The 56,845-nt window shown below is 60.7% G+C and carries 48 protein-coding genes, 8 pseudogenes and 1 riboswitch; of the genes and pseudogenes, 18 read left to right on the top strand and 38 right to left on the bottom strand.

Annotated features, from left to right (window positions below; genetic code table 11):
• Positions 1-79 precede the first annotated feature (79 nt).
• Positions 80-742, top strand: a complete 663-nt coding sequence (locus tag NKH50_RS26275; RefSeq protein WP_352881936.1) for a transposase — start codon at positions 80-82, stop codon at positions 740-742.
• A gap of 33 nt (positions 743-775) precedes the next feature.
• On the opposite strand, the gene NKH50_RS26270 is transcribed toward NKH50_RS26275, so the two are convergent.
• The 5 genes from NKH50_RS26270 to tdh form a co-directional block, all read right to left on the bottom strand.
• Positions 776-1,768: an adenosine kinase gene (locus tag NKH50_RS26270; RefSeq protein ID WP_352881933.1), complete on the bottom strand. Its 993-nt coding sequence runs from the start codon at positions 1,766-1,768 to the stop codon at positions 776-778.
• Positions 1,769-1,877: 109 nt separating this feature from the next.
• Complete coding sequence (gene metK / locus NKH50_RS26265; protein ID WP_352881931.1) at positions 1,878-3,053, bottom strand: methionine adenosyltransferase; 1,176 nt, start codon at positions 3,051-3,053, stop codon at positions 1,878-1,880.
• 54 nt (positions 3,054-3,107) lie between these two features.
• On the bottom strand, positions 3,108-4,445 hold the full coding sequence (gene glyA, locus NKH50_RS26260) for a serine hydroxymethyltransferase (RefSeq protein WP_352881929.1): 1,338 nt from the start codon (positions 4,443-4,445) through the stop codon (positions 3,108-3,110).
• 1,163 nt (positions 4,446-5,608) lie between these two features.
• Entirely contained in the window at positions 5,609-5,875 is a 267-nt protein-coding gene (locus NKH50_RS26255) for a hypothetical protein (protein ID WP_352881926.1), read from the bottom strand.
• A gap of 296 nt (positions 5,876-6,171) precedes the next feature.
• Complete coding sequence (gene tdh / locus NKH50_RS26250) at positions 6,172-7,206, bottom strand: L-threonine 3-dehydrogenase (protein ID WP_352753310.1); 1,035 nt, start codon at positions 7,204-7,206, stop codon at positions 6,172-6,174.
• Between tdh and NKH50_RS26245 the strand changes: the two genes are divergently transcribed.
• Positions 7,196-7,375, top strand: coding sequence for a hypothetical protein (locus tag NKH50_RS26245; protein WP_352753309.1), 180 nt, complete (start codon positions 7,196-7,198; stop codon positions 7,373-7,375). The two genes, tdh and NKH50_RS26245, sit on opposite strands and share 11 nt — an antisense overlap.
• A 280-nt stretch (positions 7,376-7,655) precedes the next feature.
• On the opposite strand, the pseudogene NKH50_RS26240 reads toward NKH50_RS26245, so the two are convergent.
• Positions 7,656-7,934, bottom strand: a pseudogene (locus tag NKH50_RS26240) (porin); the annotation flags it as partial.
• An 807-nt stretch (positions 7,935-8,741) separates the two neighbouring features.
• Positions 8,742-9,540: pseudogene (locus NKH50_RS26235) on the bottom strand (transposase).
• Between NKH50_RS26235 and NKH50_RS26230 the strand changes: the two are divergent.
• Positions 9,530-9,688: a hypothetical protein gene (locus NKH50_RS26230; RefSeq protein WP_352881922.1), complete on the top strand. Its 159-nt coding sequence runs from the start codon at positions 9,530-9,532 to the stop codon at positions 9,686-9,688. The pseudogene NKH50_RS26235 and the gene NKH50_RS26230 overlap by 11 nt on opposite strands.
• A gap of 257 nt (positions 9,689-9,945) precedes the next feature.
• Here the strand turns inward: NKH50_RS26230 and NKH50_RS26225 are convergent, their stop codons facing one another.
• The 9 genes from NKH50_RS26225 to NKH50_RS26185 all read right to left on the bottom strand — a co-directional run bounded on the left by NKH50_RS26225 (position 9,946) and on the right by NKH50_RS26185 (position 20,487).
• Positions 9,946-10,770, bottom strand: coding sequence for a hypothetical protein (locus NKH50_RS26225; protein WP_352881919.1), 825 nt, complete (start codon positions 10,768-10,770; stop codon positions 9,946-9,948).
• 479 nt (positions 10,771-11,249) lie between these two features.
• Entirely contained in the window at positions 11,250-12,782 is a 1,533-nt protein-coding gene (locus NKH50_RS26220; RefSeq protein ID WP_352881916.1) for a Fic family protein, read from the bottom strand.
• 643 nt (positions 12,783-13,425) lie between these two features.
• Entirely contained in the window at positions 13,426-14,202 is a 777-nt protein-coding gene (locus NKH50_RS26215) for a hydroxymethylpyrimidine/phosphomethylpyrimidine kinase (protein ID WP_352881914.1), read from the bottom strand.
• Positions 14,193-14,798, bottom strand: a complete 606-nt coding sequence (locus tag NKH50_RS26210) for a thiamine phosphate synthase (protein ID WP_352881912.1) — start codon at positions 14,796-14,798, stop codon at positions 14,193-14,195. Before NKH50_RS26210 ends, NKH50_RS26215 begins: the two co-directional genes overlap by 10 nt.
• On the bottom strand, positions 14,795-15,568 hold the full coding sequence (locus tag NKH50_RS26205; RefSeq protein WP_352881909.1) for a thiazole synthase: 774 nt from the start codon (positions 15,566-15,568) through the stop codon (positions 14,795-14,797). The genes NKH50_RS26210 and NKH50_RS26205 overlap by 4 nt, the downstream gene beginning before the upstream one ends.
• 3 nt (positions 15,569-15,571) lie before the next feature.
• The gene (gene thiS, locus NKH50_RS26200) at positions 15,572-15,769 is read right to left on the bottom strand and encodes a sulfur carrier protein ThiS (protein ID WP_254818579.1); all 198 of its coding nucleotides are present in this window, start codon (positions 15,767-15,769) and stop codon (positions 15,572-15,574) included.
• Complete coding sequence (gene thiO, locus NKH50_RS26195; protein WP_352881905.1) at positions 15,738-16,739, bottom strand: glycine oxidase ThiO; 1,002 nt, start codon at positions 16,737-16,739, stop codon at positions 15,738-15,740. Before thiO ends, thiS begins: the two co-directional genes overlap by 32 nt.
• Positions 16,736-18,571, bottom strand: coding sequence for a phosphomethylpyrimidine synthase ThiC (gene thiC, locus NKH50_RS26190; RefSeq protein WP_352881903.1), 1,836 nt, complete (start codon positions 18,569-18,571; stop codon positions 16,736-16,738). The genes thiO and thiC overlap by 4 nt, the downstream gene beginning before the upstream one ends.
• Before the next feature lie 103 nt (positions 18,572-18,674).
• Positions 18,675-18,791: riboswitch (TPP riboswitch) on the bottom strand.
• A gap of 538 nt (positions 18,792-19,329) precedes the next feature.
• On the bottom strand, positions 19,330-20,487 hold the full coding sequence (locus NKH50_RS26185) for a porin (protein WP_352881900.1): 1,158 nt from the start codon (positions 20,485-20,487) through the stop codon (positions 19,330-19,332).
• A gap of 1,047 nt (positions 20,488-21,534) precedes the next feature.
• Between NKH50_RS26185 and hemN the strand changes: the two genes are divergently transcribed.
• Both hemN and NKH50_RS26175 read left to right on the top strand, forming a co-directional pair.
• Positions 21,535-22,875, top strand: a complete 1,341-nt coding sequence (hemN, locus tag NKH50_RS26180; protein ID WP_352881897.1) for an oxygen-independent coproporphyrinogen III oxidase — start codon at positions 21,535-21,537, stop codon at positions 22,873-22,875.
• 411 nt (positions 22,876-23,286) lie between these two features.
• Positions 23,287-23,973: an isopentenyl transferase family protein gene (locus tag NKH50_RS26175; protein WP_352881894.1), complete on the top strand. Its 687-nt coding sequence runs from the start codon at positions 23,287-23,289 to the stop codon at positions 23,971-23,973.
• 166 nt (positions 23,974-24,139) lie between these two features.
• Here the strand turns inward: NKH50_RS26175 and NKH50_RS26170 are convergent, their stop codons facing one another.
• Complete coding sequence (locus NKH50_RS26170; RefSeq protein WP_352881891.1) at positions 24,140-24,424, bottom strand: hypothetical protein; 285 nt, start codon at positions 24,422-24,424, stop codon at positions 24,140-24,142.
• A gap of 119 nt (positions 24,425-24,543) precedes the next feature.
• Here NKH50_RS26170 and NKH50_RS26165 point away from each other — a divergent pair.
• Positions 24,544-24,912: pseudogene (locus tag NKH50_RS26165) on the top strand (transposase); the annotation flags it as partial.
• A 4-nt stretch (positions 24,913-24,916) separates the two neighbouring features.
• On the opposite strand, the gene NKH50_RS26160 reads toward NKH50_RS26165, so the two are convergent.
• Positions 24,917-25,879 (bottom strand): NUDIX hydrolase, encoded by a 963-nt coding sequence (locus tag NKH50_RS26160; RefSeq protein WP_352753206.1) that lies wholly within the window; start codon positions 25,877-25,879, stop codon positions 24,917-24,919.
• Between the two features lie 147 nt (positions 25,880-26,026).
• Here NKH50_RS26160 and NKH50_RS26155 point away from each other — a divergent pair.
• Positions 26,027-26,242, top strand: a pseudogene (locus tag NKH50_RS26155) (3-methyl-2-oxobutanoate hydroxymethyltransferase); the annotation flags it as partial.
• 264 nt (positions 26,243-26,506) lie between these two features.
• On the top strand, positions 26,507-27,112 hold the full coding sequence (locus NKH50_RS26150; RefSeq protein ID WP_352881885.1) for a cold-shock protein: 606 nt from the start codon (positions 26,507-26,509) through the stop codon (positions 27,110-27,112).
• Here NKH50_RS26150 and NKH50_RS26145 read toward each other — a convergent pair.
• From NKH50_RS26145 to groES, 7 genes and pseudogenes are all read right to left on the bottom strand, one after another.
• Positions 27,087-27,615: pseudogene (locus NKH50_RS26145) on the bottom strand (ABC transporter transmembrane domain-containing protein); the annotation flags it as partial. The gene NKH50_RS26150 and the pseudogene NKH50_RS26145 sit on opposite strands and share 26 nt — an antisense overlap.
• 32 nt (positions 27,616-27,647) lie before the next feature.
• The gene (locus NKH50_RS26140) at positions 27,648-29,303 is read right to left on the bottom strand and encodes an MFS transporter (RefSeq protein WP_502906919.1); all 1,656 of its coding nucleotides are present in this window, start codon (positions 29,301-29,303) and stop codon (positions 27,648-27,650) included.
• 1,586 nt (positions 29,304-30,889) lie between these two features.
• Entirely contained in the window at positions 30,890-31,972 is a 1,083-nt protein-coding gene (locus NKH50_RS26135) for an HPP family protein (protein WP_352881880.1), read from the bottom strand.
• A 374-nt stretch (positions 31,973-32,346) separates the two neighbouring features.
• The gene (locus tag NKH50_RS26130; RefSeq protein WP_352881877.1) at positions 32,347-32,952 is read right to left on the bottom strand and encodes an ABC transporter permease family protein; all 606 of its coding nucleotides are present in this window, start codon (positions 32,950-32,952) and stop codon (positions 32,347-32,349) included.
• A 106-nt stretch (positions 32,953-33,058) separates the two neighbouring features.
• Entirely contained in the window at positions 33,059-33,214 is a 156-nt protein-coding gene (locus NKH50_RS26125; protein WP_352469028.1) for a hypothetical protein, read from the bottom strand.
• 184 nt (positions 33,215-33,398) lie between these two features.
• Positions 33,399-35,054, bottom strand: coding sequence for a chaperonin GroEL (gene groL, locus NKH50_RS26120; RefSeq protein WP_352881874.1), 1,656 nt, complete (start codon positions 35,052-35,054; stop codon positions 33,399-33,401).
• Positions 35,055-35,119: 65 nt separating this feature from the next.
• The gene (gene groES, locus NKH50_RS26115) at positions 35,120-35,416 is read right to left on the bottom strand and encodes a co-chaperone GroES (RefSeq protein ID WP_352458515.1); all 297 of its coding nucleotides are present in this window, start codon (positions 35,414-35,416) and stop codon (positions 35,120-35,122) included.
• Positions 35,417-35,841: 425 nt separating this feature from the next.
• On the opposite strand from groES, the gene NKH50_RS26110 reads away from it, so the two are divergent.
• Together NKH50_RS26110 and NKH50_RS26105 are read left to right on the top strand one after the other, a co-directional pair.
• Complete coding sequence (locus tag NKH50_RS26110; RefSeq protein WP_352881871.1) at positions 35,842-36,204, top strand: S46 family peptidase; 363 nt, start codon at positions 35,842-35,844, stop codon at positions 36,202-36,204.
• Positions 36,205-36,250: 46 nt separating this feature from the next.
• Positions 36,251-36,898 (top strand): S46 family peptidase, encoded by a 648-nt coding sequence (locus tag NKH50_RS26105; RefSeq protein ID WP_352881868.1) that lies wholly within the window; start codon positions 36,251-36,253, stop codon positions 36,896-36,898.
• Between the two features lie 729 nt (positions 36,899-37,627).
• On the opposite strand, the pseudogene NKH50_RS29050 reads toward NKH50_RS26105, so the two are convergent.
• From NKH50_RS29050 to NKH50_RS26055, 11 genes and pseudogenes are all read right to left on the bottom strand, one after another.
• Positions 37,628-37,833, bottom strand: a pseudogene (locus tag NKH50_RS29050) (NrtR DNA-binding winged helix domain-containing protein); the annotation flags it as partial.
• Positions 37,834-37,863: 30 nt separating this feature from the next.
• Positions 37,864-38,162: pseudogene (locus NKH50_RS29045) on the bottom strand (aspartate 1-decarboxylase); the annotation flags it as partial.
• 68 nt (positions 38,163-38,230) lie between these two features.
• On the bottom strand, positions 38,231-39,214 hold the full coding sequence (gene bioZ / locus NKH50_RS26095) for a 3-oxopimeloyl-[acyl-carrier-protein] synthase BioZ (RefSeq protein WP_352881864.1): 984 nt from the start codon (positions 39,212-39,214) through the stop codon (positions 38,231-38,233).
• A complete protein-coding gene (locus tag NKH50_RS26090; RefSeq protein ID WP_352881862.1) occupies positions 39,211-40,476 on the bottom strand; it encodes an adenosylmethionine--8-amino-7-oxononanoate transaminase in 1,266 nt (421 codons plus the stop codon). The genes bioZ and NKH50_RS26090 overlap by 4 nt, the downstream gene beginning before the upstream one ends.
• On the bottom strand, positions 40,476-41,111 hold the full coding sequence (gene bioD, locus NKH50_RS26085; protein WP_023679599.1) for a dethiobiotin synthase: 636 nt from the start codon (positions 41,109-41,111) through the stop codon (positions 40,476-40,478). Before bioD ends, NKH50_RS26090 begins: the two co-directional genes overlap by 1 nt.
• A gap of 11 nt (positions 41,112-41,122) precedes the next feature.
• Complete coding sequence (locus NKH50_RS26080) at positions 41,123-42,262, bottom strand: 8-amino-7-oxononanoate synthase (RefSeq protein WP_352492860.1); 1,140 nt, start codon at positions 42,260-42,262, stop codon at positions 41,123-41,125.
• Positions 42,259-43,257: a biotin synthase BioB gene (bioB, locus tag NKH50_RS26075; protein ID WP_352492869.1), complete on the bottom strand. Its 999-nt coding sequence runs from the start codon at positions 43,255-43,257 to the stop codon at positions 42,259-42,261. Before bioB ends, NKH50_RS26080 begins: the two co-directional genes overlap by 4 nt.
• 95 nt (positions 43,258-43,352) lie before the next feature.
• Positions 43,353-44,207 carry a carboxylating nicotinate-nucleotide diphosphorylase gene (nadC, locus tag NKH50_RS26070; RefSeq protein ID WP_352518027.1) on the bottom strand — a complete coding sequence of 285 codons (855 nt, stop codon included), beginning with the start codon at positions 44,205-44,207 and terminating at the stop codon, positions 43,353-43,355.
• Positions 44,207-45,748 carry an L-aspartate oxidase gene (locus NKH50_RS26065; RefSeq protein ID WP_352881859.1) on the bottom strand — a complete coding sequence of 514 codons (1,542 nt, stop codon included), beginning with the start codon at positions 45,746-45,748 and terminating at the stop codon, positions 44,207-44,209. The genes nadC and NKH50_RS26065 overlap by 1 nt, the downstream gene beginning before the upstream one ends.
• On the bottom strand, positions 45,745-46,719 hold the full coding sequence (gene nadA / locus NKH50_RS26060; RefSeq protein WP_352508058.1) for a quinolinate synthase NadA: 975 nt from the start codon (positions 46,717-46,719) through the stop codon (positions 45,745-45,747). Before nadA ends, NKH50_RS26065 begins: the two co-directional genes overlap by 4 nt.
• A gap of 67 nt (positions 46,720-46,786) precedes the next feature.
• Positions 46,787-47,755: an NUDIX hydrolase gene (locus tag NKH50_RS26055; protein WP_023722073.1), complete on the bottom strand. Its 969-nt coding sequence runs from the start codon at positions 47,753-47,755 to the stop codon at positions 46,787-46,789.
• A 173-nt stretch (positions 47,756-47,928) separates the two neighbouring features.
• Here NKH50_RS26055 and panB point away from each other — a divergent pair, with 173 nt between their 5' ends.
• From panB to NKH50_RS26025, 6 genes are all read left to right on the top strand, one after another.
• Positions 47,929-48,789 (top strand): 3-methyl-2-oxobutanoate hydroxymethyltransferase, encoded by an 861-nt coding sequence (gene panB / locus NKH50_RS26050; RefSeq protein ID WP_352881857.1) that lies wholly within the window; start codon positions 47,929-47,931, stop codon positions 48,787-48,789.
• The gene (gene panC, locus NKH50_RS26045) at positions 48,786-49,646 is read left to right on the top strand and encodes a pantoate--beta-alanine ligase (protein WP_352881854.1); all 861 of its coding nucleotides are present in this window, start codon (positions 48,786-48,788) and stop codon (positions 49,644-49,646) included. Before panB ends, panC begins: the two co-directional genes overlap by 4 nt.
• 94 nt (positions 49,647-49,740) lie before the next feature.
• Positions 49,741-50,466: a LuxR family transcriptional regulator gene (locus tag NKH50_RS26040; protein ID WP_352881852.1), complete on the top strand. Its 726-nt coding sequence runs from the start codon at positions 49,741-49,743 to the stop codon at positions 50,464-50,466.
• A 93-nt stretch (positions 50,467-50,559) separates the two neighbouring features.
• Positions 50,560-51,210 carry an acyl-homoserine-lactone synthase gene (locus tag NKH50_RS26035; protein WP_352458529.1) on the top strand — a complete coding sequence of 217 codons (651 nt, stop codon included), beginning with the start codon at positions 50,560-50,562 and terminating at the stop codon, positions 51,208-51,210.
• Positions 51,207-51,581 (top strand): transcriptional regulator domain-containing protein, encoded by a 375-nt coding sequence (locus tag NKH50_RS26030; RefSeq protein WP_352474703.1) that lies wholly within the window; start codon positions 51,207-51,209, stop codon positions 51,579-51,581. The genes NKH50_RS26035 and NKH50_RS26030 overlap by 4 nt, the downstream gene beginning before the upstream one ends.
• A gap of 58 nt (positions 51,582-51,639) precedes the next feature.
• Complete coding sequence (locus tag NKH50_RS26025; protein ID WP_084641649.1) at positions 51,640-52,050, top strand: DUF2285 domain-containing protein; 411 nt, start codon at positions 51,640-51,642, stop codon at positions 52,048-52,050.
• Positions 52,051-52,096: 46 nt separating this feature from the next.
• Here NKH50_RS26025 and NKH50_RS26020 read toward each other — a convergent pair whose 3' ends face one another.
• A complete protein-coding gene (locus NKH50_RS26020; protein WP_352881849.1) occupies positions 52,097-52,516 on the bottom strand; it encodes a hypothetical protein in 420 nt (139 codons plus the stop codon).
• Between the two features lie 320 nt (positions 52,517-52,836).
• Between NKH50_RS26020 and glmS the strand changes: the two genes are divergently transcribed.
• Positions 52,837-54,660 carry a glutamine--fructose-6-phosphate transaminase (isomerizing) gene (gene glmS / locus NKH50_RS26015; RefSeq protein ID WP_352503068.1) on the top strand — a complete coding sequence of 608 codons (1,824 nt, stop codon included), beginning with the start codon at positions 52,837-52,839 and terminating at the stop codon, positions 54,658-54,660.
• 415 nt (positions 54,661-55,075) lie between these two features.
• A complete protein-coding gene (locus NKH50_RS26010) occupies positions 55,076-55,336 on the top strand; it encodes a helix-turn-helix domain-containing protein (protein ID WP_352496595.1) in 261 nt (86 codons plus the stop codon).
• Positions 55,337-56,030: 694 nt separating this feature from the next.
• Here NKH50_RS26010 and NKH50_RS26005 read toward each other — a convergent pair.
• Positions 56,031-56,845 (bottom strand): annotated as a pseudogene (locus tag NKH50_RS26005) (IS1380 family transposase); the annotation flags it as partial.

The following is a 56,845-nucleotide window of genomic DNA, read 5'->3' as shown; positions in this document are numbered from 1 at the left end:
TATACGATAGTGCTCCGCGCTAAGCAGGAAGCGCCAAAAATTCGAGCGGCGACTTCATTCTTCTATTCAGGAAGGAACTATGAGGCGGCAGACGCGACCATTCACCGTGGAAGTCAAACAAAAGCGCAATTATCAAAAAGCCGCACGTTCCATCTGGGGCAATTTCGACATCGCCGCGGCGATGGCCGAGACAACAAAGGAAGTCGAGCCGTTAAATCGTCAGCTTGTTGACTCTACTGTCGTGGCCCCTGATGCTGAACCTTTGGACAAACCGCGAGTGGAACATTTCATGGCCAATCCCCTGGAAACCGAGTCAGCAGTAGTTCATAGCGAACCGGCAGACAAAGCGGGAACGCCAAAACCGAAGACGAGAGCGCGGCGGTCGAGGAAGCCAGGAGCTGAGGCGAGCGCCGGCGCCAAGCCGATATCCGCGACCACTGAAGCACCGCCGTCAGCGCGAACAGGCCGAAAGAGCTACTCCGCGAAGGATCGTGCCCAAAAGCTGGCGCAGATCGAGACCTCGATCGGCGGCGGCGCTACTCTCAAGAGCGCGGTGAAGCAAGCCGGCATCTCGGAACAGACATATTATCTTTGGAAGAAGGCGGCGGCGCCTGCGGCGGACAGTGACGGGCTGAAGGATCTCGTCGCGCTCGAGGAAGAAAACAAGCGGCTAAAGAGCCTGCTTGCCGATCGTCTCCGCAAGGAGAATGCGGAACTGAAGAAAAGGCTTGGGCTGGATTAAGGAGGGTGGGCAGCTGGTTCTTGGCTCGCCGCGCTACAGCAACCCCGCCTGCTCGGCCTCGTGGCGCAAATTCTGCCTTGGCCTTGGGCCGATCTGCTGGATGACCAGCCCGGCGGCCAGCGAGCCGAGGTCGCCGCACTGCTTCAGGCCGCGGCCTTGCGTGTAGCCGTAGAGGAAGCCGGCGGCGTAGAGGTCGCCGGCGCCTGTCGTGTCGACCAGCTCGCGGATCCTGGTGGCCTCGATGGTGACGGTCTCGTCGCCGCGCACGATCACCGAGCCCTTTTCCGAGCGGGTGACGGCGGCGATCTTGCAATCCTTGCGGATCTGGGCCAGCGCCTCGTCGAAGCACGCGGTCTGGTAGAGCGACTTGATCTCGTGGCTGTTGGCAAAGACGATGTCAACGGTGCCTGAGCGCATCAGGTCGAGGAACTCGTCGCGGTAGCGGTCGACGCAGAACGAGTCCGACAAGGTCATCGACACTTCGCGCCCGGCGGCGTGGGCGAGCTTCGCGGTCTGCCGGATCGCTTCCTTGGCGCGCGGCGGGTCCCACAGATAGCCCTCGAAATAGGTGACCGCCGCGCCCGACGCCTTGTCGGCCTCGACGTCCTCCGGGCCGAGCTCGATGCAAGCGCCGAGATAGGTGTTCATCGAGCGCTCGCCGTCCGGCGTGACGAAGATCATCGAGCGCGCCGTCGGCGGTTCGCCGTTGAGCGGCCTGGTGTCGAAGGCGACGCCCTGGGCATGGATGTCGTGCGCGTAGATTTCGCCGAGCGCGTCGTTCGAGACCTTGCCGAAGAAAGCGGCGCGGCCGCCGAAGGAGGCAACGCCCGCCGCCGTGTTGCCGGCGCTGCCGCCCGAGGCTTCGATGGCCGGGCCCATGCGGCTGTAGAGCAGTTCGGCGCGCCGCGTGTCGATCAAATTCATCGCGCCCTTGATGATGCCGTTGGTCTCCAGGAACGCCTCGTCGCACTGGGCGATGATGTCGACGATGGCATTTCCGATACAAAGCACGTCATAGTCCGGCATCAATTCATGTCTCCGCCAACGAGCCACCGGCTTTCTGCGATGCCGGCCGGGCGCGGGTCTGGCCAGTGGGAATGGGCTTTCCGCTTGCCAATCCGTTCGGCGCCCGCCCTCACGGGGCGGCGAGTCCTGCCTCGCGCCGCAATTCCTCGGCCCTGTCTGTCTTCTCCCAGGTGAAATCAGGCTCTTCACGGCCGAAATGGCCATAGGTCGCGGTGTTGCGGTATATAGGGCGTAAGAGATCAAGCATCTTGATAATGCCCTTCGGTCTGAGATCGAATAACTCAAGAATGAGGCGCTCGATCCTTCTTTCCTCAACCCTCGCTGTCCCGAACGTGTTGACCATGACAGAAACCGGACTGGCCACGCCGATTGCGTAAGCAAGCTGCAGCTCGCAGACGTCCGCAAGTCCGCTAGCGACGATATTCTTCGCGACATACCGGGCCGCGTAGGCAGCCGAGCGGTCAACCTTGGACGGGTCCTTGCCCGAAAAGGCGCCGCCGCCGTGACGCCCCATCCCGCCGTAGGAATCGACGATGATCTTGCGTCCAGTGAGGCCGCAGTCGCCACGCGGCCCACCGACCACGAACCGCCCCGTTGGATTGACCAGAATTCTGATGCCTTCCGTCTCCAAGTGGGTCGGCAGGACAGGCTTTATGATTTCCTCAATGACGCCCTCGCGGACCGTCTCTTGCGAGACCTGCTCGTCATGTTGGGTCGATACGACGATGGTATCCAGGGCGACCGGGCGCAACCCCTCATAGCGCACTGAGACTTGGGATTTCATGTCAGGACGCAACCAGCCAAGCTGTCGTGCTTTCCGGACATCTGCCTGTCGTTTCGTCAAGCGATGAGCGAGCTGGATCGGCAAAGGCATCAGAGTATCGGTTTCGCGGCAGGCGTAGCCGAACACGAGGCCCTGATCTCCCGCTCCCTGTTGGAGGTCCTGCCCTCGTCCCTCGTCAACGCCTTGGCTGATGTCGGGCGACTGCTCGGTGAGGGCATGAACGACGGAGCAACGCCGGCCGTCAAAGCCGACGGCCTCATCGTCGTATCCAATATCGAGAATCGTATCGCGCGCAACTTGGCTATAATCCACCTGCGCATCGCTGGTAATCTCGCCAGCCAGAACGACCATCCCTGATTTTACCAACGCTTCACAGGCGACACGCGCCTTGGGATCGGTGCGGAGGATGGCATCGAGGATGGCATCCGAGATGTTGTCGGCCAACTTATCCGGGTGTCCCGCGCCAACCGATTCGGAAGAGAACACGAACTGCCTAGCCATGAAATGCCTCGCTTCGGGTGTTGGAGTTGTATGGGACATTTTGCTTAGCCCACCTTACCTGTCGGTGATGCCCGGGACCTCGAACGCAGCGCACAAGTCGGCAACGTCTCTTCGCACGCAGGCATGGAGATCCTCGTCGTCTGGCCGCCGAAGGACGGAGTCAATGAAGCCAGCAATTTGCACCATTTCCACATCGCGCATGCCCATTGACGTCACTGCTGGCGCCCCCAGGCGAATTCCGCTTGTGACCGCCGGATCCCGCGGGTCGCCAGGCACCATATTAAAGTTTGTGATGATGCCTGCCTTTGCTAGTCGCTCGGCATAGGCCTTGCCCGATAGCGGTCGATCACGCAGATCAAGGATCAGCATGTGATTGTCCGTCCCCCCGGTAACCAGGTCATAACCTCGCTCGAGCAGTGCCTGGGCCAGAGCCTTGGCATTCTTGACGGTCTGTTGGCCGTAGCTTCGGAAGGACGGGTTCGCGGCTTCGTGCAAGGCAACAGCTAGCGCAGCGATGACATTCATGTGGGGCCCACCCTGCAGGTGAGGGAAGACCGCCCGATCTATTCGTCTGGCGAGATTGTATTTGCTCTTTGGATGATACAGGGCCTGATAGCGATCTTCGTTCCTGGACAAAATGAAACCACCGCGGGGACCGCGGATCGACTTGTGTGACGTGCTGCTGACCACGTCGCAATGGCGCACGGGATTCGGGTGCGCTCCCGCGGCAATCAGGCCAACGATGTGCGCGATGTCGGCTACGAGATAGGAGTTCGCTTCCAGGGCGATTTCTGCCATTGCCGCGTAGTCAAAGACACGCGGGTAAGCAGTTCCGCCGACCCAAATGAGCCGCGGCCGTTCGCGCTTGGCTGTCTCGCGCAAGCGGTCATAGTCAATCTGCTGTGTCTTTTCATCTAGTCCATAGGGGACGCGTTGATAGTCAGTTCCGGAAAAGTTGATGGCCCAACCATGAGTCAGATGGCCACCTTCCGGAAGGGGCAAGCCCATGACTTTGTCACCGGGGCTCAAAAGCGCACGATAGACAGCCTGGTTGGCCGGCGAGCCGGAATAAGGCTGGACGTTGGCATGCTCGCTGCCAAATAGTGTCTTCAAGCGCTCAATGGCTAGGTTCTCAAGCTCATCAACGATCTCGTTTCCGGCATAGTAGCGCGCACCGGGGTACCCCTCGGCGTACTTGTTCGTGAAAATCGAGCCGTTCGCTTCCAGCACGGCCGAGGACGCAAAGTTCTCTGAGGCGATGAGCTTAAGGGTCGTCCGCTCCTGCCGCTCCTGTCTTAGAAGCAGTTCGTGAACGCGGCAATCAACCGCGGCCAAGGAAGACTGCCCGTAGGTGTCGGGCTGTGCGATCGCGCCGTCGGCGGAGTTGTCCATGGTAGCTTCGCGCTCCAATTGGATGACCTATTTCACGGTCAAGCATGCGGTCCCCTTCGGCCGCGTGTCTCGTACCGCTTCGAGCCGTTGAAGGTCTCGTTTGTGATAGCCATCGCCGTGGGGCAGGAGATCAACCAACAATTGAACCAGCCCGCCGTCCTTACCTCCTGTTTTGAGATTGTACGAGCACCACGGACGTTGTTCGTTGCAGTAAAGAAAGTCGGCTCTGGCCAGCAGCCGGACGTGTCGTACAACGTGCTCACGACGCAGACCCAGAATCTCCGCTAGCTGGCACACAGTTAGGTCCGCGTGCGCGCAAAGGCCTAGAATTCGAAGGCGATCTAAATGCGCTGCCGTCCGTAGGCGACTGACCAGTGTCAGCATTGGTCACGACCAAGCCACTTGGAAAGCCTGGGCACTCGTCCTACTGAATTTGTCATTTCGCGTTCTCCACAGATGTTGCAGCTTTCGAACCAAATTATATGGCTGGTTGCCCACCGACATGACAATCACGGTGGCCGTGAAGATACTGTTGAGCCGAAAATGCTGTGTTCGAACAACCAAGATGGGCGCTCTTCTTGCCATTGCCTTAGCCGAAATTGCTCGCAGTTCGGGGGGGCGGAGAAAAGCGGCGCCACGTTTTTGACCCCACTGATCTCAGACGTTGCAATAAGCCTACCATTCACAGCGAACTGGAGTTGCTAAGAGTCTATGAATTTGCTTGAAGGATCTGTTGCAACGTTTGCCCAACCCGCTCTTGCTCTCGGCACACATCGCTCATGCCTTCGCCGTCCAAAAGACGGGCCACGGAGCGTAGCCGTTCCTCCATCACCGACACTCTCTCCACGGCATCAACAGCTCCGGCCAAAAAGCGGCGACCGCGATGAGCTGGCTATTCAACGGTTGCCAGTTGGAGCGAACGGGTTCGGCAGTCGAATGCGCGTAGCACATTGCTCCCTTTATGAGATTGAACGCCGTGCAGCTGGGGATCTGATGCAAAGCTGAACTCGCCTGGCTACAATTTCGACCCTTACAACTGGACTTCATGCGCAAAGGAAGCACGTCTGCGATTGGCTTGGTGGCGAGCAAACAAATGACGAAAAAAGAGTAGCGCAACGTGCATCTTGGAAAATAGCCTGGATCACGGCCGATGCCAAAGGCAGCTAGTTCGATACAAAATCCGCTTTGATATTCTCCGAAACGCTTATGCCCGGCTGTCCAGCCGCAACCGAATACGCGGCATCGATAGCGAAAGTTTGCGCGCTAGCCATCAGTTCGGTATCGGGACCGACGACCGTAAACCAGCGCTGGCGGTGCGATCCCGCCGTGCGGGGCACGGAAACATTCTCCGCAGAGTGGTAATATTTTCCAGTATCGCCTCGACGATCAATCGCTCGTGCAGTCGCCGCAGCAGCGCGTCGCGCGTTCATGCTCCGCCTGCGAACATGATAAAGACGATGGCGCATTCGCGTTTGCGGAGCAGTCGAATTTCCGAGAGGGTCGCATGCTTCTCCGGTCTCGGCTGACTCACGCGAAAACCGGATGAAAGAGACCCCGCATCGAGCACCTGACGCTGACTGGAGCGGGCCTTGCCGCCTATCGCGAGATGGTGCCGCTGCCAAAGGCGTTCGAGCGGGAATTGCTGGCAAAACTCAGCGCTGGTGAGCGCACCGCGATCACAAATGGCTTGAGTGCGTTCAAGGAGGCCCTGGGCAGGATTAGGCGCTTACCAGTCCATCACCACCTTGCCCGAATTGCCGCTGCGCATCGCGTCGAACCCGGTCTGGAAGTCGTCGATGCCAATGCGGCGGGTGATCAGGCCGCTGACGTCGAGCGGGCCCTGCACTAGCGCGATCATCTTGTACCAGGTCTCGAACATTTCGCGGCCATAGATGCCCTTGAGATGCAGCATCTTGAAGATGACCTTGTTCCAGTCGATCTCGAAGCCGGTCGGCGCGATGCCGAGGATGGCGATCTTGCCGCCATTGTTCATGGTGTCGATCATGTCGCGGAAGGCGGGAGCCGCACCCGACATTTCGAGGCCGATGTCAAAACCTTCGGTCATGCCGAGCGCCGGCATGATATCGCGCAGCTTTTCCTTCGACGCATCGACGACATGCTGGACGCCGAGCTTTTTCGCCAGCGCCAGCCGCACCGGGTTGATGTCGGTGATGACCACTTTTCGCGCGCCGACGCACTGCGCCACCAGCGCACCCATGATGCCGATCGGCCCGGCGCCGGTGACCAGCACGTCCTCGCCGACGAGATCGAAGGACAGTGCCGTGTGCACGGCATTGCCTAAGGGATCGAAGATTGCGGCGATCTCGTCGGGCACGTCGTCGGGGATCGGCACGACATTGTGCTGCGGGATCGCCAGATATTCGCCGAAGGCACCCGGCCTGTTGACGCCGACGCCGAGCGTGTTGCGGCACAGATGCCCCCTGCCGGCCCGGCAGTTGCGGCAATGGCCGCAGACGATATGGCCTTCACCTGAAACGCGCTGGCCGATCTTGTACTCGGTCACCGCCGCGCCGAAGTCGGCGATGGTGCCGACGAATTCGTGGCCGGTCACCATCGGCACCGGCACGGTCTTTTGCGCCCACTGGTCCCAATTGTAGATGTGGACATCGGTGCCGCAGATCGCGGTCTTGTTGATCTTGATCAGAACGTCGTTCGGACCGATCTCCGGCACCGGCACTTCTTCCATCCAGATGCCCGGCTCGGCCTTGGCCTTGACCAGCGCCTTCATCATGTTCGACATTCTTTTGCCCCTTGAAACTCTTGATCCGGAATCATTTTTCGGTTCCAGCCGTTCAGGAAATCACACCGAGTTCGCGCCCGACCGCGCCGAACGCCTCGACCGCACGGTCGATATCGGCGCTGGAATGAGCGGCCGACATTTGCGTGCGGATGCGCGCCTGGCCCTTTGAGCCTCGCTTATGCTCTGGAGCTTGTTCTCTCGCGCCCGAATTTCCGCGGGGATGGCTGAACGGAGGCGATCCATTTGCGGATTTTCAAGTTCGTCGGGCCCGCACCCCCACAAACGCTCAACAAGTTGAACACGTCCTGACCCGACTGGGACTTCAAGTTCGGACCTGAACCTGGCCGGGTGCTTCTGGATGGCAGGGTCCGTCAAGCTGCGGAGGCCATGAGGGAAATGAAAGAGCTACAGATCAAAAACACATAATCGAGCGATGAATATCGCCTGAACATTCCGAACAGCAACAGTTCGTTGGTGACATTGATGTCGACACGGACCTTGGCGGCCACCGATTCGTAGTTGCTGTCGTAAGCGGCAACGCCGGTGATCGCGCCCCAGCCATGTGTGTATTTCAAGCCGCCGACTACGTGCGGAGCGTAGCTGTCGATTGTGCCGACCACGCCCGAGCCTTCTTCGAGCGAAACCACGGCCGAAAAGCCGTTCCCGGCGTCGAAGTAGTACTGAACCACATTGGTATCGAAAGCGCCGTACGGAACCGGCGTCTGGTTGAACGGCAATCAGTGCCGCAGTTGAGCCGAGGAGGAGGCTCCTAATGTTCATTGTTGATCTCCGTTCAAATAGTAAAAGGAATGGACGGTCAGTGAATGAATTCTTTGCTAAGTAAACATTCGATAACGATGCGAATTGAATTGAATTTGAGCGGTTTTGATGCGCTAGTTGTGCCAGATATTCAAGAGAAATTACGTATGATTGGGTATTATTTTTACAAATATGCAATTGTAGTTACAAATTATCTCAGAATGACGCCATTCAACATTTCTGTACAAATCATCGCCGTCATCTCCGCTAGTTGTGGGCGGGGCCGTCACAAAGGCTTCTATTGCATATGACGTGCCATTCTGACGACCCAGCTGCGGCTTGAAGCTCAAGTGTGCCGGCGGACCTTGGTTCGCGCTTCCTTGCTTTTTTGCTTGCGGATCAACCCAAGCACGAACGGCAAACGTTTCGGCTATGGTTCGTCTGTTCGCTTCGCGACAGTTTCGTTCAATGGCGACAGCTTTGTTTGCTGTGAGCCCCGACGTTGAGACATCATGCGGCGGCACCGCTCGGTGCGACGCCGTCATTTTGGCGAACGCGATGGTCGATAATCACGCGCTGAACGCGCAGCCTTCCCGACAGTTGCGCTCGCGGTTCCAAGTTGCTGCGCGACGCGGAACAACCATGGTTCACCGTCGGCTTCGCGATGTCTTTTCCGCACGGAGTTCGGCGGCAGTTCGAGTCGATAAGATCGTGTCAAAGGGAGTGGTGTAGCTGACGGCTTGGTCGCCGCGCTCTCCGGCATGGGACCGGGCTGATCAGCGTGCCACGGCTGGCAGGCTGATGAGCGGATCATCGCTCATTTGGCTGATGGTTTCCAGCGTCATGTACCTGGCGCGCTGCACGGCCCATTCGTCGTTCTGTTCGAGCAAGATCGCGCCAACCAGGCGGACGATGGCGTCATCATTTGGGAAGATGCCGATGACCTCGGTGCGCCGCTTGATCTCACCGTTGAGGCGCTCGATCGGGTTGGTCGAGTGCAGCTTGGCGCGGTGCTCCTTGGGGAAAGTCATGTAGGCAAGCACGTCGGGCTCGGCGTCGTCCATGATTGTCGCCAGCTTCGGCACCTTCGGCCGGATCTGGTCGGCGACGGCGCGCCATTGCGTGCTTGCGGCCTCGGGCGTTTCTTGGGCGAAGGCGGTGGCGATGAAAGCGGAGACGACGCGGCGCCCGCTCTTGCCGGCATGGGCCAGCACGTTCCTCATGAGTGTGGACGCGGCACCTCTGCCATGTCGCGCACAGCACCTTGGTGACGGCCGCCTTGATGCCTTCATGGGCATCGGAGACGACGAGCTTGAGGAAACCGGGGAAATAGGAGCCCTTCCTGAGCTTGGGGATGCGCAGCTCGACGGTGCCGGCCCGCGTCTCCCAGTCGCGCTCGCGATAGCCGTTGCGCTGGGCCGTGCGCAACGGGTTCTTCTCGCCATAGGCGGCGCCGGTGGCGGCGCCAACCTCCAGCTCCATCAGCCGCTCGGCGGCAAAGCCAATCCTCTCGCGCAAGAGGTCGGAATCCGGAGTCTTCTCCACGAGCGCGCGCAGGTTCATCATGTCGGTCATCGATGGTTCCTTCGAATCAGGTTGGTGTCAGCAACCCGACCTTACCGGCGAACTGTCGATGACCACCGCAAAGCCGCTCGCTCGCTACAGCGCTATCGAGGGCGCGCTCGCGAGCGGCTTCGCTACCGCCGAGCTACACCACCTGTAGGGACGCGACCAGGACTGGACTGACTCCTCTGGTTCCAACCTTGTCCTGCTTACTCCACCGAACGACATTGTGAGCGTCGCCTCTCTGATCGGCCTCCGTACGCTGCCATGAATTGCATGGTACAAAGACATACGAGTTTTGGTTTCGTCCTCTCGGGCGCGCCCGACAGGATGAAACTGGGAACTTTTTATACCATTGTAATTGCTACGTAATGTGGCCTAGACAAAAGCTGGGCTAATCAGCTAGGTATGATGTCGTTAGCGTGGTTGGGCCACCAGCAGGTCGACGCCAAGATCGACACGCGCAATTTCCCGCGCTACGAGAATGTCAGTGACTGCGCGCTCTTCCTCGGGCGGTCTGGCTGCGCCGTCTAGAATCTGAATGCGTCTTGCGCCGACCCGTTCAGCAATGAGCTGTTCGGCTTGCCGCATTGATGGCGAAGCAAGCTCAAGTACGTTTTCGCGCATCTCACGCGCCGCTTCGCGGACTTCCGCAAAACGCTTCTCGGCGAACTGCTCCTTAAAGAGCGCAGCGAGATCATCAAATGTTTGAACTTTGGTGGGCTTGGGTTTCGAGCAAAAATATCCAGTTGCCAGTCCAAGTTTATAGGCAAGGCTGTGCGCTTTGTCGTCTGGCAAGGGCCCAATTTCCCCTGGTGAGAGGAAAATGGACTGCCGTGCTACGGTTGCTCCATTATAAGAGCGGTCGAAATCGCTGATGTTTGCAATACAAGGAGCCGCATAGAAGACGTTTGACGGATAGCGCGCCTCAAGCCGAAGAAGCAGTTCATGCTGACGCGACACATCCCTGCGCATCATCGCAATCCGAAAAAATGGTATCGACAAACCGGGACAATGTCCGCTCGCAATCTCAAAGGCAGTTCCTCGCTTCATCAGCTCCGGAAGCTTGTACTGGAAAAACAGCGGAACCCCTGGGAAATTGATGCGGATGTCAAAGCCAGAATGCCCTTCCTGTATGAGGTTTGGAAAGACCGGCGCGCCTACAGGTGCGGCTGACGATGACCGGATAAGGTTTTCGGTGAAGGCATACCCAAATGAGAACTCCGTGTAGCCCACCTTCATTCAATTCTGCTTTCGTGCTGAAGTTTATCCGGGGCTCTTTGTCTGCAGCCGAGCAGACCCTATAACAGAAAAAACTATGTATACTTGCAATAGTCTGAGCTTATCGATTCCTCGGATAGATATTTCAAAAGCTCACCCACTCTTCTGGCTGTAGAATGGGAATGGGAAGCTTCCGTTCGAGAAAGGCATGTTCCGGATCGGGCTCGAAGGTGAAGGCCAGTTCGTGTCCGGCCGAACGATATTGCGTATGCGGCCGTGCCGACCACGCGCGCGTGCGGGCCTCCCGCCCCGACTTCGTACATCAACAGCGCCGGGATTTCCTCCAGCCGGCGCAATGTTTCAGGGCGCGCGAGGTCGATAGCCTCGGCCTCGGCGCCGCTATATTCCTTGACCCGGTCAATGGTTGACGTGAACGGCGGCGTTTCCCACCACTCGCCGTGGCCCGAGACAAGCAAGTTAAACATGGCACACCACCGACCTCACGCCGCCTTCTCCATAGACCACTTCACCCGTTCGGCGAGAAAGGCGGCGAACGTTTTCACATTCATATTGCCGCTCGCCTCCTCCAGCCCTGCGAGGTAGGCCTTCCGGTCATCGACTCTGACGACTGTCCAGGGGTAACCGCCTGAAGCCAGCATCGCGTTCATGAGGAACCGCGCCATTCGTCCGTTGCCGTCCGGATAGGGGTGCACATAGCCCACAAGCCAATGCCCCAGCACGGCACGCACGGAGGCCTCCTTCTCCGCCTCCAGCAGGTCGAACAGCTCATTCATACCATCGGCCACCGCTTCGGTACGCGGCGGCACGTGCTGCGAGCCGCGCAGGTACACAGGGTGATTGCGATATCCCGCAAGCGCGCTGGCTTTGAGGATGCCGGCGGTCACTGACGGCGCGAACAGCTCCCGGTACCACTCCCGGTGAGTGTCCCGCGTCAACGCGCCGGCTGGCTGGCCGTTGATGATCGCGGCAACAGAGTCTTTGACCTTCTGGAATGCGAGGTAGTAGCCACGCGCGGCAAGCGCATCCCGGTTCTTGCGGTCCTCTTCATCAATCTCCGGATTCCAGCTCCCCTCGCGCACCCGGTCGATGAGTTCCGGGGTGACGCTGTACCCTTCTATCGACAGCGAATGGTAGGCGTCGCTTTCGTAGATATCCTCGACGAACTTCATATAGGCGTCTTTGTCGGACGGCAGTCCGGGTGCCTTCGGGAATATCTCGATGATGGCTTCGCGCTGCGATTGCCAGATCGCGCGCAGGCGGGCGACCAACGGCGGTACGCCCGCCGCAATGGTTGTCACTCCAATTTGTCCCGCGAACGGATCGGATTCGCGCACGTCATAGCCGGCGGCTTTGAAGGCGGCCACGATTTCATCGGCAAAGGAGTCGCGTCCTACGCGACGGAAGGCCCCTGCAAGCCGTCCCGCCACGGCGGAATGGCCGCCATCAAGCAGCAGGGCCAGAACGGTTGATACGTCGCGCACCGATGCCATGGCGATCTGCATCTCGATAGGGGTGCGCTGGAAGAACGCTTCCGGCACCCGGGTAAGGGCGGCCTCGACAGTGAACACGCGCTGGCCGTTTTTCTCTGTCAGTTCGGCCGGCATCTCCTTGACCTTGAGGTCATAGAGCGAAGTGCCGAACAGCAGGTCGATTTTGTTATTCGTGCCTTTGGGGGTGTTCACCACCACCTGAGGCGGAATAGTGGGCGCTTCCGCGTGCAGAAGCAGCGACTGCTCCGGTGACAGGAACCAGTCCTTGCCGAACCGGTCATTGCAGTAAAGGGAGCAGAACTCCCAGAAGCTCGCGTACCAGGGGGTGGTGTCTTGCTGCTGTGCCTGCGGGCCGGTCGACATGAGCCAGCCTTTGATAACATCGCGCAGGAACCCGTTCTGCAGCAGCCGCTCCCGGTGGACGCGGGTCAGCTCATCTGATTTGAATATGCGCCGCCCACCCTCCTGCAGCTCTTTGAGGACGGCCAGTGATTCAGCGAGTTTTTCATGGGGCTTGGCCATGGCCGTGCCTCTGCAAGTTTTTAGAGCTGTGCGATTACAAGTATATAGTGCTGATAGGCGACAAGTCAATGATGCTGTGGAGTTGCAAGTTTTTTAAGTCGTGCGATAACAAGTTTTTTATGCGATAATCGGTAATAACCTAGTTAAAACAAAGCTTTGATCGTTTCCATAGCTTTGTCTGGGCGAAGGATCGTTACCCGGATGGGCCGAGACCCAGCTCCCCGCAGGCTACGCAGGGGCTCGGGGCGAGCCTAGAGCCTGGCCCTCCGAAGCGCTTCGAAGAAGGACGCGCCTCTTTGAAAAACTCGCCCGTTGTGCATCGTGGGTACCCGGTAAACGCGAATTCTCAAAGAATGATCGCCGCAAACTAGATCTAGTCAGGTGTGCACAGTCGCCGACGCCAAGATCCCCTTGTTGATAATCGCCGCCAACGGGATTCTTGCTCGCGCAATATGATCCTAGATTCCACGCGATTGGCGGTGCCTGGCTCCCGCCGCTAATCGTCTGCTGAACCGAAGATCATTCACCCATCGACGAAACCAGAGCCACAAATGCGGTCAGGATCAGATGCTTTTGTCATAAGCACCGGCCAGCGAACATGACCCTCCGTTGGCTGAAATCGTCGGCGATAAAATGGGGCCGCCTATCGCAAGCCTGATTCTCCTATGGGGTGTTTCCAAATCTTTTCGAACACCAGAAGCTTGGCCTGGCGCACCGCTTCCTCAATCGATCCCCCGATCGCCAGATACGCGGCTATCGCGCTGGCCAGGGCACAGCCGGTGCCGCGCATCGTTCTTGCCAGCCGACGAGTGTCAAGGCGCACGGGTTCTTGGTTGGGTCGAACGAGAACATCCGTTGAGCGAGGTCCTGAGCCGTGGCCGCCTTTGATCAGCAGGGCCTGAACCCCGGTGGCGAGCAGTTGTTGTCCTTGTTGAAGCGCGCCGACCTCATCCACCGCTAGCTCTGAGCCGGCAAGAAGCGCCAGTTCCATAAGATTGGGTGTGACGATACGGCAAAGTGGCATCAGATGCTGCTTCATGATGGGGATGGCGCTTGCTTCAAGAAGCGCTCGGCCTGACGTGGAAGCCAGCACCGGATCGAGGACTGCCGGTATGCCCGGATTTTCGCGCAGCACAGCGGCAACCGCGGCGACGATCTCAGCCGTTGCGAGCATGCCGATCTTGACGGCCGCCAGCTTGTTGGCCTGCAGCGCTGCACGCATCTGATCGGCCACCAAACCGGGTTGCAGATGAAGGATGTCCGCGAGGATGTCGTGTGTTTGCACCGTCACCGCAGTGACGGCAAGGCAGCTGCGCACGCCCATGGCGGAGAGGGTCTCGATATCGCGCGCGATTCCGGCACCCCCACTGGAGTCCGATCCGCCGACGACAAGTACATGCGACTCCTGCCTCAGCGCCATCGGGCGGTCTCTTTTATCCACTCTCTGGTGCGCGCTTCAGGGTCAGGATTCAGCGTGACGTCGGTGACCACCGCGGCACTGTCTGCCCCAGCATCGAATACGCCGTCGAGCCGGTCGGGGTTGAGGCCACCGATGGCGACCAGCGGGATCGGCGCGACCCGTCGTTTCCACTCGCTGAGCCGTTCAAGCCCTTGCGGCGCCCATTTCATCTTCTTGAGGCTAGTGGGATAAATAGGCCCCAGGGCCACATAGTCCGGCTCGGCCGCTAGCGCCGTTTCGAGTTCGGCGTGATCGTGGGTCGAAAGCCCGAGCTTCAATCCGGCGTACTTAATCGCCAGCAGGTCAGCCGCAGCCACATCCTCTTGGCCGAGATGTACGAAGTCGCAGCCTTCCTCAATGGCGAGCCGCCAATAGTCGTTGACGATCAGTTGGCAACCATGGACCGCGCAGACGCCATTCGCACGGCGGATATCCGTCCGTAGCGTGCCCTCGTCCCTATCCTTGATGCGCAGTTGCACCAGCCTGACGCCGAGTGGCACTAGCCGCTCGATCCAGTCAGCGCTGTCGACGATCGGGTAGAAGGGATCGAGCTTCATGAAAAAACTGCTCTGCCGATCGTCGGTGTCGATGGCACGGCGACGTCGCGCGGTTCGAGCATTCCCGAACTGAAAGCCTCACGGCCGGCGTCGACCGCCTTGCCGAACGCACGCGCCATGCCGACCGGATCGGCCGCCCTGGCGACCGCTGTGTTCAGGAGGACGGCGTCAAAGCCGAGTTCCATGACGGTGGCCGCGTGCGAAGGTCGTCCCAGCCCCGCATCCACAATCAGCGGGACGCCAGGGAAATGTCCGCGCATCGAGCGCAGCGCTGTGATGTTGACCGGCCCCAGCGCCGAACCGATCGGCGCGCACCATGGCATCAAGACCTTGCAGCCCGCCTCCAGCAGCCGCTCGGCGACGACAAGGTCATCGGTGGTATAAGGGAATACATCAAAACCGTCCTCGCACAGGATGCGCGCGGCTTTGACCAGGCCGAACACGTCCGGCTGCAGCGTGTCGTGATTGCCGATCACTTCGAGCTTGATCCAGCTGGTGCCGAAGACCTCGCGCGCCATTTTCGCGGTCGTGACCGCTTCCTTGACAGAGTGACAGCCAGCAGTGTTGGGCAGGATTCTGACGCCGAGCGAGCGGATCAGTGACCAGAATTTTTCGCCAGCCCTGCCGCCTGCCATCTCGCGGCGCAGCGAGACGGTCACCACCGAGGTTCCCGACGCCTTGACGGCCTCGGCAAGGATGGCCGGCGAAGGATATTGAGCGGTACCGAGAAGCAGGCGCGACGGAAGCTCGGTTCCATAAAGCTCTAACATGGTCTAACCGCCTTGCATGGGCGAGAGGATTTCGATCCGGTCGCCGTCGCTCAACTGGAATTCCGCCCGCTTGGCTTTGTGCACGAGGTCGCTGTTGACCGCCGTTGCCAGCCAATCGCCCTCATAGTCGAGCGCGGCAAGCAGTTCGGCCAGCGTGGCGGCGGCAACCTCATGCGCTTCGCCGTTGACCATCAGTTTCATGAGCAAGTTCCTTGGTCCGTTTTGATTGAAAAACGAGGTCGGCAGCCTGGCGCGCCGTGGCAGGGGCGAGAAGAAAACCATGGCGATAGAGTCCATTGATCGCGACGGCAGTTCCAAGTGCCTCCACGCGCGGCAGATTGTCGGGAAAGGCTGGACGGATGCCGACACCTGTTTCAACGATCCCGGCCTCGCCAAAAGCCGGGTGGAGGGCATAGGCGGCACCGAGCAGTTCCATCATCGAACGCGCCGTCACCGGTCCGGAGGACTGGCTTTCAACCATAGTCGCGCCGATCATGAACTGCGTGTCGGCACGCGGCACCGCATACAGCGGAAAGCGCGGATGCAGCAGCCTGACCGGGCGCGACAGCGAGATATCAGGCGTGCGCAGGATCAGCATTTCGCCGCGAACGCCGCGCAGCCTGTCATCGGCTGCTGCGATTCCAGTGCAGTCGATCTGACGATCGAAACCGGAAACAGGCTGGGCGTCGGCGCCGAAGCGGAATTCGACGCCCATGGCCGCGAGCTTGTCGTGAAGTGCTACCATCGCCTGGCGCGGGTCGAGATGAGCCTCATCGGGGAAGAGCAATCCGCGCCAGAAGCGGCCGGCGAGGTCGGGTTCCAGGAGTGAAATTTCGTCTTCGGCGACCCGCCGATATCCCGACGTGCGGCTGGCGAACCGGTCGAGCTCGCCAGTATCACGCAGCGCGGCCACGACCAACGTTCCGGCACGTATCACCTGACCCGGTAGCACCGCATCCCACCAGTCGGCAGCATCGCGTCCGAGATCCAGCACCGGCTGCTCGGCGCTTTCACGCTCGCACCATGGCGCGAGCATACCACCGGCGAACCACGACGCATTGCCCTCGATAGCAGGCCTTGTCTCGGCAACGGTGGTCGCCGCGCCGCGTGCGGCGAGCTCGAAGGCGGCGGTGAGGCCGGCAACGCCGGCCCCTTTGACCAGCACCCTCATGATGGCGCACGCGCCTGTGGCATGGCCGGTGCGCCGGTCTCGTCAGCCGGTATGTAGAGATTGCCGCCCTCGCGGTATTTCGCCGCCATCGCCGCCATGCCCTCCTTCTGCGCCTCGGCGCGGATGTCGTGGGAGATACGCATCGAGCAGAATTTCGGCCCGCACATCGAGCAGAAATGCGCCAGCTTGTGCGCCTCCTTGGGCAAGGTCTGATCGTGGAAGGACCGCGCGGTTTCGGGATCGAGCGACAGGTTGAACTGGTCCTCCCAGCGGAATTCGAAGCGCGCGCGGGAAAGGGCATCATCCCTGACTTTCGCCGCCGGATGACCTTTTGCCAGGTCGGCGGCATGGGCGGCTATCTTGTAGGTGATCACGCCGATCTTGACGTCGTTGCGGTCGGGGAGGCCGAGATGCTCCTTGGGCGTGACGTAGCAGAGCATGGCGGTGCCGAACCAACCGATCATCGCCGCGCCGATTCCTGAGGTGATGTGGTCGTAGCCCGGTGCGATGTCGGTCGTCAGCGGCCCAAGCGTATAGAAGGGCGCCTCGCCGCAGACTTCGAGCTGCTTGTCCATGTTCTCCTTGATCTTGTGCATGGGAACATGGCCCGGCCCCTCGATCATGACCTGGCAATCCTTGGCCCAGGCGATCTTTGTCAACTCGCCGAGCGTTTCCAGTTCGGCGAATTGTGCTGCGTCATTGGCGTCGGCGATCGAGCCGGGACGAAGGCCGTCGCCCAGCGAAAAGGACACGTCATAGCCGCGGCAAATGTCGCAGATCTCGGCGAAATGTTCGTAGAGGAAGCTTTCCCGGTGATGGTGCAGGCACCATTTGGCCATGATCGAGCCACCGCGCGAGACGATGCCAGTGACCCGGTCAACGGTCAGCGGGATGTAGTGCAGCCGCACGCCCGCATGGATGGTGAAATAGTCGACGCCCTGTTCGGCCTGCTCGATCAGCGTGTCGCGGTAGACCTCCCAGGTCAGATCCTCGGCGATGCCGCCAACCTTCTCGAGCGCCTGGTAGAGCGGCACCGTGCCGATCGGCACCGGCGAGTTGCGCACGATCCAGTCGCGGATGTTGTGGATGTTGCGGCCGGTCGACAGGTCCATCACCGTATCGGCGCCCCAGCGGATCGCCCACACCATCTTTTCGACCTCTTCGGCCATGGACGAGGTGACGGCGGAGTTACCGATATTGGCGTTGATCTTGACCAGGAAATTGCGACCGATGATCATCGGCTCGCTCTCGGGATGGTTGATGTTGGCGGGAATGATTGCGCGCCCGCGCGCCACCTCCTCTCGGACGAATTCCGGCGTCACGAAATCGGGCAGCGTCGCGCCGAAAGCCTCGCCGTCACGCTCAAGCTTGCCATGCAGGATCTCACGACCAAGGTTCTCGCGGATGGCGACGAACTCCATTTCGGGCGTGATGATGCCGGCGCGCGCATAGGCAAGCTGTGTCACCGCCTTGCCGGCCCTGGCCCTGAGTGGCCGGTTGCGAATGGGAAATTCTGGCGTCAGGCGTTCGCCCGTAGCGAACCCGTTGTCCTCCGGCCGGACATGGCGCCCGTCACAGGCCTCGACATCACCGCGCGCCAAAATCCATTCGTGGCGAAGTCGGGCTAGGCCTTTTTCGATGCTGGTTTCGCCAGCCGGGTCGGTATAGGGGCCGGACGGATCGTAGACGGTGACGGGCGGCTCGCCGGCCGTCGGATGGACGGAGATTTCGCGCATCGGCACCCTGATCTGTGGGTGGATGGTGCCGCGCTTGTGGATTTTCCGTGAGGCAGGCAGCGGTCCCGTTGAGACGGCTGGGGTGAGGGCATTCATCTTGAGGCTCCTTTGCTCATGCATTGGAGACCCAGTTCTGTGCCGGAAGGATGAAAAGACGCTTTGGTTGACCTGCCGAAACAGGACCTCGGGCGTAAACTCCCGCAAAGCGCTTGCACCGTCCCTACGCCAGTATGAACTGGATCAGGTTCAACGGGTCACTGCGCCGCGAAAGCCAGCAGTATCTCAGCCCCTTGCCGGGACCCCCCTGGTGAATGCCTCAGGTTGAACGGGCTGGCGTCGATTTGTCAAGCGCGTTCTGGCCGCGGCTGATCGTCGGGCGATCGTCTCGGCCAGGCGCAAGATCGGATGGAGCGTCGCCTGAGAATCGTCTGTTCCTCGATCAGCCTCGCTTATGCTCTGGAGCTTGTTCTCTCGCGCCCGAATTTCCGCGGGGATGGCTGAACGGAGGCGATCCATTTGCGATTTTCAAGTGCATCGGGCCACACCCCACAATCGATCAACAAGTTGAACACCTCCTCACCCGACTGGGCCTTCGAGTTCGGAAAACCCGGCCGGGTACTGCTGGATGGCAGGGTCCGTCACGCGGGCGGAAGGGATGTGGAAATGAAAGAGCTGCGGATCAAAACACATAATCAAGCGATGAATATCGCCTGCGCGATCATCCGGACCAGATCTGATATGAAACATCGTCCGGCCCCGAGATCGAGGCTCCAATCTCGTATAGCTTCATGCGACGTTCTCTTGGAGTGTTGCGGGATTGGTCCGCTCAACCGGAACTCAACCCTTTAATCGCGTTAGAATGAGCGTTCGAAACGCAGGATTCCGGCGACACCGCTCTTCTTGTTGGCGTTGGTCCAGTTCACGTTGGAAGCGTCCACCTTGCCGACGGCGAAGTTGCCGTAGCGGCTATAGTCGAGTTCCGCCGTAACTGTGAAATCTGGAAGAAACGCATAGGCGACGTTTGCAGCGACACCATGGTTCTTGAGCTGATCACCGGAGAGCTGAAGGTTGAACGAAGTTGTCTCGTTGAGCTTGTAAGTGGCGCCAGCCCAGAAAGCCCAGTTCCCACCCCAACTCTTATAGAAGCCGCGACCATGAGCGTCGATGGCGTTCGTGGAGTCGTCGTTGAGCTTGCCGTTGGAACCGTAGCCGAGCATTCCGAACAGCAACAGTTCGTTGGTGACATTGATGTCGACACGGACCTTGGCGGCCACCGATTCGTAGTTGCTATCATAAGCGGCAACGCCGGTGATCGCGCCCCAGCCATGTGTGTATTTCAAGCCGCCGACTACGTGCGGAGAGTAGCTGTCGATTGTGCCGACCACGCCCGAGCCTTCTTCGAGCGAAACCACGGCCGAAAAGCCGTTCCCGGCGTCGAAGTAGTACTGAACCACATTGGTATCGAAAGCGCCGTACGGAACCGGCGTCTGGTTGAGTACGTCAACCGCGCCGCCAATAAACATGTCGAAGGCCGACCAGTCCTTACCAACTCGGAGGCCACCAAGCTGAATCCAGGCGAAAGTCAAGGTGCTGTCTCTGTTGAAGGCATAGGACCGAGAACTGTCCGAAACCGAAGTGTGGCGGTTACCGAAGTTCATGCGGGTTTCGGTGTAGGTCTTCAACGTGCCGAGTTCGGTCTCCTGGCCGGTCCAAGTTTTCAATGTGAAGCGCGTGTTGTTTTGCCATGTGTCCTGATGCTCACCAGTCCTCACATCCGAGGTTCTTGCGTGGTCAAACAATCCGACATGGCGCAAGCCGATGTCGTAACGGACATAGCCGCCGATGCGCAGGCAGGTCTCAGTGCCTGAAATGTAGACGTAGCCCGAGCCGTAAACGTCGCAGATTTTAACGTACTCAGTCGGGTCAGGCTCGGCAACGGCGGTCACGGCGCGAGCGTCGGAAACGGCAATCAGTGCCGCAGTTGAGCCGAGGAGGAGGCTCCTAATGTTCATTGTTGATCTCCGTTCAAAGAGTAAAAGGAATGGACGTCAGTGAATGAATTTTTGCTAAGGAACCAGTCGATAACGATGCGCATTGAGTGAATTTTTGAGCAGTTTTGATGCTCTCGTCATGCCAGATGTTCATGAGAAATTGAGAATATGATTGGGTATTATTGTTACAGATATGCAATTGTTATTACAAATATAATTATTGCCGAAACGACGGCATTCAACATTTCTGTACAAACCATCACCGGTCATCTCCGCTAGTTGTGGGCGGGCCGTCACAAAGGCTTCTATTGCAAATGACGTGCCATCCTGACGACGCAGCTGCGGCTTGAAGCTCAAGTGTGCCGGCGGACCTTGCTTCGCTCTTCCTTCCTTTCTGCCTTGCGGATCAATCCAAGCACGAACGGCAAACGTTTCGGCTACGGTTCGTCTGTTCGCTTCGCGACAGTTTCGTTCAATGGCGACAGCTTTGTTTGCTGTGAGCCCCGACGTTGAGACATCATGCGGCGGGCGCCGCTCGGTACGACGCCGCCATTTTGGCGAGCGCGATGGTCGGTAACCACGCGCTGAACGCGCAGCTTTGCCTTCACCACGGAGTCAGTAGGCGCGCCAGCCTTGGCATTGCGGTGGACTGACGGTCGCGTCGAGCAGGCTCTCGTCCTGATAGACGGCGCGCCACAGCTAATGCTTCTTGCCAGCAATTCACAAAACGAGCTCATCGAGATGCCAGAGATCACCATGGGGCTGCGCTAGCTGGCGAGCAAAGTCTGGTCCCAACGCGGTGTTATCTCGTTGGATGCGGCAGCCGCTCAGCAGAATCTACGCGACCAGGCGCAGGCTGAAGGGAAGGGATGGTGGAACCAAACGGTACGCGTGAGGGTCGCGGCGGGAACAGCCATGGCCAGTCGCTGACCGTCCAGCCAAGATTGAACGGCCGCTATTGCTGCGAAATACAAGTTTCGAGCCCAAAGCGGAACGGGCTGACATAGCGCAAAGACACAGGCGAGCGCAGCGGTAAGGTTGGTGGTTATCAGCATGGGACGGTAACTGTTGCAGACCACGAAATATCGAGAGGCCCGGCTGCCTTGGTACACTATCTATCCGACTGTGTCGGAGTTCTCTGGGGCGGTCGGCGCCGAGGCTTATGAGGAATGGCTCAAGAACCTGCCGGCTGACGGTCCGGTGTCACTCTATCTGCACGTTCCGTTCTGCCGATCAGCGTGCTGGTATTGCGGCTTCCCCACCACCATCACCCGCCATGATGCGCCGATCCTCAACTATCTGGCGACCCTGCGTGAAGAGATCCGTCTGGTTGCGGAGCGAGTGCCGCAGACGTTGCCCGTGAGCGACATACATTTCGGCGGCGGAACTCCGTCTCTCATAGGACCACCCGAGTTCCTCGCTCTGATGGAGTTTCTGCGACGCCGCTTCGCTCTGTCGAAAACAGCTACGGTCGCCATCGAGATCGATCCACGCACGTTCACGGTCGAGATGGCCGAGGCCTTAGGAGCGGCCGGCGTGAACCGCGCGAGCCTCGGCGTGCAGAGCTGCGATCCAATCGTTCAAAAAGCGATCAACCGGATCCAGAGCGAGGCCCAGACGTCGGCTGCCGTGGAAATGCTGCGCCGGCATGGAGCAAGCCGCATCAACTTCGACCTCATCTTCGGTCTCCCGCATCAAACGGTGCAGTCCTGCGTCGAGACCGCGAGGGCGGCGGTCGCAATGCGCCCCGACCGGCTTGCGGTGTTCGGCTATGCGCACATCCCGTCGCTTATAAAGAATCAGCGCCTCATCGAGGAGGCAGTTCTTCCGGGCAGCGCTGCCCGCGCCGAACAGTATGCGGCCGTGGCCGCGACGCTGATTGCCGCCGGCTACCGCGAGATCGGGCTCGACCATTTCGCCTTGCCGGACGACGAGCTCGCGCTGGCACAGAAAACGGGTCGCCTGCGGCGTAACTCGCTGGGCTACTCGGCCACCACCTGCAGAACCCTGATCGGTTTCGGCGCGTCGGCTATCGGCCGCGTCGGCGAGGGGTACGTCCAAAACGAAGTTACACGGGATTCCTACATCCAGCACATCGCAGCTGGCCGTCTGGCGACGTCAAAGGGCTATCGCCTCACCGACGACGACCGCGTGCGAGCCGCAATTATCGAGCGACTAATGTGCGATCTCGAGGCCGATGTGCAGGCAATCTGTGCCGCCCACGGATCTGATCCGATCCGTCTTCTCGATTCAGCTGAACGCTTGGCGATGCTGGCCGAGGACGGGATAGTGGACTTCGAAAACGGTTTTGTCCGCGTACGGCGGGAGCATCGCTTTGTAATTCGCGCTGTCGCTGCCGCGTTCGATGCTTTTCTCGATCGGGATGGCCGTAAGCATAGCCACACGTGAGGGCAAGCATCCAACCGGAAGCACCGTCTTCCACTTTTGTTGATCAGCCGCCTTCCTGGCCATGTTCCGAGACAATAAGGCGCCCGTGCGCCGCCGCCTCGATTAACCAAGACGCGCAAGGATCTTTTGCGGAGACAACGAGGTCACCATCCTGCGGTGCCGCGTTGCGTCACAGTCGGCATGAGATGTGCAAAGTGGACCGTCGTCAAACGTCAAACAGAGGCGTTGGTGACTGGACTGAACGACCAGAACGGGCTGCTTGCGCCCTTTCGGACTCACAAAGTTCGAAAATGGCGTCGTTTCAGGGCATAATCGCCGCTTGTCAAAATGTTTGCGACAAGTCCGGTGAAAGCCTACCGAGTATCTTGTGCTTGGGGGGCGGTTAGTTCCGACAAACTAAGCGGCATACACATGCTAATCTATTTGATTTACGGGCCGACCTGCAGCGGCAAAACAGACGCGGCAATCCAAATTGCACGAGAGACCGGATGGCCGGTCATTGCGCTGGATCGTGTACAATGCTGTCCTCAAATCGCCACCGGCAGCGGGCGTCCCTCGGATTCCGAACTGCAATCTACCCAGCGGATCTACTTGGATTCGCGCCCGCTAACCGCGGGCATCATCGACGCCGAGACCGCCCATCGTAAGCTGATAATGCAAGTGGATGAGCGTAGTTCCCAGCCGGGGCTCATCCTCGAAGGCGGTTCGATCTCCCTTCTCAATTTAATGGCGCGAAGTCAGCATTGGGATGGCGCTTTTCGGTGGCATGTAAGGCGGTTGCGGCTCGGCAACTCGGACGCCTTTCTGGAGAGAGCCAAGCGTCGGGTCACAGACATGTTTGTCACAAGAGAAGGACAACCTTCATTGCTGCAGGAACTTGCGGATCAGCGGAAGGAAGATGCAGTCCGTCCCACTTTGGAAGACGTTGACGGATATCGTTGCGCCATTCATTTTGCGAGAGAGCACAGCTTGGCAATCAGCGAAATGCCGTGCCTTCGCAAAGAGCTCCAACAAGATCTTGTAGAGGCGATTGCGAGAGAATATCTCGAATATGCGCGTTGGCAAGAACGCGACTTTCCAGAATGGCAAACTGAGTGAGCAAGCCTCCCCGGACCTCGCCTGCGATGCGGGCACGGTAGCTCCTGAGAATTGCGCTAAGTGGTTTGCTGAAGCAAGCTAGTGCCAGGCGACATTAGGTCCGTGTGGCAGCGGAAGGATTGCTTTCGCCACGGTGACTGCGGAGGAGGCGACATGGCTGCACTGCTCATTTCAGGCATGGGACGGAATGTACCGATGACAAAGTGCTGCGCGCTTTGTAGCGACCGCTACCGTGGCTGACTCGCGAACTACTATCCGCCAGCCCAGTCTGTGGCGTCGTCTCGGCTTTCATCGCCACCGCCTTCGCCCAGGAAACGCCCGAGGCCGCAAGCGTCGCCGTGGCAGTGCGGCACCCGGCAAGATGGGTGGTCATCGGCCCTATCTGATCGACGGGGAGCACCGTGCTTTCGTCCTGGGCGAGGTTGAGCGAGATGCCAACATGACGCTTCATCAATTGACGGCGGCACTGGCTGAACGTGGTCTCCTGCGAGCGTCGGTCGCTTCCTGCACCGCGAGGGCAAGAGCTTCAAAAAAACCGTTCTGCCGGCCGAGCAGCTCAAGCCAAAGCTGATGCGCCGGCGTGCGCAATGGATGCGCTATCAGACCCGCATTGACCCTACGCGCCTGGTCTCCCTGGATGAAACATGGGTCAAGACGAACATGGCGCCGTTGCGCGGCTGGGGTGTGCGCGGCAAGCGGCTGATGGCCCACGCACCATATGGCCATTGGAAGACGATGACCTTCATCACCGCGCTGCGGCAGGATCGGGTGGAGGCGCCTTGGGTCATTGACGGACCCATCAATACGCAGGCCTTTCGCGTCTATGTCGAAACCGAACTCAACAAAACACTGAAGCCGGGCGACATCGTCATTCTCGACAATCCCGGTTCTCACAAGGGCCAAGCCGTCCGCGACATCGTCAGGGCTGCTGGCGCAAGGCGGGTCAAGCCCGCGACAGCGGCAATTTTGTTCCGGCTATCACCCTCTCGTCGAGAACGGCGTGACGGAAGCGATAAAGTTGCGCCGGCCGGCCGCCGGTTTCCGCGGTTGTCTCACCGGTTTCCTCGACCAGCTCCTGCTGCTCGATTAGCCGGCGAAAGTTCGGCTTACGTACGAGCCTGCCGGCAAGCGCCTCCACGGTGCGCTGCAGCTGCAAAAGCGTGAAGACCGGCGGCATCAGTTCGAATACGACCGGCCGGTATTTGATCTTGGAGCGCAGCCGCGCAATGCCGGTCGCCAGGATGCGACGATGATCGGCGATCATCGATCTGCCCGAGACCGAGGTGGACGCAGCGGAATGTCCGGCGCGTATTGCTTCCTCCACCAGGGCGGCTTCGTAGAGCAGCTCATAACGTTGAAGCGCGAGTTCCTCGTTCCAATGGCGGTCGTCAAAGCCGAAGGCGATCGCCGCCCGCCGTCGTCGGTCGAGGCGTGTCGTACTGTCGTCAGTGCCATCCGCCCATTCCATCAGGCGCGGCCGCAATTCGTCCAACACGATCGCCGGTGTGCCGGAGCGGTGATCCTCCCACGGGAAATAGTCGTACCAGCTTCCCCAGTGTCGCCCGGCCGGGTCGCCAGCTTCGTCTTGGTGGGTGAGCGCCAGATAGCTGATAGAGACCACGCGGTCGTCAGCGCCAACCCGGTCGCGATCGGCGAAGGTGTAGAGCTGTTCGATATAGCCGAGCGGCTGGCCGGTCTGTTGTTCCACCCATCCCCTGAGGCCCGACTGCAGCGAACGGTGAGCAAGCTCGAACGGGCCCGAGGGCAGGGCGTTTGCCTGCGGGATGGTCAGAACGCAGGGGGCGCTGCTGTCCATGGCGACCACAACGGCGATCAGGTCCGCATTGACGTCGTTGGCCTTGCCTCCAGCTCCGCCTTTCCTAATCCCTTTTGCGCGATCGTCCATGGTCCCCGACGTTGTTGAGCAGAGCCCTGCCGCGTAGGCGGCTGAACCGATTGAATTCCGTTTTTGTCTGATAATTGTCGGCGCGTCAACACCACCCGTCATGGCGATTTCAGCTCTTCGCAGCTGCACAAAAAGTGCCAACGCGACATCCGTGCTTGGGGAAGGAGGCCCATTGAGTGCGCCGATTCAAAGCTCGTCGATCGACACTGCGACGTTGTTTCGTCGGCGACAGCGCGGCATAGTTCTCCACGGCTTGGCGTCGACGCTGGGCGTGACGCTGGAGATGATGATCATGCACGGTCAGGCCTGCGTCGTGGCCTGGAGCCGGCGCAAATGGTCGTCGACCCGCCGTTCGGTTCCTTTTGAAGAAACCCGGAGCAGGCTTTCCGTAATGCCTGATAAAGCCCTTCCAGTGCGCCCGCGCCGGCATCATCGCACTCGCACAACCTACGCGAATCAGTAAATAGACTCGCCGGCACTATTGTTTGAGGGGAAATGAATCTAGCTTCAAAGGGTTCGGCCGATAGGCCGGGCACGGCTGCGGCCTCACGGCCTTTTTGACATAAACGCGTCGCCCGATTGAGATTATCTTGACGGTAGCGCAGTGCGCCATCCGTGCCAGTCGAGATGATCATGGGCAAATATCGAGACCATCGCGAGCCACGCCGGCATCGCTATGACAATGACCCCGTTTCCTTTTCGGAACGGACGTCCGAGCCAAGCTATTTTCAGCGCCCGCCAACCGTGACGGCAGATCCTGTCGATGCGGAGGTATTGTGGTTCACAGTCAGCAAGGGTTTTGGCTTCGTCAAACTGTCGGACGGCACGGAGGCCTATCTGCACGTGCGAGTGTTAGAGGCGGTCGGAAGCCGGGATGTTGCCGCGGGGACGCCTCTCAAGGTCACGGTCGAAAAAAGTCCAAAAGGCCATCAAGTCGCGCAGGTGCTGGAGATCGGCGATTACATCGCGAAAACTCCGTCACATACGCGCGTCGCTGGAGGGACCTTCGTCGAGACCGGTGCGCAGCTGGAGAGCGGGGGCACGGTCAAGTGGTACAAACCCGAAAAGGGCTTCGGCTTCATTGCTCCTGACAACGGTGAGAAGGACGTCTTCGTTCATGCCAGCGCCCTGACGCGCTCAGGGCTCAGCGTGCTGGTGGCGGGACAGAAGGTGTTTGTCGAATGCGGGCAAGGCAAGAAAGGCTGGGAAGTCCGGAGCATTCGCCTTGCCTAGACGGCGATGCATTGCTCGCCTCGAAGGAGATGCCGGAGAGCGTCGGGCGGCCGCCCGAGCCCGCGTAGCAGAAACCGACATTGTCGAAGCGCAGCACGCCGTCGGTGACGACGAGATCCCTGGCGCCCGCCGCGTCCTCGATGTCAAGTTCGGCGTCGAGCAACTCGAACAGCCGGGTGCCGCAGGTCGAGGCGCGCGCGAACTTGGCGCACCGGCATCTGCAGAATGGCCATGAAGGTGAGCAACAGGCCAGCGTGCCGACGCTGATTTGACCTGCGATCACTTTCTGGCCACCGAACCAGAGCACCAGGCCCATGGCGGTCAGGAACGAGAAATTCATGGCGCTGGTGTTGCCGACAGGGATATCGACGCGCTCATTGGCGAGATCAAAGCGCGTCCTGCTTGGCGCGGTCGAACTTTTCCAGCTCGTGCGGCTGCGCGGCGAAGGCACGCACGACACGGATGCCGCCGAGATTCTCATCCATCACCCGGATCTTTAACGATCGCTGATGCCCAGAGATGGGAAGGTCAGGCTTCAATGACGGGGAAGGTGAAGGATTGACTGGTCGGGTTTCCGGGCCGAGCTTGTCGGCCGCTCAATCGAAAGCGTCATTTGAGGCGCTTCCTCTCCCGCGTGTAACTGGAAGACACGCTCGTCCAGTTCCTTGTCTACTTCCGTGAGACGATGATTGAGGCGAAGGTAGTCGGTCCAGGTCGGCGTGCGGAACGTTTCTGTCCACTGCATAGGCTTCTGAAGGTTGCGCTGGAGCGTCCAGTTCCGAGCACCGACGCGGCTGTGTACATGACGCCGCTGCCGCATGAGGTCGAGGAAGGCCTCGACATTTCTCTCGGCTATCAGATATTCGATCTTGACCACGATCGGGCCGCTTCTCGGCTTCAAACTGAGAGCGACAGCTGGGGCGTCGAATTCCTCCAAAGGATCGGGCTCGGACTCGCGGCGCTCGCGAAGAGGAAACAGAACGCCGGCTGCAGCAACGAGCAGCAGGGCCGCAGCGGAACCCTCTAGCGCCCAGGTCAGCGAATGGTTCTGGGAAACGGTGCCCCACACCCAGCTGCCGGCCGCTATGCCGCCGTCTATCAATGCATAGTAGATGGAGATCGTGCGCCCCACGACCCAGCGCGGGCTTGCCAGCTGCACGCTCACGCCAACCCCGGACCAGGCAGTGACCCAGCCTGCGCCGCCCAAAGCAAGTGCAATTGCCGCCACGCCGATCGAAGAGGTAAGCGCCAGGGAGAGGGAGCACGCCGCGCAGGCGACGCAGGAGAGCCTCATCAGCTGTTCTTGCGACAAGCTCCGTCTGAACAGGCTGTTGGAGAGGCCGGCGAAGACCGCGCCTGTTCCGAAACCTGCCATGAGCGTGCCATAGGCGAGCGGGCCTCCTCCCAACTGGTCGCGGACAATCAGCGGCAGCAGCGCGAGTATGGCGATGCTCGCCAGGCCAAAGAGGGTTCCGCGTGCGATCGCCGCTTTGATTTCCGATGACATCGCCGTGAAGCGCAGCCCGTCATAGATGGCCCTCCTCATCGACTCGCGCGGAAGAGGCGACGAGCGGACCTTCCACTTGCAGCGCCATATGGTGGCCAAGGGTACCAAATAGGTGAGGGTGGTCACGGTAAAAGCGGCCAAAAGCCCGAAGGAGGCAACCACGATGCCGCCGAGCGCCGGGCCCACGGTCCGTACGGTGTTGAAGCCAACGGAAAGCAGGGTAACGGCAGCGGGAACATCGCGCCGGTCCACCATATCGCCAACCGACGCCTGCCAGGCGGGATCGTTGAGAGCGCCGCCGCATGCGATTAAAAAGCTGAAGCCGAGAATCATCCATGGGTCGAGAAAGCCCAGCGCTACAACAGCGGTCAGCATCGCAGATGCTATCACCATAAGGCAGCGGCCCGCGAACATAACCCTGCGACGGCTGAAATTGTCAGCGAGAACCCCGGCGAACACGGACAAAATGAAAGCGGGCAGGTTCGATGAAGCCTGCACCAGCGCAACCATCAGATCGGAAGTCGAGATGGTAGCCATCAGCCAACTGATGGCAACAGTCTGCATCAACCAGCCGAGGCTCGAGACTTGCGTGGCGAGCCAGATCGAACGAAAGGTGGGCTGCAAAAGTGGCGCAAAGGTCGTTGGTGCAGCCAAATCATCATTTGATCCAGCCATCCTACTCATTTTGCCAACCTTTGCTTTCCGTTATTGCCGTTTCCCATGTAATCTAGGCTGAACCGTGGCGGCTAGAAGAATAGAGAGAAACTGTTTGCCTTGCGGCACAGTTCCTCTTGATTAAGGGTTGCGGCCGAGACGCATGCCCGAGCCGGCTCACCCCGCCTTCGAAGACATCACTGGGTGGAGCCCGGATTCTTGCTTGTCGTTTGACGCAGCATGCTTCATCAACGGGCACTTTGCCGAGCGATACCTTTTCGCGAAACGCGACAATGTTCTTTCGTCGGAAACTCTCTCCAACGGCGTTCGATGCGCTGAGTCTGGCTTGGGGCGAGGTGAGGGCTTGCAGATCTTAGACAGGATTGATTCCTGATAAACGCAGACGGTTGCCGGGCCGCGATCGAAGAGGCGCGCGCCTTGCTGCTTCAGCTTGAACAAAAGTCTGACGCGCTCACACATGCCATCGACGACTTTCTGCTCGATCTGATGAGGCTGGCTTTCATTGTTGAATGTTATGGACGCGGCTTTGAACTTTTGGCGCGAACGCTTGCCCGTAGAAGACTGGCAAAGGTCAGGCTTTTGTCGGGGGCGGTGGACTCCGCCAGGGGAGAAATGACACCCAAAGCCGGATGGCTGAAGCGACGGTCGCCCCGCGTTCCGCACAGTGACGAAGGTAACGGTACGGCTCTTCGGCAGATGGCGCATCCTCATGGTAGCGTCTGGCCGTTCCCTCTGATGCCTCGGCCTCCCACACCTATCCCGAACAGACCCGATCCTGGAGGGTCCTCGAAGCGGGCATGAGGGCGATAGGCCGCGTGGTTGGGGTACCAAGCGTAGGCGCGGTATTGGGCTGGAAATTGGCGATGCGCGACGAAGAAGTCCGAGATCAACTCGTGCAATGGCAATTCCTAACACCGTGGACGTGTTGGAGCAGCCTCATCCTCCTAGTCAGGAACGTCATCAAGGTTATAGGATTGATGCGCGGCGAACCCTCGGAACTCAGGATCATGTTGACATCGCTGTTCGACAGAGCCGACTCGGCGCAAGGAAGCCACATCGTTTCGGAATTGCTTATAGCATGGTCTATCGTCGGCCTAGTCAAACCCTTGGCGCGGCCAGGAAGCGGCGGTCGTCGGCGTGATGAATGACGGGAGTCGGCCGCGCCTCACCATAGGCGAAATGCAGGAACCAAAGGAAAGGACCACCTGCATGGAATTGCGAACCGCGTCCTCGACGTCTGAGCCGCGACCCTTGCCAACGATCACTCAACCCGCGACGTAGAGCTTCCACCCAGCCTTGGACACGCGAACCGCGCTACCATCGTTGCAGAGGAGCCGTCCACCAGATGGTTCCACTTATAGTCCGCGCCTTTGGTCGACATAGCGGACTGGCTCTGGCCACCGGCAAGGTTGAAGAGTGTTCCGTTGTTGCAGTCGTACTTGGCCTACGTGAACCAGATGCCTGAGCACGCGGCCGCGTTTCAGGGTTGATCTACTCGTAAAAAGGAATTGTCTTAGGCGGAAGGCCGCACTTAATACTGCTATCCTATTGGCGCCCCATCGGGTTCCCGGATTGAGCAAGTCCGGATCACTATTTTATGCCGCTGCCAGCGTTGTGTCGGCCATGTGCACGCGCGCTGCCGCTGCCAGCAGGTCGGTCTGGGTGATCAGCCCAATAATGCGTCGCTCGGCATCGACGATGACCACGGCATGGCTGCGGCCGTCGGTGAGCGCCGGCAGCAGGCTCATCGCCGGCGTATCGGGAGAGGCGGTGCTAGCCTTCGACATCACAGCCCTCACCGTGTCGGTCGCCTTCGTCAGCTCGCGCAGGCCAACTACACCGACCAGCCCGCCCCCGGCGTCGGTCACCGGCAGCGTCCGGATGTTGTGATCGAGCAGCAAACGACGCGCCTGGTCGGCAGGCGCATGTTCATCGACCGAAATCACATCGCGCGACATGATGTCCTCGCACAGCAGGGTCCGGTGGGAGCGCACCATCGCCTGCAACTCGACCTGCCGCAGCAGCCGCTCGAGATCGTTGCGGTCGATATCGAAAGTTTCCTCCAGCGCGCCGAGCGCGGCATCGATGTCCTCGGGCTGGAAGCCGACCCGATCCCGCGCCGGCGGATCGATGGTTCCATGCGTGCTTTTAAGGGCGGGGGCCGCCACATGCGGATAGTTGCGCCGTGACAGTTTATGGATGCCATAGCCGAATGCGACCAGCACGATCGAGTTCAGCGCTACCGGAACGAAGGGAAACAGCAAGCCCGAGCTGAAGACGGCCGGCCCGCCGAACACCGCGGTTAAGGCGGCGGCGCCGCCCGGCGGATGCAGGCAGCGCGTGAATGACATAGCGGCGATGGCCAGCGCCACCGCAATGCCGGTAGCAAGGACGGGTTCATGCACGAAATGCGCCACGATCACCCCGACTAGCGCCGAAATCGTATTGCCACCGATAATCGACCAAGGTTGCGCCAGCGGGCTTGAAGGCACGGCAAAGAGCAGCACGGCCGATGCTCCCATTGGAGCAACCAGCAGTGCGACATGTGGGCCAGACCCGTTCGCCAGCGCACTGATCACCCCAGTCAATGCGATGCCGATCATGGCCCCGATGCAGGCGAGCAGCCGCTCGCGCAGCGTTGCACCGGCAAGAATCGGAACAAAGAGACGAAACGCCATGGCATACCCTTGGGCGAGTGGTCGGAACTCCGCGCTCCGCAAATGCAGGTAAAGCCACAGATTTGGAAGTTAAGCCAATTCGGAAAGTCGGCTCACGGGGGAATACTTTTGCGCGAAGCGGCCATTGCCAAATGGGTGCAGACATTTTGATCAGCCAGAGGAGGCGGACGGCACGCTGATCCGCTCGAGCGCAGCTAGAGGCCAAGGGCTGCCGTGCCGCGGGCAGCCGGAAATGGGGATGGTCGGAGGTCGAGCTGGGATGGAAACTAAGGAATTCAGAGGCTTCGAAAAGCGTGCTGACAATGTCGGCATGGCAAGACAAATCAGGCCCTTGTCGCTCCACTTCCGAGGCGAACTCCAGCGGAGTACGGCTTCTACGCGGTGCTTGGTCTGCCTGTCCTTGCCACCATCGGATTCGTTGGCGTCATGCTGAAACGTCCACCAGTAGCCGCTGAGAAGACGACTGCCGCCAGTGCCGTCGTGGAACCGCTATGTGACGGCGGCGTGGTTACAGAGCCGGCTCGTGTCGATCGGGCAGGGGAGCCTGATGTGACGTACATGGTCCAGAAAGTGGCCAATGAAGGTGCTGGCATCGTCAACGGGATCAGGTCACGTAATAGCGGTAACACAACCGCGACCACGAGCCTCTCAGGCGTTCGATAAGGCGGGAAAATCGATCGCCGGACCAAGCGCGATTCCGCCACACTGCCATACACGAAACCGATCAGGTCACGTTCCAGGCTCGCCAGAAGATTGGAGCCGAGGCCACCTCGGCTGAACTCCGCCATGCCGCGGGCCGCCACCTCTTCCAGCCGCGGTAGAAAACGTGGGTCAGCAGCGCCGGCATGGGCGAGCAACTCCCAAATCGCGAGCAGCGCATCGGTACCGCAAGCGGCCGCAGATGTCGGCCGATGAAGCGGAAGGGCGGCGGTCGCGCCGTGCGACAGCCTATCCAGACCTGCAATCGTGATCAGGCTCATCGTGGGTCTCCGGACGCCAGCGCTGCAGATGGTTTTAGGCAAGCGTGAGCAGGCCGTGGGTCCTAATCCGGTCAGGCCGACCACGATCATGGCCGAAAGAACGAGTTCAAATTGAAAGAGCTGACGACCATAGGCCATCAGGTAATCGGAGCCCTTCGAACGATGCGATGAGTTCTACCGCAACCAGGGTCTGCCAGCCGTTGGCAAGGCCTTCTCGCAGCCCTGTAAAGATCCACGGCACGGCGGAAGGCAGCACGATCATCGTGAGTTTCGACCAGCGGCTGAACGAAAGGACACGGCCAGACCCGTCTCACGACGACGCCGTTGCGCTTCGCCGCCATCAGCTGGGTAGAGGACTTGCACCTCCAAGCTGTCGATCATGCTCGGCACACAAAAAAGGGCGGCATTGCTGCCGCCCTTTTCGGTGTAGTTGATAGGGGGCTGGATTAGAAATCCATACCGCCCATGCCGCCCATGCCACCGCCGGGCATACCAGCCGGCATGCCGCCGCCAGCCGACTCCTTCTTCGGAGCCTCGGCGATCATAGCTTCGGTGGTGACCAGCAGGCCGGCGACCGAGGCCGCGTCCTGCAGAGCCGTGCGCACAACCTTGACCGGATCGACGATACCCATGGCGATCATGTCGCCATATTCGCCGGTCTGGGCGTTGAAGCCGAAGGTCGCGCCCTTGTTCTCAAGGATCTTGCCGGCAACGATCGATGCTTCCGCACCGGCGTTGGACGCGATCTGGCGGGCCGGAGCCTGCAGCGCGCGACGCACGATGGCGATGCCCGCGGTCTGGTCGGAGTTGGCGCCGGTGACGGTGATGGCCAGCGAAGCGCGCAGCAGTGCGACGCCGCCGCCGGGAACGATGCCTTCTTCGACGGCCGCGCGGGTCGCGTTGAGGGCGTCATCGACGCGGTCCTTCTTTTCCTTGACTTCGATCTCGGTCGCACCGCCGACGCGGATGACGGCAACGCCGCCCGCCAGCTTGGCGAGACGTTCCTGCAGCTTCTCCTTGTCGTAGTCCGAGGTGGTCTCCTCGATCTGCTGCTTGATCTGGGCGACGCGGCCCTGGATTTCTTCCTTCTTGCCGGCGCCGTCGACGATGGTGGTGTTCTCCTTGGAGATCGACACCTTTTTGGCGCGGCCGAGCATGTTGAGGCCGACATTCTCGAGCTTGATGCCGAGGTCTTCGGAGATGACCTGGCCACCGGTGAGAATGGCGATGTCTTCCAGCATGGCCTTGCGGCGGTCGCCGAAGCCCGGCGCCTTGACGGCAGCGATCTTCAGGCCGCCACGCAGCTTGTTGACGACCAGCGTCGCCAGGGCCTCACCTTCGACGTCCTCGGAGATGATGACCAGCGGCTTCGAGGTCTGCACGACAGCCTCGAGGATCGGCAGCATGGCCTGCAGGTTGGAGAGCTTCTTCTCGTGGAGGAGGATGTAGGCGTCTTCCAGATCCGCAACCATTTTTTCGGCGTTGGTGACGAAGTAGGGCGAGAGATAGCCGCGGTCGAACTGCATGCCTTCGACGACTTCGAGCTCGGTCTCGGCGGTCTTGGCCTCCTCGACGGTAATGACGCCCTCATTGCCGACCTTCTGCATCGCTTCCGCGATCATCGAGCCGACCGAAACATCGCCATTGCCGGCGATGGTGCCGACCTGGGCAACCTCTTCCGAGGTCTTGATCTTCTTGGCGTTCTTGATCAGCGTCGCGACGACGTCGGCGACGGCGAGGTCGATGCCGCGCTTCAGGTCCATCGGGTTCATGCCGGCGGCAACCGCCTTGTGGCCTTCCTGGACGATCGACTGCGCCAGAACGGTCGCGGTCGTGGTGCCGTCGCCGGCGATGTCGTTGGTCTTCGAAGCAACTTCGCGGACCATCTGCGCGCCCATGTTCTCGAACTTGTCTTCAAGCTCGATTTCCTTGGCGACGGTAACGCCGTCCTTGGTGATGCGCGGTGCGCCGAACGACTTGTCGATGACGACGTTGCGGCCCTTGGGGCCGAGCGTGACCTTCACCGCGTCGACGAGGATGTTGACGCCGCGCAGCATGCGCTCACGAGCGTCGCGGGAGAATTTTACGTCTTTGGCAGCCATTTTTTACTCCTGGGCATTTCGCCCGAAATTCAGATTGGATGGTGCGGATGAAAGGCGGCGGCGTGTCAGCCGATGACGCCCATGATGTCCGCTTCCTTCATGATCAGAAGGTCTTCGCCATTGAGCTTGACTTCGGTGCCCGACCACTTGCCGAACAGGATGCGGTCGCCGGCCTTGACGTCCAGCGGGACGAGCTTGCCGACCTCGTCACGGGCGCCGGAACCGACGGCGATGATCTCGCCTTCCTGCGGCTTTTCCTTCGCCGTATCGGGGATGATGATCCCGCCGGCGGTCTTCGCTTCGGACTCGACGCGGCGAACGACCACGCGGTCATGCAGCGGCCGGAAATTCGACTTTGCCATTTTTGGATTTCCCTGGTGCGGATGTTGAACGGTTCTCCGTTGCCGGAGCGTGTTTAGCACTCACCAGAAGCGAGTGCTAACGCGGCAGTGAGATAGGCCGTAGGCTCCTGCTAGTCAAGACGGAAGAGGGACGGGCGAAGAGCAAACGAGCGTGGAAGCACCGAGCCTTTTACGTGAACGACGTCGGAGATCGGACATGGATGGGGCGGCTCACCATTTGCAACTGAAGGCTTTTTCATTTGGCACGATCGGTGCAGCGAATGATCCGCAAACGTTGCGCGCGACCGATATAATGAGAGGTGAGCGCCATCAGGATTCCTGCGTTAACCGTCCACTCGGTCTTTACGGTGTGGCCGCCGCGCGGGCGCCAAGACTCCGGCCATCCCGATAGTCACCAATCCAATCTGCGGAGAACAGGAGGCAAGATGAGAGCGACAGTCAGCACGAACTCGAATTTGGAATGTTTGGCCAAAGCAACTGCTATCGCCTTGCTCTGGACGGTCACGGCTACGTCGGCGGACGAAGGTATGTGGATGCCGGGCCAGACCGCGGAAGCGGGCGCGGCCATGCGCGCGGATGGGCTCCAGATCGATCCCGCCCAGCTGGGCCGTCTGGACGCTGACCCGCTCAACGCGATCGTATCACTGGGCGGATGCTCCGCCTCGTTCGTCAGTCCACAAGGGCTGGTCGCAACCAATCATCACTGCGTGTTCGAATCCATCCGATACTACAGCAAGGAGGGTCAGGACTATCTCACAGACGGCTTTCTGACGAAGAGCCCTGGGTGAAGAATTGCCCGCGGCGCCAGGCAGCCGAATCTATGTGATCGAGGACATGCGGGATGTGACCGGCGAAATGCTCAAGGGCGTCTCGGACAAGTTGAATGGGTTTGCCCGCTATGAGCGGCTCGCCACGAACCGCAAGGCCCTGATCGCCGCATGTGAAGGACAGCCCAATCGCCGCTGCGACGTAGGGGCCTATTATGGCGGCGCCTCCTACTATCTCCAGCAGAAGCTCGAAATCGAGGACGTGCGCCTTGTCTATGCGCCCGCGCTCGGCATCGGTAACTTCGGCGGCGAAACCGACAATTGGATGTGGCCGCGCCACACAGGCGACTTCGGCTTTTACCGCGCCTATGTCGCTCCTGATGGTTCCTCCCGGCCATATGCGCGCGACAATGTGCCTTACCGGCCGAAGAGTTGGCTACCCGTAGCCTGTAAAGGCGTCAAGGAAGGCGACCTTGTGATGGTCGCCGGCTTTCCCGGCGCAACCAACCAGTTCCTGACGGCGGATGAAGTCCGGTTCAACTTCGCGCAATTCGAACCGCGGTTGCAGCGTTCGCTCTCGGATTATGCCGCCCAGATCAAGAGGCAACGGCAGGCAATCGCGAGGCGCAGATCCATTGACCGCCCGCTTCACAAATTGGCTCAACCTAAAACGCATGGGAAAAGCAGAATAGGCAACAGATCGGCACCAGAATGAATATGGCCGCGCGAACTGACAGACGCGCCAACAATCGGCATCTCGCATGGTCGGTGGCACTGGACGTGGCTCCCACCCTGCTGGCGCGACTCCCCATCAGGTCGTCGGGGTTTCGCTGGCGAAAAAAACTTCCGCGTGTCTCTGCGCGATCCATCCCGCTTGCGCGTGCCTAGTCAACCAAAAAACTGACCATCTGCAGGATCAGGATCAGCAAAAAAAAGCCAAAGGCAGACGCCAAAACAGCTGCCAGCAGGACGATGCGTTGTTTCTTCACCCACAGTTCCCCCGGGAGAGAGTCTAATGACAATCCTTAAAAAAGGCGCCCTGGAACAGGGCGCCCTATGCTCATTTGTGCAAGTTTAAAGTTTAGCTTTGCCTGCTTTATGTAACTAGACGTTTTCTTTTATTCAACATTTTTCCAAGTGTTACTTGCACAAATCGAACGTATCGCACATTTAGGCGAACTGTACATTCGATAGCGACTTTGACGCACGCGTTTACTGGCGGTATACATCCTTCACCGTTGCCGCAAGGCATTGGCCCAGGCGCGCGGCACCTCCTTCACGACAAAGGTTGAAAGCCCGTCCTCGGGCGTTTCATTTCCAAGATCACTTCGATCCACTCATACGGGCTTCCCGAGCGAGACCGTGGGTTCGGACGGTGCGAATGAATTTCTCGTTATAATCGAATTGATTATAAGGCATATTTCTACGTTGAGTATAAAGGATGTCAAGCCCGCGCCAGCGGCAATTTTGTCCGGGCGACCTCCGTTTCGTGAGGACATGGTGGCGGAAGCGATAAAGCTTCGCCGGCCGACCGCCGGTATCAAATGCATTTTCGCCGGTCTCCTCCACCAGTTCCTGCTGCTCCATCAACCGGCGAAAGTTCTGCTGAAGCGCCCCTGCCGATGTAATCGTCAACGCCGTCCGCGTCAGCGCATTGTGATCGGTGAGAAAGCCGACGACATTGTTGATGACGAACGTAACGATCCGCGGCTTCAGAGAGGAATGTGCGCTTCGTCCAGATGGATGGAGTGGGCTGGCAGGTTCCGGGCGGCCGCGCCGTTGAGGATGCAGCATCGAGAGCCGCGCTCGCCGAGGATGACATAGGTCGAGATTCGCGCGCCGGAAGTCTTCCTCCATGTCTCCACGAATCCATTGGCAGGATCCCGGGTTCTTCGCGTGGTCAGGGTCGAGCAGTATCGAACCGTGGTAGTTGAGCTTTGCTCGATGACGTGGATGCCGTGCAGCTTGCCGGCGACTATTTTCGCATTGGTCCCGTTGTGCTATTCATCTCACAGAGCCAGTCCTGATGTTGAGCAGCTTCGGTAGGCTAAATCCCGACGACGAGCGCCCCGCCGCTGAGTCCCGCACCTGCCGCCGCCAGGAGTATTTTCTCGCCCGGCTGAACCGGCTCCGCTTGATTGGCGAGCGACAGTGAGAGCGGGATCGTCGCGGCGGAAGAGTTGCCATATTCGGCGATCGTCTTGACGATCAGGTGATCGGCAACGCCGAGGTTTCGCCCGACCGCATCGAAAATGCGAGCATTGGCCTGATGCGGCACGAACCGGTCGACATCCTGTGGTCGCACTCCGGCAGCGGCTAGCGCGCTTATCGAGCAATCGGTCATCATCTCGACGGCCTTTGCGAACACTTCGCGGCCGTCGGTCATCGTCATTCGGGTTTGCGCGAGGTCGAGGTCACCGTGGAACGGGATGTTGCTTCCTCCTGCGGGAATCTGGATCAGGCCGTATCGCGAGCCGTCCGAATCCACGGAGGCACCGAGAATCCCCCGACCAGTATCCTCGCACGGACCGATCACGACGGCGCCGGCGGCATCGGCAAACAGCACGGCGCTGGCGCGCTCAGAGGGATTGATGCGGCGGCTGAGGATATTGGCGGCGATAACAAGGCTCGCTTTGCCGTGCAGGCGGGTAAATCCGTCCGCAAACATCAGCGCATAAATGAAGCCGGCGCAGGCGCCGGTCAGATCGACAGCGCCGGCGCGGCCGAGCCCCAGCCGATGTGCGACCAGGGGCGCGCTGGGCGGCAGGAGGTGATCGGGCGTCGAGGTGGCAAGCAGCAGCAGACCGATGTCGTGGCGCGCAATGCCGGCGCTGGCCAGCGCCATGGCGCCGGCCTGCGCAGCAAGACCAGACAGCGTGTCTTCGTCCGTTGCCCAGAAGCGCGACCGGATTCCAGTACGCCGCTCGATCCAGCCCGGTTCGAGGCCGAGATTGTTCTCAATTTCGGCATTCGCCACCTTTCGGCCAGGCGCATGATGGCCAAACCCGAGAAGGCGCGACAACCTGCTCATGGCTTTGAGCCGAAGCGTTCGCCGGCCTCCTCGATCGCGTCATGGAGCCGATCGAGCTCGTCGCCGGTGACGCAATAGGGCGGCAGGAGATAAAGGACATTGCCGAGCGGGCGCACAAGCAGGCCGAGCTCGAGGAAAAAGGCCCGCAGCTTAGGTCCGATCTCGGCCAGATAGCCGGCAGAGCCGGCGCGCAGGTCGAGAGCCAGGATCGTGCCGATCGCGCGGCTGTCGGTGAAGTTGGCATTGTCGCGAAAGCGTCGAAACCCGGCGGCCTGTCTCTCGCTCAAGGCCGCGATCCGCTCGGCCACCGGCTCGTCACGCCAGATCTCGACATTGGCGAGTGCTGCCGCGCAGGCAATCGGATTGGCCGTGTAGGAACTCGAGTGGAAAAACGTCTTCTTGCGATCCGCTGAATAATGAGCCTGGAAGATCGCATCGGTGGCAAGCGTGGCCGCCAGCGGGATCACGCCGCCGGTCAAGCCTTTGGAGGTGCACAGGATATCTGGAGAAATCGATGCCTGCTCGCAGGCGAACATGCTCCCGGTGCGGCCCCAGCCGGTCATCACCTCGTCGGCAATCAGCAGCGTGCCGGAGGCTTCGGCAATCTTCTTCAATCCGGTCAGAACCGAGGCCGGATACATCAGCATGCCGCCGGCGCCAAGCACGAGCGGTTCGACGATCAGCGCGGCGGCGCGCCGGTCGCGGGAGACTGCCTCGAATCTATCCAGCGTTTCCTGCTCGCGGCCGGCGGCCGGGAAGGGAATGGTGTCGACCTCGAACAGCAAGGGTTCGTAGGCGGCGTTGAACACGCCACGCGCACCGACGCTCATCGTGCCGATCGTGTCGCCGTGATAGCTGTGCTCCATGACGACGATGCGCGAGCGGGGCGCGCCGATGTTGCGGAAATAACCGAGCGCCATCTTCAACGCGACTTCGACGCAGGTCGAGCCGCTGTCGGAATAGAACACCCGGTCGAGGCCGGGAGGAGCGAGGCCGATGAGCGCCTCGGCCAAGCATTCGGCAGGCTCGTGCGTGAAACCTGCGAAGATGATCTGGTCGAGGCTCGAGGCGGTCGTCTCGATTGCCTTTATAATGCGGGGATGGCGGTGGCCATGCGTGACGACCCACCAGGAGGAAATGGCGTCCAGAATGCGCACGCCATTGGCTTTGTGGAGATACGCGCCTTCAGTCAGGACGATTTCAGGGATCGCCAGCTCGAGCGCGTGCTGGGTGAAGGGATGCCACACACGGGATTGCGTCATCATTCGCCTCCGGCAATCAAAGCGAGGTCGAAGCCGGCAATCATCGCTTGTCTCAGCGTTTTGTCCGTCAGCGGATCGAGGTGCGGCAGCCTGCCGAGTTGCGGCACGTCGCCGAATTCCACGATCGTCCGTTGCGTATCGGTCATCTCATCGCCGATGAAGGCGATGCCAGCCAACGGGATAGCGCGCGCCCGCAGGGCCTCGATCGACAGCAGGGTGTGATTGATTGTTCCGAGCGCGGTGCGGGCGCACAGAATGACCGGCAACTGCCATTGCTCGAATATGTCGATGAACCTTGTCCGGCGGTTCAGCGGCACCATCAGCCCGCCCGCGCCTTCGATGACGAGCGGTGTCGGCAGGACCGGAAACGAAAGATCGGCAGCCTCGATCGAAACGTCGTCGATTTCGGCCGAACGATGCGGCGAAAGCGGGCTCTTCAAGCGGTAGGCTTCCGGCAGCACGCGCCCCGACGGAAGCCCGGCAAGCCGTGCAACCGCCTCGCTGTCGGTCTCGCCGTCGAGGCCCGATTGCACCGGCTTCCAGTAGAAACCGTCAAGCAGGCCGGCAAGCCCGGCCGAAAACACCGTCTTGCCAATTCCGGTGTCTGTTCCGGTGATGACGATGCGCTTGGTCATGTCGCCTCCGGTCATGTCTGGGCCAACACCTCGACGAGCGCCTCGACCATGGCGGAAATGTCGGCTTCGCCGATATTGAGCGTCAGTGAGATGCGCAGCCGCGACGTGCCCTCGGGCACGGTCGGCGGACGAATGCCGCGTATGTCGAAGCCGCGGGCCTGCAGGCGCGCCGCCACTGCCATGGTGCGCCTGACATCGCCGATCACCAAAGGCTGGATCTGAGAGCCACTTGGTATCACGCCGCAGCGATCGACCAATTGGCGGCCTGCGAGGGCGACGCGTTCATGCAGCTGAAAACGCCGCATAGGCTCGTCGGCGAGCATTGCGAGCGCTTCGCGCGCCGCGACCGCCATCAGCGGCGATGGCGCGGTGGCGTAGATGAATGGCCGGCAACGGTTGATCAGATACTGGCACAGTGTCCTCGGCCCGGTCACGAGCCCACCAGATGCGCCGAGCGCCTTGCCGCAGGTGTGGAGCGCGACGATGTTGTCGCGGCCCTCGAAAGCGGCGGCCAGCCCCCGGCCGTCCGGTCCCCAGACGCCGGTCGCGTGCGCCTCGTCAATGACGATGAATGCGTTGTGCCGATCGGCAAGCGCGGCCAGGCTCTCCAAAGGCGCGCAGTCGCCATCCATGCTGTATAGGCTTTCCACCGCAATCCAGACGCATCCCATGCCGCCTTCGGCGCGCCAACGCGTGATCGCATCCTCGACAGCGTTGGCGTCGTTGTGCGCGGCCAGCACGAACTGTGCGCGCCCGGCCTGCGCACCCTCATGCATGCTGGCATGGGCGAGCTCATCGAGGACCAAAAGGTCGCCCTTCTGCGGCAGCGCCGTCAGCAGAGCGAAATTGGCGATGTAGCCGCTGCCGAAGAACAGCGCGCGGTCGGCTCCAAAGAATGCCGCCGCGTCTGCCTCGAGCTGCTCGTGTTCCGGCGCATTGCCGCGCAACAGCCGCGACCCGGTGGCGCCAACCGGCGTGCCACGCGCAATCGCCGCCGCAACCGCTTCGCCAAGTCTTTTGGAGGCGGCAAGCCCGAGATAGTCGTTCGACGAGAAGTCGCGCCCGGCGCACGGCTTCAGCGTCCGCAGCCGGTCCTTGCGCGCCAGTCCCTGCAAGGTCGCCTCATAGCGGGCAAGCGGTGCCCCGTTCATTGCGCCTCGAGTTCCATCGGCTCGATGCCAAGGCGCCGGAACAGCAGGGTATCCCTGTCCTCACCGGGATTGTCCGCCGTCAGCAGCGTGTCGCCGACGAAGATCGAGTTGGCGCCGGCAAAAAAGCACAGCGCCTGCATCTCGTCGGTCATGGCCGTACGGCCGGCGGAAAGACGGATATGCGATTTCGGCATCATGATGCGCGCCAGCGCGATCACGCGCACGAATTCGATCGGCTCGATGGGCTTGGCGTCGGCAAGCGGGGTGCCGGGGATCGGGATCAGCATATTGATCGGAACGCTTTGCGGATGTTCCGGCAGGTTGGCCAGCGTCACCAGCATGCCGATCCGGTCCACCGGCTCCTCGCCCATGCCGACAATGCCGCCGCAGCAGACCTTGATGCCGGATTGGCGAACGTGCTCGAGCGTCTCGAGCCGCTCGGCAAAGCTGCGTGTGCTGATGATCTCGCTGTAGTAGCGTTCCGACGTATCGATGTTGTGGTTGTAAAAGTCGAGACCAGCCTGCTTCAGTCGAGCGGCTTGCTCAAGATCGAGCATGCCGAGGGTCATGCAGGTCTCCATGCCCAGCGCCTTGACGCCTTCGACCATCGCCACCACCGCATCCATGTCGCGCGCCTTGGGGTTTCGCCAGGCCGCGCCCATGCAATAGCGGGTTGCGCCGGCGTCACGCGCCTTGGTCGCCTCGGCGACGACGCGCCGGACCTCCATCAGCTTCGACGCCTTCAGGCCGGTCTCGTGATGCGCCGACTGGCTACAATAGCCGCAATCCTCCGGGCATCCGCCCGTCTTGATGCTGAGCAGCCGGCTGAGCTGGACCTTGTTGGGATCGAAATTCTGGCGGTGCACGGTTTGCGCGAGGAAGAGGAGATTGTTGAAGGGGGCATCGTGAAGTGCCTGAGCCTTCTCCAGGGTCCACGCTCCAGGGTCAGGGGATTGAGCCTGTGGCGATGTCTGCGTTGGACTGGCTGTTTGCATGTCCATGCTGTTCCTCCGGTTCTGCCTTGCTTTGCTGTCTGATTGACGACGATCGGAAAGGACAGTTGATTCGATCCTGTTCGTTCCTCAGACAATCATGAGCCCCAATAGTCGAGGCCGATATCCAGGATCGGCGCGCTGTGGGTCAGTCGGCCGACCGAAATCAGATCAACGCCGGTCGCGGCAATCGCTCGCGCTGTATCGGATGCGATCCCGCCAGAAGCCTCGGTGATAGCACGGCCGCCAACGATTGCGACGGCGCGGCGAAGATCGGCGAGGGACATGTTGTCGAGCAGAACCGCATCGGGAGCGAAGCCAAGTACCTCCTCCAACTGGGCCAGCGTATCGACCTCGACTTCGATCTTGACGAGATGACCGGCCCGTCTTCGTGCTCGCTCGAGCGCCGGGCGAACGCCGCCTGCGATGGCGATGTGGTTGTCCTTGATCAGAATTGCGTCGTCGAGGCCGAAACGGTGATTGGATCCGCCACCCGCGCGCACCGCATACTTTTCGACTGCCCTCAATCCGGGCGTCGTCTTGCGCGTGCAGACGATCTTCGCGCCATATCCACGAACCGCAGCGACGATCGATGCCGTTGCTGTAGCGATGCCGCTCAGATGGCACAAAAAATTGAGTGCCGTCCGTTCGGCTGTGAGAATGCCCCGGGCAGGGCCAACCACTGATGCAATGACCTCTCCATCCATGACATTGGAGCCGTCTGCCCGCTCCACCGAGATTTCGACATCAGGATCAATCAAGCGGAAAGCGAGCATCGCCAGATCGAGGCCGGCGACAACTCCGGACTGGCGCGCCGCCAGCACGGTTCCCGCTTGGTGTTCCTTCGGGACGATGGCCTCCGTGGTCAAGTCGCCGGCTCTGCCAAGGTCTTCAAGAAGAGCTGCCCTTACAAGCGGCTCAAGCATGATCGTGGGAAGCGGTGAGAACGTCATCACTTTGCCCTTTCGAGGCTTGGCGAGTGTCCGAGTTCCCGCGCAGCGGCCAAGGCGGCTTCGAGGGTGATTTCGGACCGTCGGGCGACAGTCGCATGATGAGGAAAGTCTGTCCGGTAATGAGCGCCGCGGCTTTCTTGGCGCAACAGGGCGGCAACCGCGATCATTAGCCCGACAGCCGCCGGATCCGAGGCCGCGTCCTTGCTTTCGGCGAGCGGCAATAAGGCACGTGCGGCTGCTTTCAAAGCTTCACCATCCCGGACGATGCCGAGTGCGCGCGACAGGAAAACACGCACGGGTGCCGGCGCGGGCGATGGGTAAACGTCCGCAAACGCAGGCTTTGTTCTGCGAGCAGGCGTTCCGGCGACACTTTCAGCGACCCAGCGCGCGCACACGACGGCCTCGGTCAAGGAATTGCTGGCGAGCCTGTTGGCGCCATGCAGTCCTGTCGAAGCGACTTCGCCGCAGGCCCACAGCCCCTTGACGGAGGTCCTACCGGAGCCGTCCACGGCAACGCCACCCATGTGGTAGTGTTGGGCCGGACGAATGGGGATGAGATCGCGCGCGGGATTGATGCCGGCTCCACGACAGGCTGATGCGATTGTCGGGAAGTGTCGAGCAAATTCCGGGCCAGGCCGTTGCCGCGCGTCGAGAAAAACACGGTGGCCGTTGGCAAGATGGTTCCAGACGGCGCGCGCCAAGACATCACGAGGCGCGAGTTCCGCCCCTGGCACGCTCTGGAGAAAAGCTTGGCCGGTTTCGTCGATCAGGGCAGCACCTTCGCCGCGGACGGCCTCGCTGAGCAGCACCATAGGGCGTTCCGGGCCGTCAAGCGCGGTCGGGTGGAACTGGATGAACTCGAGGTCGGCAAGGACAGCTCCAGCGCGGGCCGCAAGCGCCAGGCCCTGTCCACAACTGCCCGAAGGATTCGTGGTGTCGAGAAACAGTCCCCCGATCCCACCGGTGGCGAGGACGACCCGCCGTGAGCCGAAGAAGACAGGTCCTATCGAACCGCTCGCCCAGACGCCTCGGATCGCATTCTCTCGCACCGCCAGCCGGCGCGCTTCCGCGCCCTCCACGACAACAATCGACGGAGTGGAACGCACAGCCGCGATCAGGGCACGCATGATCTCACGCCCGGTGCCGTCACCATGCGCATGAACGATGCGACGTCGGCTGTGTGCGGCCTCCAATCCGAGGCACAGTGATCCTTGCGGCGTACGGTCGAAGGGAACCCCAAAGCCCGCAAGCCCCTCTATCGCCTTGGGCGCGGCTTGGAGGATGCGGCTCGCCACGTCTGTGTCGCAGAGACCATCCCCGGCGGCAAGCGTATCGGCCAGGTGCAGTTCCGGATCGTCGTCTTCGCCGAAACTTGCAGCCAGACCACCCTGTGCCCACGTGCTCGAATTGTCAGCTCCCAGCAGCGTCCTGGACAGAAGCAGCACCGGCTCCGGCGCCAGTTGAAGCGCGGTCATCAGTCCGGCGATGCCGCCGCCGATGATGATGGGCCGCCCGAAGAAGCTGCGGACATCGGCGCTCAAATTGCCAGCATCCGTTCGACCGCAAGCCGCGCGCGCCCGGCGATCCCGGGTTCGATGGTTACGATATGGTGGTTCTGCTCGAGCGCCATGCGGATGTTGGCAAGCGTGATCCGCTTCATGTGCGGGCACAAATTGCAGGGCCGGATGAACTCGACCTCTGGGTGCGCTAACGCGACGTTGTCGCTCATCGAACATTCCGTCATCAGCACGACACGTGCCGGCCTTTGCCTTTCGACATAGTCGGACATGGCAGCGGTCGAGCCGGAAAAATCTGCTTCAGCGACGACGTCGGGCGGGCATTCGGGATGCGCGAGCACGATTACGCCGGGATGGCTTTCGCGCAACTCGCGGATGTCGGCCGGTGTAAAGCGCTCATGCACCTCGCAATGCCCTTTCCAGGCGATGATCTGCACATCGGTCTGGGCGGCGATATTCTGGGCCAGATATTCGTCCGGCAACATGATCACCTGGGGAACGCCAAGGGATTGGACGACCGCCTTGGCGTTGCCGGATGTACAGCAGATATCCGACTCGGCTTTCACTTCGGCCGACGTGTTGACATAAGTGATGATCGGCACGCCGGGATAACGCTGGCGCATCAAGCGCACGTCTTCTGCCGTGATCGATTCCGCCAACGAACAGCCTGCCCGCAGGTCGGGAATGAGCACCGTCTTTTGCGGATTGAGCAGCTTGGCCGTTTCGGCCATGAAATGTACGCCGGCCAGCACGATGACTTGCGCCTCGATCGTCGCAGCCGTGCGGGCCAGTGCCAAGCTGTCGCCGACGATGTCGGCCACGCAATGGAAGATCTCGGGGGTCTGATAGTTGTGCGCCAGGATGATGGCGTTGCGCTCGCGCTTCAGTGCAAGGATCGCCTCGATATCCTCGACGAAAGCCGGCCATTCGATCGGCGGGATCACTCGTCGGACGCGCTCGTAGAGAAACGCGGTCGCAGGCAGCATGGCGCTCATCGACCCCTCCCAGCTTATACTCTAGGTGAAAATAACCAGCATATACTTGCTGTGAGTATAAGCGATGTCAACCCCGCGCCAGCGGCAATTTTGTCCCGGCGATGACCCTCTCGTCGAGAACGGCGTGGCGGAACCGGTAAAGCTTCGCTGGCCGGCCGCCGGTCTCCGCGGTTGCCTCTCCGGTCTCTTCGACCAGCTCCTGCTGCTCGATCAGCCGGCGAAAGTTCGGCTTACGCACGAGCCTGCCGGCAAGCGCCTCCACGGTTCGCTGCAGCTGCAAAAGCGTGAAGACCGGCGGCATCAGCTCAAAGACGACCGGCCGGTATTTGATCTTGGAGCGCAGCCGCGCAATGCCGGTCGCCACGATGCGGCGATGATCGGCGACCATAGACTTGCTGGGCACCAGCGGAGGCAGCGTCGCGTCCCGTCCGCTTCCGGCCTCTTGGACCAGGCCTGCTTCGTAGACTAACTCATAGCGTTGAAGCGTGAGTTCCTCGTTCCAAAGGCGGTCGTCGAAGCCGAAGGCTATCGTCGCCCGCTGCCAGCGTTCACGTCGCGTGGCCGCGTCGCTGACGCCGTCTGCCCATTCAATCAGGCGCGGTCGCAGAACGTCCAGCACGACCGGAGGCGTGCCGGAGCGGTGGTCCTCCCATGGAAAATATTCATACCAGCTCTGCCAGCCGCACTTGGGCGAGCCAGCTGCCTGTTCCTTGCGGGTCAATGCGAGATAGCTGATGGAGATGACGCGCTGCTGGCGCTCGGCGCCGATGCGATCCCGATCCGCGAAGGTGTAGAGTTGCTCAATATACCCCAGCGGATGGCCGGTCTGCTGCTCGACCCACCCCCTCAAACCGGATTGCAGCGATCGGTGCTCAAGCGCAAATGGTCCGGAGGGCAGGGTGTCCGCCTGGCCGATGGTGAGGACACAGGGTTCACTGTCGTTTACGGCGACGACAAAGGCGATCAGGTCCACTTTGACTTCGTCGGCCTTGACGGCGGCTCTGTCTTTCCTGGGTCCTTTTGCCTGATCGTCCATGTTCGCCAAAGTGGTTGGCCAGCTCGGGGGCGCCTGAATCGATTTAAGTGTAAGCGCGCCTGTCCGCACGTCAACACCGCACAGCTGCACGACCATTTTTAGCTCTTCGCACTTGCACAAAAATGTGGCAAACGCGACACCCGCGGTTGGTAACGTAGGGGAAGGAGGGTCCATTGAGTGCGTTTGGTGACACCAAGGCGATCACACCGCCGGATATTCGTTCGCGCAAAGGTGGGACGCCGCTCGTCTGCCTTACCGCCTACACGACGCCAGTCGCCCGGCTTGTCGATCCCCATTGCGATGTGGTGCTGGTCGGCGACAGCGTCGGCATGGTTCTCCACGGCCTGCCCTCGACGCTCGGTGTGACGCTGGAGATGATGATCATTCACGGCCAGGCCGTGCGCCGTGGCCTCGAGCAGGCGCTGATGGTCGTCGACCTGCCGTTCGGTTCCTTCGAGGAAAGCCCCGAGCAGGCTTTCCGCAATGCCGCGCGCGTCATGGCCGAGACCGGCTGCGCGGCCGTCAAGCTCGAAGGCGGCGAAACGATGGCAGAGACGATCGGCTTCCTCGCCGCGCGCGGCGTGCCGGTCATGGCCCATATCGGCTTGACGCCGCAGTCGATCAACACCATCGGTGGCTACCGCGTGCAGGGCAGAGGCGGGGATGCCGAGCGCATCAGGCGCGACGCGCTTGCGGTGAGCGAAGCGGGCGCCTTTGCGGTCGTGCTGGAGAAGGTTCCCGAGGCGCTCGCCCGCCGGATCACCGGGGAGGTGGCGACCCCGACCATTGGCATCGGTGCCTCGGCCGCCTGTGACGGCCAGATTCTCGTCGTCGACGACATGCTGGGCCTCTTCGGCGACTTCCGGCCCAAATTCGTCAAGCGCTATGCTGAACTGGGGGAGGCTGCTGCGGCTGCGATCGCGGCCTATGCGCGGGAAGTGAAGGAGCGCCAGTTTCCGGCCGCCGAGCACGTGTTTGCCGATGCGCCCAAGCCCGCCGACGGGGACGCCACCAAGAGCGGAGAAGCAGCGTGAGCGTGCCGATTGTCAGGAGCGTTGCCCAGCTTCGCCAAATCGTCGCCGCATGGCGCCGCGAGGGCGTGAGGATTGCCGTCGTGCCAACGATGGGCGTCCTCCATGAGGGCCATCTCAGCCTGGTGCGCGCGGCACTCGTGAAGGCCGACCGGGTGATCGTGACGCTCTTCGTCAACCCGAAGCAATTCAACAGCGAGGCCGATCTCGCCGCGTATCCGAGCACCGAGGACGAGGATGCCGCCAAGCTGGCACCGCTTGGCGCGCACCTGCTTTATGCGCCGGACGCAGAGGAGATGTATCCGGCGGCCTTCGCCACGACCGTTTCGGTGTCCGGTGTCAGCGAGGGCCTGTGCGGTGCCTTCCGGCCGGGACATTTCGATGGCGTGGCGACCGTCGTCGCCAAGCTCTTCCTGCAGACCAGCGCTGACTTCGGCTTCTTTGGCGAAAAGGACTTTCAGCAGCTTCAGCTAGTCAGGCGTATGGCCCGGGACCTGGATATTCCAATCACCATTGTTCCTTGCCCGACAGTCCGCGAAGCCGACGGTCTTGCACTATCATCGCGCAATGTCCGGCTCTCGCAAGCAGAGCGTGCTGTTGCCCCCGAGCTACCATCGGTCTTGCTCGAGACGGCTGAGCGGCTTGCCCGCGGCTCGCCCGTCCTGCCAACGCTTGCCGAAGCGCGCGCAGCAATTCTGGCTGCGGGCTATCGCGAGGTCGAATACCTGGAACTTCGCGACGAGGCAGATCTGCGACCCATGACAAGCCTTGACCGACCTGCACGCTTGCTTGTCGCGGCCTGGCTCGGCGGCACACGGCTCATAGACAACGTCAGAATATCACGGGTTTCAACAGGTTAACGGGGTTCTCGGCACGCGCTGTATCCGTCCGGGATCGTTTAAAACAAGGTCTCTGCCTGGCATCGAGCGATCACGGAGGTTACGCAAAGCGCAAATGCATCGCGTGTTTGAGAACTTCGTCGAGCAACTGTCTGCAAGTGTTGATGCTGCCGATCTCCGTGAGGCAATGGCATCCGCTGCAGCCGGCTTCGATTTTCCGCTATTCGCCTATTTCACTTACCCGTCGGCCTCCGGCGACGCCCCGCAATTGATCTCAAACTATCCTTCATCCTGGACATCACGTTATCTGCAACAGCGGTACCACAGTCTTGATCCGGTCATCCTGCGCGGGCTGCAAGGCTGGGATACCTTCGACTGGGGTGTGGATCGCGCTCGGCACTGTCTGCCGAATTCGCAGCAACAAATTCTGGAGAGTGCGGCTGAGTTTGGCATCCGCGGCGGCCTGACGATGTCCATGCATGATCATCGCGGCCGGTTTGCTGCCCTGACCTTTGCTTCCGACGAGTCCCGTCCGCCTCTGTTGCGGTCATTGACACGTTACGAAAAAGCATTGCAGCTGGTGGCCATCAACTTTCATATCCATGTCCGGCGCAGGCTCGCCGACGATCGCGTGGTGGATGGTGTAACGCTCACCCCGCGGGAGTTCGAGTGCCTGAAATGGGCGGCGCGCGGCAAGTCGGCTTGGGATATCAGCCAGCTTCTCGGCGTCTCAAAGCGCACCGTGACCTTTCATCTGGAAAACGCCAAGGCAAAGCTTGGCGTTCGAACGATCAACCAGGCCGTTGCACGACTGGCTGCCTCCGGCCAGGCGAGATCCTGATTCGTCGGCCACGATAGCTGTAAACCTCTACAGGCTGCATCGCTGCCGGCTTTGCCCTTCGATGGCGGGAACACATCCCGCACGGAGGCGACCATGATGCAGCTGATAACACCAGACCTTTACGACGAGTTCGCAAGCGAGCTCAAAGAGATGCACGGGCTCAGGTTTCGGGTGTTCAAGGAAAGGCTCGATTGGGAAGTTGATACCGAAGACCAGATGGAAACAGACCCGTTTGATGGTCTGAAGCCTGTCTATCTGCTCCTCAAGGGATCCGACTGGCGAATTCGCGGTTGCGTGCGTCTTTTGCCCAGCACCGGACCCACAATGTTGCGCGACACGTTCCCGGTGCTGCTGGGTGCTGACGTCGTGCCCTCGACCTCCGACATATGGGAGAGCAGTCGTTTCGCGCTCGATCTCCCTCCGTCGGCGCCCAAGGCAGCGGGCGGACTGGCCCAGGCAACCTACGAGCTCTTCGCGGGCATGATCGAGTTCGGCTTGGCCAAGGATCTGACCCGGATAGTAACGGTGACGGACACGCGCATGGAACGGATCCTTCGCCTCGCGACGTGGCCATTGTCGCGCATCGGACAACCCAAGTCCGTCGGCAAAACGGAGGCGGTGGCCGGGTTTCTCGAGATTTCCCGCGCGAGCCTTTTGCGCATCCGCAGCAGGGGACGTCTGAGCGGACCGGTACTGTGGCAACCGGTTCTAGGCCCGTCGGCATTGTGGACACCTGAGCCGTGAAGGATGCTGGTCTGCCCAAGGAAGCGACGGTCGGTCTTGTATGCTGGCCGGACTGGCGTCGTCACGAAGCTTACCACTACGCCAGACGATTGCCACGCACTGCCTGGGCCTGGGAGTTTCTTCGGCGCAATCCACAATTCCAGCGCGACCACGCCAAAATGGCACCGTCCGCCTGCATTGTCGGAGCCCAGGCCGACCTGAACATAATCGAGTTGACGACAGGATCATCTTTCCTAAGACACTGGAGCCTCCTTTTTCGCGGACGCGCCACAGTGGGACGCTACGTCGGCAAGGGTCTTTTGGGATCCGCGCGACTGCGCCCGTATTCTACGAGCGGCCGCGGAGCTGGTTGGGCTCGACCACGATTTTGAACCGCTTGATCTTTCGTCGCTCTCATGCTGCAAGGACATCCTGCTGACACCTGCCGGCGTGCAGCACGTGCTGCTGAGGGAGGACTGCCGGAGTCTGCAGATCGCCCTTTCCGGTGCATCCGTTCTCCGCCCGTTGCGGCTATATGTCGACGCGATCGTGCAGCCGCAGCACCTGAAGTTCCATGTCGCTGCCCTTCAGTTCCTGAACGACATCAATGGTTGCGGCCGCCTGGCAGCTGCTTGCTTTCCGCCGGAGCCCCGCGGAGCGCGTCTGCGTCTCGTGCTCCAGGCTTTGGATGGCTCGCTTGCGGGAGCATCTCATCAGGAGATCGCCATTGCCCTGTTCGGGAGACGCCGTGTCGAAGAAGATTGGTCTCATCCAGGTAGCCATCTTCGCGATCAGGTGCGTCGCGCCATCCAACGTGGCCGCTACCTGATGGGCGGCGGCTATAGACAATTCCTGATGTAATTCGGGTGACAGCTTGGTGATTGTCTTATTCGAAAACGCGCAGGCATCAATCTCCATTTCTCACTGCTATTGTGCCTTGTACAAGACGTGACACGCGCCTAGTTCTTCCGCTGCGGGAATCGGTTTTGAGTAATACGGACGAAGCACTGAGAACCAACGTTTTCGTGATAGTGCATTCATGCCCCGAGAATCCTGATGACGTTACGAACCCCGACAAAGCCGGCGCTGACTGAAACGGTCGCTGAATGTGCTCTGTGGCCTGCGCCGCCTGACTCTCGGTTTCGGCCATGCCGACCAACAGCCTATTGATAGGCCATCGCGGGCTAAACTCTACCGGCGAGAGCCGCGTCAACAGCGGCAGGCAATCAGAAACTAGATCGGCGGCGACGATGATTATGATCAACGTGACGAACACGTGAATCATGCCGACGGCGCCGACGCTGCCGATGATGATGATGCCGATCATGCGTCACAGTGCTTGTGATCATGCCGATCACCGCGTGATCACGAGCGGCGGCGCTTCGTGTCAGGTGCGTAGCCGGGATGGTCGCGCATGGCCGATTGGTCCTTCGTGCCGCGGGGTGTGGGCTTGCGCTCGGTCATGAGGGCGTCAGGCGCAACGAGAAGTTTTTAGATCAGGGGCTCATCCATGGGGTGGATGATAGTTATCCCTACAATTAATTGTACCAATATTACCGGATACTACTACAAGATCCCCAATGAAAGCGGCCGGATGGGTATCCGTCTCGCGTGGGCTGAAGCTGCCGGCAAGAATGGAAGACGAACATGTGCGGGATTGTTGGCATCGTTGGGCAACAGCCGGTGTCGGATCGGTTGGTCGACGCATTGAAGCGTTTGGAATATCGCGGCTATGATTCCGCCGGCGTTGCGACGATCACCGAAGGTGCCTTGCACCGCCGGCGCGCCGAGGGCAAGCTCGTCAATCTCGAGAGGAGACTGAAGGAAGAGCCGCTGAGCGGCAACATCGGCATCGGCCACACGCGTTGGGCAACCCATGGGGCCTCGACGGAACGCAATGCGCACCCGCACTTTACCGACGGTGTCGCCGTCGTCCATAACGGGATCATCGAGAATTTCACCGAGCTGAAGGACGAATTGGCGGCGGCTGGCGCCGAGTTCCAGACCGATACCGACACCGAGGTCGTCGCGCATCTCTTGGCAAGACACCGCCGGGAGGGCATGAGGCGGCAAGAGGCGATGCGTGCCATGCTGAAACGCGTCAGGGGCGCCTATGCGCTTGCCGTCCTCTTCGAAGATGATCCGTCGACCATCATGGCGGCGCGCAACGGACCACCGCTGGCGATCGGTCACGGCGACGGCGAGATGTTCCTGGGCTCCGACGCGATCGCGCTCGCTCCCTTCACCAATGAAATTACCTATCTCATCGAGGGCGACTGGGCCGTTGTCGGCAATTCGGGCGCCCATATCTTCGATTTCGACGGCCATCCCGTCGAGCGTCCGCGCCATACCTCCACGGCCGCGGCCGATCTGGCCAACAAGGGCACTCATCGCCACTTCATGGAGAAGGAAATCTACGAGCAGCCCGAAGTCATCGCCCATGCTCTCCGTCACTATAGCAACATCATAGAGAATCGCGCCGACACGGTTTCTGGCATCGATTTCGCCAGGATCCCGAGCTTGGCGATCTCGGCCTGCGGGACCGCCTATCTCGCCGGACTGATCGGAAAATACTGGTTCGAGCGCTATGCGCGCCTGACAGTTGAAATCGACGTTGCGTCCGAATTCCGTTACCGCGAGATCCCGTTGTCGCCGCAGTCGGCGGCTCTTTTCATTTCGCAGTCCGGCGAAACCGCTGATACGCTCGCATCGTTGAGGTACTGCAAGGAGCGTGGGCTGAAAATTGGCGCTATCGTCAATGCCTGCGAATCGACCATCGCTCGGGAGGCCGATGCGGTCTTCCCGATCCTTGCCGGACCGGAGATCGGCGTCGCCTCCACCAAGGCGTTTACCTGCCAGCTTGCCGTTCTAGCCGCACTCGCCATCGGCGCCGCCAGAGCCCGCGGGACCGTAACCGAAGACGAGCTGCAGGCGCTCGTCAGGAGCCTCGCCGAAGTGCCGCGCGTCATGGGCCAGGTACTCAACTGCATCCAGCCGGAGATCGAGTTCCTGTCGCGCGAACTGTCAAAGTGTCGTGACGTCCTGTATCTCGGCCGTGGCACCAGTTTCCCGCTAGCGATGGAAGGTGCGCTGAAGCTCAAGGAGATTTCCTACATCCATGCCGAGGGCTATGCGGCGGGTGAATTGAAGCACGGTCCGATCGCATTGATAGACGACAACATGCCAGTGATCGTCATCGCGCCCCATGATCGCTTTTTCGACAAGACCGTCTCCAACATGCAGGAAGTGGCTGCCCGTGGAGGGCGGATTATCCTCATCACCGATGAAAAAGGGGCAGCCGCATCGAAACTCGACACCATGCACACGCTCGTGCTGCCGGCTGTCGACGAGATTATCGCGCCGATGATCTTCTCGCTGCCGATACAGCTTCTTGCCTACCACACGGCGCTCTTCATGGGCACAGATGTAGACCAGCCGCGCAATCTCGCAAAATCGGTCACGGTCGAATGATTGTGAACCTTTATAGGTGGCGATGCTTGTCCATCTTCGCTGCATCGGCGGTGGAAATTGGTCGAAGGTATCAGCGTCCGCGAGGCTGGGTGGACGGTGCCGCGAATAGCCACTGGAGGCGTCAGTGAGAGTTCGAGTTGCTGTTCAAGAAAGCCATCGGGGAGAATGAGTCGTGTAGGATCGCAGGTCGAATGCGCTACAGCCGATCAGGCCATCTCATGGCGGGCAGGTTCTTAGAACTTGATCAGAAGCAGGTGAGCCGCCATATTCCGACCCGGCTGCCAATTTCAAGTGGCCCATTCCATGGATGAGGCCGGTCCGGCCGAATGGACGTCCATTTTTTTGATTTGCTGGGTGTGCGCCAGGGTCGGGGAGGAAATCTCCCGATTTGTCAGGCGCTCCCATCTTCTTGGAGATGTTTATGAAGGATTCGCGCATTCCCGAGCCAGTCTTGACGGCTATGTCGCAGGGGACCCACATCATCCGCGCTTATCGTGAGCACCTTGGGTATTCAATCGAGGACCTCGCGGTCGCGTGCGGGCTTGCCGCTCAGGAAATCCAAAACATCGAGCGGGGTCTAAAGTACAATAAGGGCTATCGGAATCGGATAGCGAGATCGCTGTCCATACCTGTGGGAATTCTTGAGGCAGAGTCGGACATATCGGACGCCGCCTGATCAGTCGGATAATCTGCAATGGGTGGAAGACCGCTCTTGTGATGTGACGTTTGCGGCTGATAGTCGTCGCTTGATTCCGTTGGACGCGAATGCCTTCTGGCGCAGTACCGCCAAGAGAATTCTCGTCCACTGTCCGAGTCAGGAACTGCACACGGGCTCGCCGAACAGGAAGTTGGAACGCTTCGTCATGCTGTCTTAGGCGATATAGCCGCCCGGAGTGCTGCGACACGTGCACGATAGCATTGGCTCGCGAGGATGGATTGCTAACGGCGAACCCATGCTGGTCGGCAAGGCGATACTGACTGGAGCATCAACTCGGCCGACGAGAGTGGCCCCCCATCCTAGGCAGGATCGGCCGACATGGCCGGCATCGCGAGCCGCTCTGAAAAGAGCACAGCGGGCATCCAGACGCTGCCGGGTTGACTATGGGTGTCGGAACCGCAAAAAGGGGCCGCTCTTCATGAGTGGCGTGCGCCGGCAGTCTAACCCCAAGCCCCCCGCCAGGCTGCCGGCGCGCTTCTAGCCGCCTTGATGCACGGCGATAAGCTTTTGACGGCCTGAAGCGACATTGTGGTCGCCGTTGCGGTGCTTTTCCACGCGCCTCGTCAGGCGCCGGGATTGCTTCGTCGTGATGGCAGGCGAGGGTTTGCAGGTTGCGGTCGACGGGTTCGTTTCGGGGCGTCTGCCCCCATCGTTATGTCGCGAGTTGGGGGATGCGATCGAGGACGATGCGCAGGATGCGCTGGTCGGGGCACCGATGTCGGCAGGTGCAGGCGGATTTGCGATTTCATCTCGACCACCCGCGCAGCGATTTTGATGAGGCGCAATCGCAGCGTGTCGAATTGGGCGACGGCAAAGCTCGAGCGCCTAGGCATCGCGGCCCGCAAGCCCCACATCAACCAGTAAGCACCGGCATGCAGGAATAGCCGGAACTGGTTGGCCGTCGCTCTGGTGCAGGATGTGCGGTCGGCGGCAAGATGCGTCTTCCACGACTTGATGTGGTTCTCGGCCGCGCCGCGCCGGCAGTAGACATCCTCGTAGAGCGCCTTGGCCTTCCCACCGGCAAGGTTGGTGACGACGAAGCGGATATCGCCACCTTGGGCGCCGACCTCGACCCGCGCGATGATGCGCTCGACGCGGCTCCAACTAGCGGCGCCGTCAACGAACTCCTTGAACCTGCGGACCTTGCCTGTCTTGGCCGGCGCTTCGAAGCGCGCCGTCGTGCTGGCCTCCAGATCCGCGACATGCTTGCGCAGGGTCGTGGGGGGCGCGAGGCCAAAGATGAAGTCGACGTCGTTGGCGCGGCACCAGTCGATGACCTGCGGGTTGCAATAATGGCTATCGCCGCGGAGCAGGATTCGAATGTTCGGCCAGTTGATCCGGATCGCCCGCACCAGACGGCGCAGGTGGGGGCGGATCTCAGGCCCACTCGGCTGCTTGGCCGGTCGCAGGATCGCGCTGACGAACCGTCCCGCACCATCGAACACGACGATCGGCTGGAAGCCGTAC

The sequence above is a fragment of the Mesorhizobium sp. M1027 genome (assembly GCF_040318745.1).
In the GTDB taxonomy this organism is placed as follows: Bacteria; Pseudomonadota; Alphaproteobacteria; order Rhizobiales; family Rhizobiaceae; genus Mesorhizobium.
This window is presented reverse-complemented; position numbering and strand designations above follow the sequence as displayed.

What these genes read in the sequence shown, in the direction of transcription:
- NKH50_RS26275 (WP_352881936.1), top strand. Translation starts at nt 80, where the DNA reads ATGAGGCGGCAGACGCGACCATTCACCGTGGAAGTCAAACAAAAGCGC.
- NKH50_RS26270 (WP_352881933.1), bottom strand. Translation starts at nt 1,768, where the DNA reads ATGCCGGACTATGACGTGCTTTGTATCGGAAATGCCATCGTCGACATC.
- metK (WP_352881931.1), bottom strand. Translation starts at nt 3,053, where the DNA reads ATGGCTAGGCAGTTCGTGTTCTCTTCCGAATCGGTTGGCGCGGGACAC.
- glyA (WP_352881929.1), bottom strand. Translation starts at nt 4,445, where the DNA reads ATGGACAACTCCGCCGACGGCGCGATCGCACAGCCCGACACCTACGGG.
- NKH50_RS26255 (WP_352881926.1), bottom strand. Translation starts at nt 5,875, where the DNA reads ATGAACGCGCGACGCGCTGCTGCGGCGACTGCACGAGCGATTGATCGT.
- NKH50_RS26245 (WP_352753309.1), top strand. Translation starts at nt 7,196, where the DNA reads ATGTTCGACATTCTTTTGCCCCTTGAAACTCTTGATCCGGAATCATTT.
- tdh (WP_352753310.1), bottom strand. Translation starts at nt 7,206, where the DNA reads ATGTCGAACATGATGAAGGCGCTGGTCAAGGCCAAGGCCGAGCCGGGC.
- NKH50_RS26230 (WP_352881922.1), top strand. Translation starts at nt 9,530, where the DNA reads ATGTCGGTCATCGATGGTTCCTTCGAATCAGGTTGGTGTCAGCAACCC.
- NKH50_RS26225 (WP_352881919.1), bottom strand. Translation starts at nt 10,770, where the DNA reads ATGAAGGTGGGCTACACGGAGTTCTCATTTGGGTATGCCTTCACCGAA.
- NKH50_RS26220 (WP_352881916.1), bottom strand. Translation starts at nt 12,782, where the DNA reads ATGGCCAAGCCCCATGAAAAACTCGCTGAATCACTGGCCGTCCTCAAA.
- NKH50_RS26215 (WP_352881914.1), bottom strand. Translation starts at nt 14,202, where the DNA reads ATGGCGCTGAGGCAGGAGTCGCATGTACTTGTCGTCGGCGGATCGGAC.
- NKH50_RS26210 (WP_352881912.1), bottom strand. Translation starts at nt 14,798, where the DNA reads ATGAAGCTCGATCCCTTCTACCCGATCGTCGACAGCGCTGACTGGATC.
- NKH50_RS26205 (WP_352881909.1), bottom strand. Translation starts at nt 15,568, where the DNA reads ATGTTAGAGCTTTATGGAACCGAGCTTCCGTCGCGCCTGCTTCTCGGT.
- thiS (WP_254818579.1), bottom strand. Translation starts at nt 15,769, where the DNA reads ATGAAACTGATGGTCAACGGCGAAGCGCATGAGGTTGCCGCCGCCACG.
- thiO (WP_352881905.1), bottom strand. Translation starts at nt 16,739, where the DNA reads ATGAGGGTGCTGGTCAAAGGGGCCGGCGTTGCCGGCCTCACCGCCGCC.
- thiC (WP_352881903.1), bottom strand. Translation starts at nt 18,571, where the DNA reads ATGAATGCCCTCACCCCAGCCGTCTCAACGGGACCGCTGCCTGCCTCA.
- NKH50_RS26185 (WP_352881900.1), bottom strand. Translation starts at nt 20,487, where the DNA reads ATGAACATTAGGAGCCTCCTCCTCGGCTCAACTGCGGCACTGATTGCC.
- NKH50_RS26175 (WP_352881894.1), top strand. Translation starts at nt 23,287, where the DNA reads ATGCTAATCTATTTGATTTACGGGCCGACCTGCAGCGGCAAAACAGAC.
- NKH50_RS26170 (WP_352881891.1), bottom strand. Translation starts at nt 24,424, where the DNA reads ATGAAGCGTCATGTTGGCATCTCGCTCAACCTCGCCCAGGACGAAAGC.
- NKH50_RS26160 (WP_352753206.1), bottom strand. Translation starts at nt 25,879, where the DNA reads ATGGACGATCGCGCAAAAGGGATTAGGAAAGGCGGAGCTGGAGGCAAG.
- NKH50_RS26150 (WP_352881885.1), top strand. Translation starts at nt 26,507, where the DNA reads ATGATCATGGGCAAATATCGAGACCATCGCGAGCCACGCCGGCATCGC.
- NKH50_RS26140 (WP_502906919.1), bottom strand. Translation starts at nt 29,303, where the DNA reads ATGAGTAGGATGGCTGGATCAAATGATGATTTGGCTGCACCAACGACC.
- NKH50_RS26135 (WP_352881880.1), bottom strand. Translation starts at nt 31,972, where the DNA reads ATGGCGTTTCGTCTCTTTGTTCCGATTCTTGCCGGTGCAACGCTGCGC.
- NKH50_RS26130 (WP_352881877.1), bottom strand. Translation starts at nt 32,952, where the DNA reads ATGAGCCTGATCACGATTGCAGGTCTGGATAGGCTGTCGCACGGCGCG.
- NKH50_RS26125 (WP_352469028.1), bottom strand. Translation starts at nt 33,214, where the DNA reads ATGATCGTGCTGCCTTCCGCCGTGCCGTGGATCTTTACAGGGCTGCGA.
- groL (WP_352881874.1), bottom strand. Translation starts at nt 35,054, where the DNA reads ATGGCTGCCAAAGACGTAAAATTCTCCCGCGACGCTCGTGAGCGCATG.
- groES (WP_352458515.1), bottom strand. Translation starts at nt 35,416, where the DNA reads ATGGCAAAGTCGAATTTCCGGCCGCTGCATGACCGCGTGGTCGTTCGC.
- NKH50_RS26110 (WP_352881871.1), top strand. Translation starts at nt 35,842, where the DNA reads ATGAGAGCGACAGTCAGCACGAACTCGAATTTGGAATGTTTGGCCAAA.
- NKH50_RS26105 (WP_352881868.1), top strand. Translation starts at nt 36,251, where the DNA reads ATGCGGGATGTGACCGGCGAAATGCTCAAGGGCGTCTCGGACAAGTTG.
- bioZ (WP_352881864.1), bottom strand. Translation starts at nt 39,214, where the DNA reads ATGAGCAGGTTGTCGCGCCTTCTCGGGTTTGGCCATCATGCGCCTGGC.
- NKH50_RS26090 (WP_352881862.1), bottom strand. Translation starts at nt 40,476, where the DNA reads ATGACGCAATCCCGTGTGTGGCATCCCTTCACCCAGCACGCGCTCGAG.
- bioD (WP_023679599.1), bottom strand. Translation starts at nt 41,111, where the DNA reads ATGACCAAGCGCATCGTCATCACCGGAACAGACACCGGAATTGGCAAG.
- NKH50_RS26080 (WP_352492860.1), bottom strand. Translation starts at nt 42,262, where the DNA reads ATGAACGGGGCACCGCTTGCCCGCTATGAGGCGACCTTGCAGGGACTG.
- bioB (WP_352492869.1), bottom strand. Translation starts at nt 43,257, where the DNA reads ATGCAAACAGCCAGTCCAACGCAGACATCGCCACAGGCTCAATCCCCT.
- nadC (WP_352518027.1), bottom strand. Translation starts at nt 44,207, where the DNA reads ATGACGTTCTCACCGCTTCCCACGATCATGCTTGAGCCGCTTGTAAGG.
- nadA (WP_352508058.1), bottom strand. Translation starts at nt 46,719, where the DNA reads ATGAGCGCCATGCTGCCTGCGACCGCGTTTCTCTACGAGCGCGTCCGA.
- NKH50_RS26055 (WP_023722073.1), bottom strand. Translation starts at nt 47,755, where the DNA reads ATGGACGATCAGGCAAAAGGACCCAGGAAAGACAGAGCCGCCGTCAAG.
- NKH50_RS26040 (WP_352881852.1), top strand. Translation starts at nt 49,741, where the DNA reads ATGCATCGCGTGTTTGAGAACTTCGTCGAGCAACTGTCTGCAAGTGTT.
- NKH50_RS26035 (WP_352458529.1), top strand. Translation starts at nt 50,560, where the DNA reads ATGATGCAGCTGATAACACCAGACCTTTACGACGAGTTCGCAAGCGAG.
- NKH50_RS26020 (WP_352881849.1), bottom strand. Translation starts at nt 52,516, where the DNA reads ATGATCGGCATCATCATCATCGGCAGCGTCGGCGCCGTCGGCATGATT.
- glmS (WP_352503068.1), top strand. Translation starts at nt 52,837, where the DNA reads ATGTGCGGGATTGTTGGCATCGTTGGGCAACAGCCGGTGTCGGATCGG.
- NKH50_RS26010 (WP_352496595.1), top strand. Translation starts at nt 55,076, where the DNA reads ATGTTTATGAAGGATTCGCGCATTCCCGAGCCAGTCTTGACGGCTATG.